General features: G+C 71.1%; 55 protein-coding genes (1 of these 55 only partly in view). 23 read left to right on the plus strand and 32 right to left on the minus strand.

Annotated features, from left to right (window positions below):
- Positions 1-792: 792 nt before the first annotated feature.
- A complete protein-coding gene (locus ACRYCC_RS11135; protein WP_433810966.1) occupies positions 793-1,869 on the plus strand; it encodes a glutamate--cysteine ligase in 1,077 nt (358 codons plus the stop codon).
- Positions 1,870-2,093: 224 nt separating this feature from the next.
- Positions 2,094-2,630: a cysteine hydrolase family protein gene (locus tag ACRYCC_RS11140; RefSeq protein ID WP_433810967.1), complete on the plus strand. Its 537-nt coding sequence runs from the start codon at positions 2,094-2,096 to the stop codon at positions 2,628-2,630.
- Positions 2,631-2,678: 48 nt separating this feature from the next.
- Here ACRYCC_RS11140 and ACRYCC_RS11145 read toward each other — a convergent pair whose 3' ends face one another.
- From ACRYCC_RS11145 to ACRYCC_RS11155, 3 genes are all read right to left on the minus strand, one after another.
- On the minus strand, positions 2,679-4,082 hold the full coding sequence (locus ACRYCC_RS11145; protein ID WP_433810969.1) for a serine/threonine-protein kinase: 1,404 nt from the start codon (positions 4,080-4,082) through the stop codon (positions 2,679-2,681).
- A 107-nt stretch (positions 4,083-4,189) separates the two neighbouring features.
- A complete protein-coding gene (locus ACRYCC_RS11150; protein ID WP_433810970.1) occupies positions 4,190-4,864 on the minus strand; it encodes a DUF6766 family protein in 675 nt (224 codons plus the stop codon).
- 93 nt (positions 4,865-4,957) lie between these two features.
- The gene (locus ACRYCC_RS11155; RefSeq protein ID WP_433810972.1) at positions 4,958-5,371 is read right to left on the minus strand and encodes a hypothetical protein; all 414 of its coding nucleotides are present in this window, start codon (positions 5,369-5,371) and stop codon (positions 4,958-4,960) included.
- 101 nt (positions 5,372-5,472) lie between these two features.
- On the opposite strand from ACRYCC_RS11155, the gene ACRYCC_RS11160 reads away from it, so the two are divergent.
- Entirely contained in the window at positions 5,473-5,838 is a 366-nt protein-coding gene (locus ACRYCC_RS11160; RefSeq protein WP_433810974.1) for an STAS domain-containing protein, read from the plus strand.
- A 64-nt stretch (positions 5,839-5,902) separates the two neighbouring features.
- Here ACRYCC_RS11160 and ACRYCC_RS11165 read toward each other — a convergent pair whose 3' ends face one another.
- A complete protein-coding gene (locus ACRYCC_RS11165) occupies positions 5,903-6,271 on the minus strand; it encodes a hypothetical protein (protein ID WP_433810976.1) in 369 nt (122 codons plus the stop codon).
- Between the two features lie 172 nt (positions 6,272-6,443).
- Here ACRYCC_RS11165 and ACRYCC_RS11170 point away from each other — a divergent pair, with 172 nt between their 5' ends.
- From ACRYCC_RS11170 to ACRYCC_RS11180, 3 genes are all read left to right on the plus strand, one after another.
- The gene (locus ACRYCC_RS11170) at positions 6,444-7,112 is read left to right on the plus strand and encodes a HemK2/MTQ2 family protein methyltransferase (protein WP_433810978.1); all 669 of its coding nucleotides are present in this window, start codon (positions 6,444-6,446) and stop codon (positions 7,110-7,112) included.
- Between the two features lie 64 nt (positions 7,113-7,176).
- Positions 7,177-7,359, plus strand: a complete 183-nt coding sequence (locus ACRYCC_RS11175) for a CDGSH iron-sulfur domain-containing protein (RefSeq protein ID WP_433812142.1) — start codon at positions 7,177-7,179, stop codon at positions 7,357-7,359.
- A gap of 221 nt (positions 7,360-7,580) precedes the next feature.
- Entirely contained in the window at positions 7,581-7,820 is a 240-nt protein-coding gene (locus ACRYCC_RS11180) for a hypothetical protein (protein WP_433810980.1), read from the plus strand.
- Between the two features lie 118 nt (positions 7,821-7,938).
- Here the strand turns inward: ACRYCC_RS11180 and ACRYCC_RS11185 are convergent, their stop codons facing one another.
- The 4 genes from ACRYCC_RS11185 to ACRYCC_RS11200 form a co-directional block, all read right to left on the minus strand.
- On the minus strand, positions 7,939-8,835 hold the full coding sequence (locus tag ACRYCC_RS11185) for an NAD(P)-dependent oxidoreductase (RefSeq protein WP_433810982.1): 897 nt from the start codon (positions 8,833-8,835) through the stop codon (positions 7,939-7,941).
- Between the two features lie 99 nt (positions 8,836-8,934).
- Positions 8,935-9,207, minus strand: a complete 273-nt coding sequence (locus tag ACRYCC_RS11190) for a GlsB/YeaQ/YmgE family stress response membrane protein (RefSeq protein ID WP_433810984.1) — start codon at positions 9,205-9,207, stop codon at positions 8,935-8,937.
- Positions 9,208-9,319: 112 nt separating this feature from the next.
- Positions 9,320-9,736 (minus strand): DUF3147 family protein, encoded by a 417-nt coding sequence (locus tag ACRYCC_RS11195; protein WP_433810986.1) that lies wholly within the window; start codon positions 9,734-9,736, stop codon positions 9,320-9,322.
- Positions 9,733-10,092 carry a DUF3147 family protein gene (locus ACRYCC_RS11200; protein WP_433810988.1) on the minus strand — a complete coding sequence of 120 codons (360 nt, stop codon included), beginning with the start codon at positions 10,090-10,092 and terminating at the stop codon, positions 9,733-9,735. Before ACRYCC_RS11200 ends, ACRYCC_RS11195 begins: the two co-directional genes overlap by 4 nt.
- Positions 10,093-10,234: 142 nt before the next feature.
- Here ACRYCC_RS11200 and ACRYCC_RS11205 point away from each other — a divergent pair, with 142 nt between their 5' ends.
- Complete coding sequence (locus ACRYCC_RS11205) at positions 10,235-10,762, plus strand: DinB family protein (RefSeq protein WP_433810990.1); 528 nt, start codon at positions 10,235-10,237, stop codon at positions 10,760-10,762.
- A gap of 47 nt (positions 10,763-10,809) precedes the next feature.
- Here the strand turns inward: ACRYCC_RS11205 and ACRYCC_RS11210 are convergent, their stop codons facing one another.
- From ACRYCC_RS11210 to ACRYCC_RS11245, 8 genes are all read right to left on the minus strand, one after another.
- Positions 10,810-11,220 (minus strand): STAS domain-containing protein, encoded by a 411-nt coding sequence (locus ACRYCC_RS11210; protein ID WP_433810991.1) that lies wholly within the window; start codon positions 11,218-11,220, stop codon positions 10,810-10,812.
- 70 nt (positions 11,221-11,290) lie between these two features.
- A complete protein-coding gene (locus ACRYCC_RS11215) occupies positions 11,291-11,677 on the minus strand; it encodes an STAS domain-containing protein (protein ID WP_433810992.1) in 387 nt (128 codons plus the stop codon).
- A complete protein-coding gene (locus ACRYCC_RS11220; protein ID WP_433810994.1) occupies positions 11,674-12,399 on the minus strand; it encodes a GAF and ANTAR domain-containing protein in 726 nt (241 codons plus the stop codon). The genes ACRYCC_RS11215 and ACRYCC_RS11220 overlap by 4 nt, the downstream gene beginning before the upstream one ends.
- Before the next feature lie 130 nt (positions 12,400-12,529).
- Complete coding sequence (locus ACRYCC_RS11225) at positions 12,530-12,976, minus strand: GAF domain-containing protein (RefSeq protein ID WP_433810996.1); 447 nt, start codon at positions 12,974-12,976, stop codon at positions 12,530-12,532.
- A 251-nt stretch (positions 12,977-13,227) separates the two neighbouring features.
- Positions 13,228-15,996 (minus strand): class III lanthionine synthetase LanKC, encoded by a 2,769-nt coding sequence (lanKC, locus tag ACRYCC_RS11230; protein WP_433810998.1) that lies wholly within the window; start codon positions 15,994-15,996, stop codon positions 13,228-13,230.
- Positions 15,997-16,013: 17 nt separating this feature from the next.
- Positions 16,014-16,172 carry a hypothetical protein gene (locus ACRYCC_RS11235; protein ID WP_433811000.1) on the minus strand — a complete coding sequence of 53 codons (159 nt, stop codon included), beginning with the start codon at positions 16,170-16,172 and terminating at the stop codon, positions 16,014-16,016.
- A 130-nt stretch (positions 16,173-16,302) separates the two neighbouring features.
- On the minus strand, positions 16,303-16,971 hold the full coding sequence (locus tag ACRYCC_RS11240) for a response regulator (RefSeq protein ID WP_433811002.1): 669 nt from the start codon (positions 16,969-16,971) through the stop codon (positions 16,303-16,305).
- Complete coding sequence (locus ACRYCC_RS11245; RefSeq protein WP_433811004.1) at positions 16,968-18,215, minus strand: sensor histidine kinase; 1,248 nt, start codon at positions 18,213-18,215, stop codon at positions 16,968-16,970. Before ACRYCC_RS11245 ends, ACRYCC_RS11240 begins: the two co-directional genes overlap by 4 nt.
- 141 nt (positions 18,216-18,356) lie before the next feature.
- Here ACRYCC_RS11245 and ACRYCC_RS11250 point away from each other — a divergent pair, with 141 nt between their 5' ends.
- Positions 18,357-19,151: an ABC transporter ATP-binding protein gene (locus ACRYCC_RS11250; protein WP_433811005.1), complete on the plus strand. Its 795-nt coding sequence runs from the start codon at positions 18,357-18,359 to the stop codon at positions 19,149-19,151.
- A gap of 5 nt (positions 19,152-19,156) precedes the next feature.
- Positions 19,157-21,685: an ABC transporter permease gene (locus ACRYCC_RS11255; RefSeq protein WP_433811007.1), complete on the plus strand. Its 2,529-nt coding sequence runs from the start codon at positions 19,157-19,159 to the stop codon at positions 21,683-21,685.
- A 49-nt stretch (positions 21,686-21,734) separates the two neighbouring features.
- Here ACRYCC_RS11255 and ACRYCC_RS11260 read toward each other — a convergent pair whose 3' ends face one another.
- Positions 21,735-22,640 (minus strand): SAM-dependent methyltransferase, encoded by a 906-nt coding sequence (locus ACRYCC_RS11260; protein WP_433811009.1) that lies wholly within the window; start codon positions 22,638-22,640, stop codon positions 21,735-21,737.
- Positions 22,641-22,721: 81 nt separating this feature from the next.
- Between ACRYCC_RS11260 and ACRYCC_RS11265 the strand changes: the two genes are divergently transcribed.
- A complete protein-coding gene (locus ACRYCC_RS11265; protein WP_433811011.1) occupies positions 22,722-23,132 on the plus strand; it encodes a helix-turn-helix domain-containing protein in 411 nt (136 codons plus the stop codon).
- Between the two features lie 100 nt (positions 23,133-23,232).
- On the opposite strand, the gene ACRYCC_RS11270 is transcribed toward ACRYCC_RS11265, so the two are convergent.
- Both ACRYCC_RS11270 and ACRYCC_RS11275 read right to left on the minus strand, forming a co-directional pair.
- Positions 23,233-23,433, minus strand: coding sequence for a DUF397 domain-containing protein (locus ACRYCC_RS11270; RefSeq protein WP_433811012.1), 201 nt, complete (start codon positions 23,431-23,433; stop codon positions 23,233-23,235).
- Entirely contained in the window at positions 23,430-24,245 is an 816-nt protein-coding gene (locus ACRYCC_RS11275; protein ID WP_433811013.1) for a helix-turn-helix domain-containing protein, read from the minus strand. Before ACRYCC_RS11275 ends, ACRYCC_RS11270 begins: the two co-directional genes overlap by 4 nt.
- Before the next feature lie 126 nt (positions 24,246-24,371).
- Between ACRYCC_RS11275 and ACRYCC_RS11280 the strand changes: the two genes are divergently transcribed.
- Together ACRYCC_RS11280 and ACRYCC_RS11285 are read left to right on the plus strand one after the other, a co-directional pair.
- Complete coding sequence (locus ACRYCC_RS11280; RefSeq protein ID WP_433811015.1) at positions 24,372-24,833, plus strand: ATP-binding protein; 462 nt, start codon at positions 24,372-24,374, stop codon at positions 24,831-24,833.
- Positions 24,834-24,984: 151 nt separating this feature from the next.
- On the plus strand, positions 24,985-25,266 hold the full coding sequence (locus ACRYCC_RS11285) for a hypothetical protein (RefSeq protein ID WP_433811017.1): 282 nt from the start codon (positions 24,985-24,987) through the stop codon (positions 25,264-25,266).
- 11 nt (positions 25,267-25,277) lie between these two features.
- On the opposite strand, the gene ACRYCC_RS11290 is transcribed toward ACRYCC_RS11285, so the two are convergent.
- Together ACRYCC_RS11290 and ACRYCC_RS11295 are read right to left on the minus strand one after the other, a co-directional pair.
- On the minus strand, positions 25,278-26,894 hold the full coding sequence (locus tag ACRYCC_RS11290; RefSeq protein ID WP_433811019.1) for a thiamine pyrophosphate-binding protein: 1,617 nt from the start codon (positions 26,892-26,894) through the stop codon (positions 25,278-25,280).
- 14 nt (positions 26,895-26,908) lie between these two features.
- Positions 26,909-27,682 carry a cyclase family protein gene (locus tag ACRYCC_RS11295; protein WP_433811021.1) on the minus strand — a complete coding sequence of 258 codons (774 nt, stop codon included), beginning with the start codon at positions 27,680-27,682 and terminating at the stop codon, positions 26,909-26,911.
- Positions 27,683-27,990: 308 nt separating this feature from the next.
- On the opposite strand from ACRYCC_RS11295, the gene ACRYCC_RS11300 reads away from it, so the two are divergent.
- Positions 27,991-28,863, plus strand: a complete 873-nt coding sequence (locus tag ACRYCC_RS11300) for an SAM-dependent methyltransferase (protein ID WP_433811023.1) — start codon at positions 27,991-27,993, stop codon at positions 28,861-28,863.
- Here the strand turns inward: ACRYCC_RS11300 and ACRYCC_RS11305 are convergent.
- A complete protein-coding gene (locus ACRYCC_RS11305) occupies positions 28,777-29,598 on the minus strand; it encodes an SAM-dependent methyltransferase (RefSeq protein ID WP_433811025.1) in 822 nt (273 codons plus the stop codon). The two genes, ACRYCC_RS11300 and ACRYCC_RS11305, sit on opposite strands and share 87 nt — an antisense overlap.
- A 275-nt stretch (positions 29,599-29,873) precedes the next feature.
- Between ACRYCC_RS11305 and glnII the strand changes: the two genes are divergently transcribed.
- Positions 29,874-30,893, plus strand: a complete 1,020-nt coding sequence (gene glnII / locus ACRYCC_RS11310) for a glutamine synthetase (protein ID WP_433811026.1) — start codon at positions 29,874-29,876, stop codon at positions 30,891-30,893.
- Between the two features lie 282 nt (positions 30,894-31,175).
- Here the strand turns inward: glnII and ACRYCC_RS11315 are convergent, their stop codons facing one another.
- A complete protein-coding gene (locus ACRYCC_RS11315) occupies positions 31,176-33,347 on the minus strand; it encodes a transglycosylase domain-containing protein (protein WP_433811028.1) in 2,172 nt (723 codons plus the stop codon).
- A gap of 670 nt (positions 33,348-34,017) precedes the next feature.
- Between ACRYCC_RS11315 and ACRYCC_RS11320 the strand changes: the two genes are divergently transcribed.
- Both ACRYCC_RS11320 and ACRYCC_RS11325 read left to right on the plus strand, forming a co-directional pair.
- The gene (locus ACRYCC_RS11320; RefSeq protein ID WP_433811030.1) at positions 34,018-34,218 is read left to right on the plus strand and encodes a hypothetical protein; all 201 of its coding nucleotides are present in this window, start codon (positions 34,018-34,020) and stop codon (positions 34,216-34,218) included.
- Between the two features lie 2 nt (positions 34,219-34,220).
- Positions 34,221-35,726, plus strand: a complete 1,506-nt coding sequence (locus tag ACRYCC_RS11325; RefSeq protein WP_433812144.1) for an HNH endonuclease signature motif containing protein — start codon at positions 34,221-34,223, stop codon at positions 35,724-35,726.
- A gap of 146 nt (positions 35,727-35,872) precedes the next feature.
- Here ACRYCC_RS11325 and ACRYCC_RS11330 read toward each other — a convergent pair whose 3' ends face one another.
- Positions 35,873-36,250: a hypothetical protein gene (locus ACRYCC_RS11330; RefSeq protein ID WP_433811031.1), complete on the minus strand. Its 378-nt coding sequence runs from the start codon at positions 36,248-36,250 to the stop codon at positions 35,873-35,875.
- Positions 36,251-36,351: 101 nt separating this feature from the next.
- Here ACRYCC_RS11330 and ACRYCC_RS11335 point away from each other — a divergent pair, with 101 nt between their 5' ends.
- Positions 36,352-37,530, plus strand: coding sequence for an acyl-CoA dehydrogenase family protein (locus ACRYCC_RS11335; protein ID WP_433811033.1), 1,179 nt, complete (start codon positions 36,352-36,354; stop codon positions 37,528-37,530).
- Between the two features lie 34 nt (positions 37,531-37,564).
- Here the strand turns inward: ACRYCC_RS11335 and ACRYCC_RS11340 are convergent, their stop codons facing one another.
- The gene (locus ACRYCC_RS11340) at positions 37,565-38,242 is read right to left on the minus strand and encodes an HAD family hydrolase (protein ID WP_433811035.1); all 678 of its coding nucleotides are present in this window, start codon (positions 38,240-38,242) and stop codon (positions 37,565-37,567) included.
- A gap of 103 nt (positions 38,243-38,345) precedes the next feature.
- Between ACRYCC_RS11340 and ACRYCC_RS11345 the strand changes: the two genes are divergently transcribed.
- Entirely contained in the window at positions 38,346-39,023 is a 678-nt protein-coding gene (locus ACRYCC_RS11345) for an alpha/beta hydrolase (RefSeq protein WP_433811037.1), read from the plus strand.
- Between the two features lie 14 nt (positions 39,024-39,037).
- Here the strand turns inward: ACRYCC_RS11345 and ACRYCC_RS11350 are convergent, their stop codons facing one another.
- From ACRYCC_RS11350 to ACRYCC_RS11370, 5 genes are all read right to left on the minus strand, one after another.
- On the minus strand, positions 39,038-39,808 hold the full coding sequence (locus tag ACRYCC_RS11350) for a class II glutamine amidotransferase domain-containing protein (protein ID WP_433811038.1): 771 nt from the start codon (positions 39,806-39,808) through the stop codon (positions 39,038-39,040).
- A gap of 205 nt (positions 39,809-40,013) precedes the next feature.
- Positions 40,014-41,810 carry an N-acetylglutaminylglutamine amidotransferase gene (locus ACRYCC_RS11355; protein WP_433811040.1) on the minus strand — a complete coding sequence of 599 codons (1,797 nt, stop codon included), beginning with the start codon at positions 41,808-41,810 and terminating at the stop codon, positions 40,014-40,016.
- Positions 41,811-41,859: 49 nt separating this feature from the next.
- Complete coding sequence (locus ACRYCC_RS11360; RefSeq protein ID WP_433811042.1) at positions 41,860-44,379, minus strand: glutamate--cysteine ligase; 2,520 nt, start codon at positions 44,377-44,379, stop codon at positions 41,860-41,862.
- A gap of 164 nt (positions 44,380-44,543) precedes the next feature.
- Positions 44,544-45,539: a magnesium transporter CorA family protein gene (locus ACRYCC_RS11365; protein ID WP_433811044.1), complete on the minus strand. Its 996-nt coding sequence runs from the start codon at positions 45,537-45,539 to the stop codon at positions 44,544-44,546.
- Positions 45,540-45,546: 7 nt separating this feature from the next.
- On the minus strand, positions 45,547-47,121 hold the full coding sequence (locus ACRYCC_RS11370) for a dolichyl-phosphate-mannose--protein mannosyltransferase (protein ID WP_433812146.1): 1,575 nt from the start codon (positions 47,119-47,121) through the stop codon (positions 45,547-45,549).
- A gap of 43 nt (positions 47,122-47,164) precedes the next feature.
- On the opposite strand from ACRYCC_RS11370, the gene rsmI reads away from it, so the two are divergent.
- Positions 47,165-48,010, plus strand: coding sequence for a 16S rRNA (cytidine(1402)-2'-O)-methyltransferase (gene rsmI, locus ACRYCC_RS11375; protein WP_433811045.1), 846 nt, complete (start codon positions 47,165-47,167; stop codon positions 48,008-48,010).
- A 231-nt stretch (positions 48,011-48,241) separates the two neighbouring features.
- On the plus strand, positions 48,242-48,523 hold the full coding sequence (locus ACRYCC_RS11380) for a hypothetical protein (RefSeq protein ID WP_433811047.1): 282 nt from the start codon (positions 48,242-48,244) through the stop codon (positions 48,521-48,523).
- A 54-nt stretch (positions 48,524-48,577) separates the two neighbouring features.
- Here ACRYCC_RS11380 and ACRYCC_RS11385 read toward each other — a convergent pair whose 3' ends face one another.
- On the minus strand, positions 48,578-49,681 hold the full coding sequence (locus ACRYCC_RS11385; protein WP_433811048.1) for a glycosyltransferase 87 family protein: 1,104 nt from the start codon (positions 49,679-49,681) through the stop codon (positions 48,578-48,580).
- A 215-nt stretch (positions 49,682-49,896) separates the two neighbouring features.
- The gene (locus ACRYCC_RS11390) at positions 49,897-51,441 is read right to left on the minus strand and encodes a hypothetical protein (RefSeq protein ID WP_433811049.1); all 1,545 of its coding nucleotides are present in this window, start codon (positions 51,439-51,441) and stop codon (positions 49,897-49,899) included.
- A 292-nt stretch (positions 51,442-51,733) separates the two neighbouring features.
- On the opposite strand from ACRYCC_RS11390, the gene ACRYCC_RS11395 reads away from it, so the two are divergent.
- From ACRYCC_RS11395 to ACRYCC_RS11405, 3 genes are all read left to right on the plus strand, one after another.
- Complete coding sequence (locus ACRYCC_RS11395; protein ID WP_433811050.1) at positions 51,734-53,038, plus strand: glycosyltransferase family 2 protein; 1,305 nt, start codon at positions 51,734-51,736, stop codon at positions 53,036-53,038.
- Between the two features lie 91 nt (positions 53,039-53,129).
- Positions 53,130-54,947 carry a methionine--tRNA ligase gene (gene metG, locus ACRYCC_RS11400; RefSeq protein WP_433811052.1) on the plus strand — a complete coding sequence of 606 codons (1,818 nt, stop codon included), beginning with the start codon at positions 53,130-53,132 and terminating at the stop codon, positions 54,945-54,947.
- Positions 54,944-55,025: the start of a TatD family hydrolase gene (locus ACRYCC_RS11405; protein WP_433811054.1), read on the plus strand. It continues 737 nt past the right edge of the window; 82 of the gene's 819 nt are visible here — the first part of the coding sequence; its start codon is at positions 54,944-54,946; the stop codon falls past the right edge of the window. The genes metG and ACRYCC_RS11405 overlap by 4 nt, the downstream gene beginning before the upstream one ends.

The raw sequence follows: 55,025 nt of genomic DNA on the forward strand, positions 1-55,025 counted from the left end.
GATACACGCCTTCAGGGCGCTCTGCGTCCTGGCCGGATACTGCGTGGCCGGCGGGGCCGCCGTCTGCCCGGGTCCGGGGACGTTCACACCGTGCCGGCGCATGCAGGCGACGAAGGCGTTGAGGGAGCTCGGAACCACTGAACCGCGGGGTGCCGGGGCGGCCCCCGTCCCTGTCCGGGGGACGGCCGGAGTGGTGGAGGCCGTGACCGGTGCGGAGACCGGCCCTGAGGTCACCGGCGGTGAGGGGACGGAGTTCCGGCCGCCGGCCTCCGTGCCGCCGTCGCCACCACAGGCGGCGACGGTCAGCACCGGGACGAGCAGCAGGACCGGCACCAGCTGTCGCTCGAAGCGCCTCTCACCCTGTCTGGAACGCATCTCTCACCTCGCTGACGTGTGACGGGAACCCCACCCTGGCCCGCACCGCTCCGCAGGGATAGTGCGCGGCAGCCAGACTCCGGCGTGCCGGCACTCACTTCACGCCGGGCGATCACCGTGCACGGAGGCTCATGGTTCCGCGCCCGCAAAGGTCGCGCAAAGTCTCACCGGGCTGCTCTCGGACGCGGCCAGCGCGGCGATGATGATGAAGAAGGCGGGGGTGGACCGGCTGCCCGCCCCTCGACAGGGCCCCCCACGGCTACGGGATCTTCCAGAAGAAGGCGGACGGAGCGATCGAAGTTCCGCTGAATCCCTGGCGGGTCACCCGGTGGCGGGCTCCATGCGGTATGACGGTCGCGGTGGGATCGCCGGATCATCGCGCGGCCGCCGGGCAGGCGTTCAGAGAGAGGTGGACGGGTGCGGAGTTTCGGGGTCGAAGAGGAGCTGCTGCTCGTCGCCCCGGACAGCGGCGCCCCGGTCGCGCTCGCGGGGGCCGTCATCAGCGAGGACGTCAACAACGCGCCCCAGTCCGAGCTCCAGCAGGAGCAGGTCGAGACGGGCACCGCGCCGTGTACGACGCTCGACGAGCTGTCGGCCCAGCTGCGGGCCCGCCGGCGCGCCGCATCGAGGGCCGCCGAGCGCAGGGGCGCGGAGGTGGCGGCGCTGGCGACGTCACCGGTCGCGGTGACGCCCTCGACCACCCCCTCCGGCCGGTACCTCGAGATGGTCGAGCTGTACGCGCTCACCGCCCAGGAGCAGCTCACCTGCGGCTGCCACGTCCATGTGAGCGTGAGCTCAGAGGACGAGGGGGTCGCGGTCCTGGACCGCATCCGTCCGTGGCTGGCCCCGCTGCTGGCCATGACCGCCAACTCGCCCTTCTGGCAGGACGGCGACACCGGATACGCCAGCTACCGGCACCAGGTGTGGGGGCGCTGGCCGTCCGCGGGGCCGACCGAGCTGTTCGGCTCGCCGCGCGCCTATCACGACATCGTGCAGACCATGATCGAGTCGGGTGGCCTGCTGGACGAGGGCATGATCTATTTCGACGCCCGCCTGTCGCGCCGCTACCCGACGGTGGAGATCCGGGTGGCCGACGTGTGCCTGCGCAGTGAGGACGCCGTCCTGCTGGCCGCGCTCGTGCGGGCACTCGTGGAGACGGCCGCGCGGGCCTGGCGGGCCGGCGAGCCGCCCGAGCCGACCCGCATGCCCCTCCTCCGGCTGGCCTCCTGGCGGGCCAGCCGGTCCGGGCTCGACGGTGAGCTGGTACATCCGCTCACCGAGCGGCCGGCCCCCGCCGATCTCGTCGTGCACGCGCTGCTCGATCACCTCACCCCGGCCCTGGCCGACGCGGGCGACCTCGGCCTCGCCACGGACCTGACCCGCCGGCTGCTGAGCCGGGGCAACGGCGCGACACTGCAACGCCGCGTTCACCGGCGGACCGGCGATCTGGCCGCCGTCGTACGGGCCGCCGTGACCTGCACCCTCGACCTCTGAGCAACGGTTCCACCGGGGGCGCTTCAAGGCACGACCGGGCTGCCGCAGAAGGGCGATGGCCGGGGTTTTGGCGACGCCACCAGGGGCAGGGCCGCCTGAGACCGGTACCGATCAACGGAGACGCGGCCGGTCGCCGCCGGTCGGCGTCCCGGGAGAGGGACCGTGCACCGGCGCCCGGCGGGAGGAGCCCGGGATGACCGGTGAGCCGGGGGAAGGTGGGGGACATGAGCACTACTGCCGTCGTCGTCATCGACATGCTGAACCCGTATCGGCATGCGGACGCGGAGCCACTCCAGGACAGCGTCGCCAAGGTCGTCGGCCCACTGGGCGACCTGATCGGCCGTGCCCGGGACCACGACGAGGCTCTCCTGATCTACGTCAACGACAACCACGGCGACTTCTCCGCCACCCGGGAGGATCTCGTGGCGACGGCGCTCAAGGGTGAGCGGCCCGATCTCGTGGAGCCCATCGTGCCCACGGCGGAGTGCGCCTTCCTCCCCAAGGTCCGCCACAGCGCGTTCTTCGGCACGCCACTGGAGTACCTCCTGCAGCGGGCCGAGGTGGAGCAGGTGGTGCTGACCGGTCAGGTCACCGAGCAGTGCATCCTCTACACCGCGCTCGACGCCTACGTCCGGCACTTCACGATCAAGATTCCCCGGGACGCCGTCGCCGCCATCGACCAGGATCTGGGCGCCGCCTCGCTGCGCATGATGAAGGAGAACATGCGGGCGGAGATCGTCGCCGCCGCCGACTGTTTCTGACCCGGGCGGACTCGGACCGGGGGGCGCAGTGCCCCTCCCGGCCCGTCCTCACCTGTTGTTGGCATGGGTGTTCGGGGGCTTGGGCCTCTTGCTCTTCCTGGTCGCGACCGGAGTGGGGTGAGTGGTGACCGGGGAGGGGTGAGTGGCGGCCGCCGACGGGACCGACACGACCGGGGACGGAAGCGGGTCACCCTGCCCCGGAAGGGGCGTCGTCGCGTTCACCGGAAGATCGTTCGAGGCGCCCTTCCCCGGGGTCGGCCGCGGATACCGGCTCGTGCCCACAGGGCCCGAACCCGACGTCCCCCGGATCTGGCCCGGTCCGCCGGGGCCGGCCGGCGAGGTCGCCGGGCGGGTGGCGGAGCCGTCCTCCGGCCCGGCGGAGGAGCCGGGGATCGCCGCGCCGCTCAGGCCCGCCGCCACCGCCGCGGTCACGGCGACCGCGGTGATCGTCCACGCGACGACCGTCCTGCGGCGGTGGGCCGGTGGGGACGCCGGTGCCGAGGTGGGCGTGGGGGTCGGCGCCGGGGATGGCGACGGCGGATCGGTGACTCCGGCGGCCTCGGCGGCGCTCCACAGCTCCGCGACGGTCTCCGCCGCCGCGTCCGGGCCGGGCGGCCGGCCTCGCCGCGCCAGCAGTGTCCGCAGCAGATCCTCGGCACGGGGCCGTACGCCCGGGTCGGCGTCGAGGGCGCGAACGATCAGGCCGAGCCACGGCTCGGGGAGGCCCGTGAGCTCGGGATGGCCGCTCAGGATCCGTTCGCTCCGCTCGGCCGCCGACCCGGACCCGAACGGGGAGTGCCCGGTCGCCGCGAAGGCCACCAGGCACCCCCACCCGAAGATGTCCGAGGCCGCCGAACCGGGTCCGCCGGTCAGCCTTTCCGGCGCGATCCAGCCGGGGCTGCCCATGACGATGCCGCTCTGCGTGAGACCGCCCGCCGCTTCCAGATCACTGGCGATACCGAAGTCGATCACCCGGGGGCCGTCCGGGGACAGCAGGACGTTGGCCGGTTTGAGATCGCGGTGCGCCAGGCCGGCGGCGTGGATGCACACCAGCGCCGCCGCCACCGAAATGGCGACGGCCTCGAGGGCTTCGCAGGTCAGCGGCCCCCGGGTGTCCACCCGTTCCGCCAGCGACGCGCCCTTGACGTATTCGGTCACGATGTACGGGCGGGGACCATCCATTCCGTCGTCCAGGACGCGCGGGATGCAGAAGGACGACACCCGCCGCCCGAAGTCCCTCTCGGCCTTGAACCGCAGTCGTGATTCGGCGTGGTCGGCGAGCGCGGGATGCAGGGTCTTGATGGCGACGGTACGGCGGGCCAGCGGATCGTAAGCCTGATACACCACTCCCATTCCGCCGATTCCCAGGCGGCCTAGCAGGCGATATTCGCCGATCGAGAACGGATCGTCGATGCGGAGCGGCCGTACCCCCGGCGGCACGTCAACGTTCACCCATTTCCCTCCTCAGGCGGCCCACCGATCCTTACCCACCATCCCTCGCTAAACCCGCTAATGCTTACAATTCACCGAAACCTAGCACCGGCTCGGTGGTCCAATGATCACCCTTCGACGCCGGTGGCCTGGTGGGGAGTGCCGACCGGTTTGGACTCGGGGGAGCCGCGCTGGCGAAGGTAGATGGACAGGGCCGCCATCGCGGCGACGGCCAGGAACTCCGACTGCCAGTTCTGCAGGCTGCGGTTCCAGAAGTCGGCGCTGGTCACGTACCCGGTCCAGGAGGTGGGGTCCTGGTAGTCGGCGAGCCGGTCGGCGTTGTAGGCGACGCGACCGGCGATCGACTGGGCCAGCCACGACAGCAGGAAGATCGTGCCCATCGCCAGCCCGAGGGAGCGGGAGAACACCGCGGTCCGCCAGCCGCCCGCCGCGGCCCACGACGGCGAGTCGTCGCCCGCCCGCGTGCCGACCTTCTGGTCCTGGTCGGATTCGGTGCCCTGGTCGCCCGGCTTCTTGGACTCGGGAGAGCCGCGCTGCACGAGCCATACGGTGACGAGGATGTACAGGAAGAACTGCAGGAACTCCGACTGCCAGTTCTCGGCCACGTCGGTGGCGAACTGGGACGAGGTCACGTAGTGGGCGAGGGAGACCTCGGGGCCGCCGCTGGTCAGCTGACGGTCGTTGTAGACCAGCAGCCCGGAAACGGCCTGCCCGACCAGCGCCAGCACGAGGATGAGCAGGAAGAACAGGGTCAGCGCGTTGTCACGCAGGAAGGCCTTCAACGGATCTCACCTGCCCATCAGCCCGATAATGATCATGTACGCCAGGCCGGCCACGATGATCCCCAAGGTGAGGAAGAACGTCACGCGCATCGCTCAGGCCTCCACATCGCAGTCGTAGGGGCCGGTGGCCTGCCGCCGGCATCCGGCGGCGGTCACCTTCCAGCCGGCCGGGAACCGGGCGAGGAACACGGTGTCGGCCGACAGGCGCACCTGCGCCCGGTCGCCCCACACCTGCGCCGACCGGATCGTCCCGCCCGGGAGACTCAGCTTGGTGATCTGCTCGGCGCAGCCGGACTCACTGGACTCCAGGGCCTCGGCGGCCTGTTCCGCCAGGTCCGCGCAGGCTCGCGCGCCGTCGTGGGCATGGACGGCGGCGAAGAACGCCACCGTGGCGTTCCGGGCGGCGTCGTCCCCGGCGGGGCCGCCGCACGCCGTACCGAGCGCCAGTACGACCGCCGCCGAGCGCAGGAGCCGGACCGCTCCGCCGGTGGCCTTGAGAGCGAACATGCCGCCGCTCGTACCCGAAAGATCGAGGAAAGAACATGTCGTCTTAAGGTGCACAATGTGCGAACGACCGATCGATGAACGGATCACCGGAGGTGCTACACGTGGTGGAGACTCCCAGTCCGCAGGCCGATGGACTGAGCGTCACCCTGGGTCTGCGCGGTACCTGGATAACGGTCGAGGTCATCGGTGAGCTGGACTTCGCCACCCGCTCCGTCCTCGACGAGCAGCTGGAGGAGGTGGTGGCGCGGCGCGGTCTGCCGCACGTGGCACTCGACCTGTCCCGGCTGAGCTTCTGCGACTCCTCCGGCCTGAGCGCGCTGATCGGAGCGCGCAAGCGCGTCCACGCCGCCGGTGGGGAACTGCTGCTGCTCAACCCCCGGCCGCGGCTGATCGAACTGCTGCGGATCACGGGTCTCGATCGCCTGTTCACCGTGCACGACATCCTGCCGGAACCCCCCACCGGCTGACCGGCCGGGCCGCGGCGCCGGCCACCGCGGAAGCCGCCGGGCCCAGAGCGACGGTACGACTCCGTCAGCGGCCCGCTCGGGAGGGTGCCGGCCGTGGCCGCCTCGGCCGGACGGTGGACGGCCGGGGGCCCGCCTTCTGGTGCGCCTGTGACGGCTGGGGCGACTGCCACCGTATGGTGCCTTCGGCGTCTCCCCCGACGGGCCGGGCGCTGCCCTCCAGTAATTGCCCGATGAATCGGACCGGGATCGGGAAGCGGGCACTGGTGAGCATCTTCAGCACCGGAACCGCCGCGATGAAGATGCCCAGCGGAGGGTCGATGAGGCCGACCGCGACCGCGAGTGCCACCCCGCCGTAGTAGCCGGCGGAACGTGGAATGTCGATGTCCAGTGAACCCACCTGGATCACCAGCCCCGCATCGGGGTCTTCCGCCATGATCTTCCCCTTGTCTCCCGCAGATTCCCGGGTCTCCCCGGGCCGCTATGTACCCCGCGTACGGCCGTCGCAGACGATGGTCGCCGCTCGTTTATCCCCTCCTGACCTGGGGATTTACTCAATGGCCGCCTGACCACAATGTTTGCTATGTCGTAATTGGCGGTAGTTGTGGATGATGGTGCTACTGAGGCCGCCTGGGGTGTACGCGCCCCAGGGCGATACGTTTCTGCTGGCGGAGGCACTGCACGACGCGGCGGTTCCGGCGGGCGCGCGGGTTCTCGAGGTGTGTACCGGGACGGGGGCGCTGGCGATCGAGGCCGCTCGGATCGGCGCGGCGGGGGTCACCGCGATCGACATCTCGGCCCGGGCGGTGCTGGCCGCGCGGATCAACGCGCGGCTGCGGGGTCTGCCGGTGCGGGTGATGCGGGGTGACCTGTTCGCGCCGGTGGCGGGGGAGTCCTTCGACGTGATCGTGGCCAATCCGCCCTATGTGCCGGGCCGCGACCGGCGGCCGCCCCGGCATGGCCGTGGCCGTTCCTGGGACGCGGGTGCGGGGGGCCGTCTGCTGGTCGACCGGATCTGCGCGGAGGCTCCGCCGTTGCTGGCCCCGGGCGGGGTGCTGCTGATGGTGCACTCGGCGCTGTGCGATGAGCAGGCCACCGTCGCGGCGTTGCGGGACCGGGGCCTGAAGGCGTCGGTGATCGCGCGACGGCCGGAGCCGTTCGGCCGGGTCATGCGTGCCAGGGCGGCGCGGCTGGAGGCGAGGGGGCTGATCCGGGTGGGTCAGCGATGCGAGGAGCTGGTGGTGATCCGTGCCGACAGAACCGAGACCCCGGGCTGAGGAGGCGTGCCCTCGGGCGGCGGGTGAACCGGGTGGTCCACGCCCGGATCGGCGTCGGGTGGTGATGGTCGCCGACGGGCCGATCCTGGTCGACGGGCCGGTCGAGATCGAGCTCGACGACGGCAGCCGGGTGGTGTGCGACCGCTTCGTGGTGGCGTTGTGCGCGTGCCGGCGGAGCCGCCGCTATCCGCTGTGCGACACCAGCCACCGCCGGCGGGTGCGCGCCGAACGCGAGCCCCCGGCCTGACACCAGCCCCACGGCGGGAGTGGACCTGTCGTAGAAGTGGTGCCAGTGCAGGTGACGGAGGACGGTCTCGGCCACGAAGCCCGCGCCGCCGAGACCGATCAGGACGCCGGACACCGTGCCCTGGTCATCCGGTGTTTTCCGGCAGATCAGGCGGGTACCTGCAGCGGCGCAGAGGCACGGCCCGCGGGATCGTCCCGTGGGAGACGACGAGGAGACGGCGAATGCAGCAGCACAACGGGGGACAGGCCGACCCGGCCGACCGCGGCCCGGGCGCGCATTCCGGTCAGGAGAGCCCGGCCCAGGAGCGGGTCATCCCGGGCACCGGCAGCGCCGCGGAGGGATACAGCTCCGACGGCGGCACCCGGCAGGGAGACCCGCTCGCGGGCGTCGAGGCCGAGCCGGAGGACGCCCAGAACGCCGACGACGTCTCGGACGAGGCCCTGGACGAGCCACCGGACTGACGGCTCCGCCGGGCGATGCCGGAGCCAGGCGGGAGATCAACGGCGGTGAGCCCACGGCCCTGGGCCCCGGTGCTCCGCACCGGGGCCCTCATCACGTGGAAGGCGCGAAGGTCCCGGGTCATCGATGCCGCAGATCAAGCCCCGCCTCCTCCTCGAGCAGCGCGACGGCCAGCAACTCTCCGTCGAGCGGCCCGTAGCGTGCCAGCGCGCGCTCGTAGACGGCCGCGACGAGGCCGGACAGCTCCATCGGCAGGTGATGCCGGCGGGCCAGGTCCGTCACGGCCGAGAGCTCCTCCGAGCAGCGATCCAGACCGAAGGACTCCAGATAGTCCCCGGCGAACAGGGCGTCCAGATCCCGGCGGATGAAGTCGCCACCGGCCGCGCTGCCGGCGAGCGCCTGACGCAGGACACCGAGATCGAGACCCGCCGCCCGGCCGAGCAGCAGCGCCTCCGCGGTGGCGACGGCCTGCCCGAACCACAACAGATTGATCAGCAGTTTGGCGGTGTACCCGGCGCCGTGCCCGCCGACGTGGACGATCCCCTCCGGAGCGGCCAGCACCTCCAGCAGATGCCGGTGCCGCGCCAGGACGTCCGCGTCTCCTCCCACCAGCAACTGCAGGGTTCCGAGCCGTGCGGCCGGCACACCACCGCCGACCGGCGCCTCCAGTACCACCACCCCGCGCTCGATGGCGCGCTCGCGAACCGGTACGACGACCAGCGGCGAGTTGCTGCTCATGTCGATCCAGGTCGAGCCCCTGTGCATCGCCGCGATCCCGCCGCCCGATCCGAGCATGGCCTCCCGTACCTCGCCGGGACCCGGGAGCATCGTGATGAGCACGTCGGACTCGGCGGCGACCTGAGCCGTCGCCGGCAGCCAGCGCGCCCCGCAGCCGGTGGCGGCCTCGGCGAGCTCGCCTCGCACATCACTCGCGGTCACCTGGTGGCCGGCGCGCACCAGATTCGCGCACATCGGCAGGCCCATCCGGCCGAGCCCCACGAACCCGATCCGCGGCATCACGGACCGCTGACATGGGTGGGGGACGACCGATGAGCTCGGTCGTCCCCCACGGTGCCGGTGCTGCGCCGTGTCATGGCCGGGCGGTGTGCGACGAGGTCAGCGCACTGCCTTGCGGCCGTACATGGCGGCCACGGCGGCCACACCCACCGCCGCCACGACGATCTGGATCAGCATCTCGATCCAGTCGATTCCCTTGGTGTCGGCGACCCCGAAGGCGCCGGCGATGGCCGTTCCCACGAGGGCGGCGATGACGCCGACCACGAGGGTCAGCCAGATCGGCATCGGCTGGCGACCGGGGAGCGCGAGGCGACCCAGCGCGCCGATCACCAGGCCGAAGATCAGAGCGGTGATGATACCCGTGACATGCATGGCGGTCCTTTCTAGGCGGATGTGCCGGGAGCTTGGTGCCCATATGAAGGGCTTTCATGCATCAAGGGGGACTTGTCGCACCAGCGGACATGACGGTCGTGGCCCGCGCGTCTCACCCGCGACGCCGGGTGATCGCCGGCCGGAGCCGTACGGCCAGGTAGGCGGAGAACGACACCAGCGCCCAGGCCAGGGTGGCGAGCACCAGGACCAGCCAGCCGTTCAGCACGTCCGCGAACACCGCGCAGACGACGGCGAACGCGATGAAACCGAGGGCTCCGAGCGCCGCGCCACGAGCGTCGTCGCGTGCCGTCCGCAGTCCCTCCTCCTTGGCGACCAGGGTGAGCGACGCCAGCAGGATGGCGGGGAAGGCCAGGAAGACGCCGCCCGCGCGAGGTCCCGCCGTCGCGGAGATGACACCGGCGATCGTGGAGACGGCCGCGCCGAAGCCGAACCGCACGGCCATGTCGCGCGGCCGTACCTGACGCAGGCGCGACGGCTGCATCCGGACCCGCTCGGGCCGGCCGGTCACCTCAACCCCCAGATCACGACGCCCGGGACCGCGATGGCCAGCCACACCACCAGCGCCGCCCCCGCACCCTTGAGCGCGCCCAAGCGCCGCAGAGCGGGTACGGCGAGCAGGCAGTAGCACAGGAGGGCGAGGGTGCCCAGGATCATCCCTTCACCGGCGAGAGCCACGTCATGGCCGGATTCGACGATGAGGGTGACGCTCAGACCGCCGAGCGCGACCGACGGGGCCGCCGAGAAGATCCCCGAGAATCTCTTGGGCGACACCATCTCCGACAGGAGGGCGAACAGCACGACCAGCACGCCGCCGAGCAATGCCTTGGCCGCGATCTCCAGCACGCTGTGCACCGGCCGGGTCACCTCCTCGAGAGGTGCATTTTCTGCCCGCTCCCCCGGCCGCTTACACCAGGCCGTGGCACCGCCCGCGGCACGGCCGTGCCCGGTCCCGGCCATCGGTGGCCCGCGCCTGCCCCGGGGCGGCGAAGCCGGGCATGATGTGCGGATGACCTGGACCGCCCCCGAGATCACCCGCGTCAACGGGCCGCTGGCCGCGCTGGTGGGTGACGAGCGCACGCTCGCGGACGCATGGCTCGACCTTCACCGGCAGACGCTGCTGTGGAAGTGCGCCGGGCTCACCGCCGAGCAGCTCGCACTGCGCGTCGTCGAACCGTCGGGCCTGTCACTGCTCGGCCTCGTCCGTCACATGGCAGAGGTGGAACGGGACTGGTTCCGTACCAGGTTCGCCGGGCAGCAGGTCGGCTACCTGTACTGCACCGACGACGATCTCAACGCCGAGTTCGAGGTGGACGGCGCCGACGCCGAGTCGGACTACGCCGCCTACCTGCGCGAGATCGAGCTCGTCCGCGAGACGACGGCCGGGCGTTCCCTGGACGAGACCTACCTGGACCCGCGACGCGGCGCCGAGATGAGCCTCCGCTGGGTCTACGCCGCCATGATCCAGGAGTACGCGCGGCACAACGGCCACGCCGATCTCCTCCGCGAGCGACTCGACGGCGCCACCGGCCACTGAGCGGCGACCCACCCGGCACGATCGCGACGGTTCCCTCGCGCACGGTCTCAGGCGGTGGCGTCGGCGTCCCCGCCGCCCGCGATGCCGAGGTCGCCCTCGGGCGAGGACCCGGTCAGGGCCGCGTGCAGCGCGCTCTCCACGGTCTCGTGCACGCCGAGGTACGAGCCCACCTGGGTGATGGCCAGCACGACGGCGGGACGGGGTTGCGCGGCGGCCAGATGCACCGCGCCACCGTGCCGCCTGCCGTAGGTGTAGGCGTTGAGCAGCACCCGCAGGCCGGCGCTGTCCATGAAGGTCATTTCCGCCAGGTCGAACACCAGGTGGTCACCGGGGTGCCGGCGGGACTCACGGATGAACGCCTCCAGCCGTCCGGCGACGGTCAGGTCCAGGTCGCCGGCCACCACGATGATGACGATGCCCGCCGGCAGGCGCCTGCTGGACAGTCTCAGCTGCTCCATCTCGGCTTCCCGCCCGTCATCGGGCCTGTCCGGTCGGCGGTCGCCGATAGCTCGTGGTCGGCCATCCCGGCTACCGGTGCCCTTCCGGCCGTGGCCGGTCGGACGACGGCAGTGCGAGGGCGTCCTCCACAGTCTGGTGGACGTTCAGGCGTTCGTGCAGCCCCGTGACGCGCAGAATCCTCCGCACCTGGGCGCCGGGCGCGACGAGGCAGAGCCGGTTGCCGCGTTCCGACAGCCGGCGGTGGGCCCACACGAGCACCGACAGGCCGGTGGAGTCGATGAACTCCAGCCCGGTCAGGTCCAGGACCAGCCGCCCGGGGTCCCGCTCCCGCAGGATCACCGTGATCTGGGCCCGCAGAGCGGGAACGTACGCGATGTCGAGTTCACCGCGCAGTTCGATGATCTCGTACGGGCCCGTGGTCCGGGCCGCACCGGCGAACCCGTCGGTGGCGGTCATCGGCTGTTCCCCTTGGGCGGGGGCGGCGGCGACGTGGGGTCGTTCAGCAGTTGCGCGGCCACGTCGGCGACCCGGCGCCGCGAGTCGCGGGCCTGTTTGCGCAGCAGGTTGAAGGCGGTCACGGCGTCCAGTCCGTGGGCCGCCATGAGGTAGCCGGTGGCCCGCTCGATGACGACCCGGTAGTCCAGGGCGTACTGCAGTTGCCCGGCGAGGACGCTCTGGTCGCGGGCGGCGAGCGCCGTGGTGAGGATCTCCTCCGCCAGGGTGGTGTACGCGCGCAGCGCCTCGGTGTCGGAGTCGTCCCAGGCCTGGGCCTGGGACCGGTAGACGTTCAACGTGCCCACCGGGCTGCCGCCGAGCCGGATCGGCGCACCGGCGACCGCCCTGATCCGCTGGTCCAGGTGGGCCGGCAGGATCGGCCAGCGGCTGTCGTTGTGCACGTCCTTGGCGGTGATGACCCGGTCATGGACGAAGGTGTCGATGCACGGACCTTCCCCCGCCGCCAGCTGGGCCTCCTCCAGGTGCCGCCCGACCTCGTCGGTGGCGGCGACGTAGTGGAGTTCGTCGTTGTCGTCGACGAACATCATCCCCGCGCCGTCGTAGTCGAACAGCGTGTCGACCGCGGTGATGATGCGCTCCAGAGCGCGCACCAGATCGGGTTCGTACGGTGCCAGTTGCAGCCGGTCCAGGCTCTCTCGCAACGTGCTGGAGTTGATGTGCACGCCATGCCCGCTCTCTCGTCGGCCCGCCGGGCGCCCGGCGGATGTGCTGTCGTGCCGCCCGCTGTGCGGTGGAAGGCGGCGACACGGGTGGTTCGAGTGAATGGCGCGGTGAACGGCCCCAGGCCGGGGTTCACCGTGCCGGCGACGCTCCTGGCCGCGGTGAGGCCCCGTATCGGGAGGCCAGCATCTCCACCAGGACGGCGACCACGTCGGAGAGCCGCTGCGCCGCCGCGACCTGCGTGTCGCTCCAGAACGCCGGCCGGTAGCGGTACAGGTTCAACGACCCGGCCGGCCTTCCGTGCACCCGCACCGGCAGTGACAGCACCGAACGGATCGGCGCGGCCTGCCGTGCGAACACCCGCTGCTGCGGCGACTCCGACGCCGCCAGATCCTCGATCACCACGGGCTCGCCCCTGGCGAGACAGTCGAAGGCGGGGCCGGCCCCGGCGGTCTGCTGGGCGACCTCCAGCTCCAGGCCCTCCGGGGTGGAGGCGCCGATCGCGCGCAGCCGTTCGGCGCCGGCCAGCAACATCAACGCTGCGCCGTCGGCGCCGCCGATGACCGCGGCACTCTCCAACGCACGTGACAGGCGGCCTGAGGCCACGGCCAGACCCCGTGTCAACTCACCATGCAGCATGATCGCGCGCCCCTTTCACAGGCGACGATCCGCGGACACACGGCGGAAATCCCAGGACCACCCACGATAGCCCACATCCCGGCATGACCCCCACGGGCCGCCCGCGACGGACAGGGCGGCTTGATCGTGCAGCCGGGTAGGGGCGGCTGGGCCCCAGGACACCCGGGAGGACGAACCCGGCGGACAGCCGGTCAGGCCGCTCCCGTGCCGTCCCCGCGCCCGGCCACCGGCTCGTCGACCGGCTCGTCGATCAGCTCGTCGACCACGAAGTTGAAGTTGCCCCGGACGCCGGGCCCGGCGTTCAGCAGGCGGTGCAGGAACAGGCCGACCCCCGCGCTTCCGGTGGCGAGATCGGCCGACTCCCGGACGGCCTGCTCGCCCGGGAAGGCGATGCCCTCGGGGCGTTCCATCGCGAAGAGCAGGACACCCTCGGCGGTCCGCCACGCCTCGGCCAGCGGCCCGGCGTCGCCGGTGTGCTCCCAGACGTCGAGCAGGAAGTTGCCCAGGCCCGCCAGGCCGTGGAAGAGCTGGGGCAGCACCGTGTACTTGCGGGCGGCGTCCGACACGACCTCGGCCAGGTGGGGCCGCAGCGCGGGATCCCCGGTGGCCGCCAGGTAGCGCACCAGGGCGGTACCGACACCGGCCGAACCGGCGTCCCAGTAGCACCGCAGCACCGCCGCCGACTCGGGAGGCAGGGTCTCGTAGTCGGGGAAGCCCGCGAACCGGCCGTTCACCCGGGCTCCCTGGGCGAGCTCGAAGTCCAGCGCGCGCCGCCCGAAGTCCAGCGGTACGGCGTCGCCCGTGGCCAGATGCAGGTAGAGCAGGAACAGGGCGGGACCGGCGCCGCCGTAGCCGAGGCCAAGGCGGGCCGGCGCGCCGCCGGGAGACCAGCGGACGCCGCGTTCGTCGCGTACGGCCGAGTCCATCAGGTGCCGGCCGACGGCCGAGGCCTGGTCGAGGAACCTCTCCTGGCCGTAGCGCTTCCAGAACTTCAGGCAGGTCAGGCCGTAGCCGGTGGCCCCGCGGAGCAGGTCGGCGGACTCGTACAGCAGCGGGTGCCGGGACGCCGTCGCGAGAAGGGCCTGGGCGGCCTCGGCATGCCCGAGCTCGGCGAGCACCCAGGCGACACCGGACTGCCCGAAGTAGAGGCCCGGCGGGTGGCTGTCGCTGGAGGCGGTACGGCCCAGCAGCCAGGCCTCCGCGGCGGCGGGCACGCTCCCGGTGATGCGCCGCAGGGCGTACAGGACCCCGGAGGCGCCGAACGCGACCGAGAGCGAATTGGTCTGGAACACCAGCGGGTCGGCGGGGTAGAGCCGGTCGTCGCGACCCGGGTCGGCGACCGCGTGCAGGTACGCGACGATGCCGTCGAGCGTCTCGGACACCTGTTTGCGCAGCGCGGCGGGCGGGCTCTGCGCGGGCGGCGACGACAGGCGGGGCGTCGCCGTCAGCGCGGGCAGCCGCTCGATGGCCGCGGCCACCGACGCGTGATCCGACGCGTGATCCGACGCGTGATCGGCTGACGGGTGACCCACCGGCCCGGGGCCGGCGGCGGGTGCCATGAGACGCTCGATCAGGCCGATGAGCTCCTCGGGGAGCGCCATGTCCGCGGTCAGCTCGTCCAGGAAACGCCGCCTGGCCGAGGGATCGAGGCCCGCGAAGGCGTTGGCCAGCATCAGGCTGCCGAACATGATCGCGCCGAGCGCGTGGTAGTCACCGGCGCGGTCGGCGACGCCGCTCCTGCGGGCGGCGGCACTGATGAAGCCCGGCGTGTAGAGCCCGGTGTGGGGGTCGAGATCCTCCTGTGCGGCGCCCTCCAGGTCCACGATGCGGATGCGGTCCTGGTCGACCATGATGTTGGTGAACGACAGGTCGCCGAGGACGACGCCGCGCTCGTGGGCGACGGCGATGGCCTGCGCCACCTGCGCCCACAGCCCGCGCATGGACCGGAGGTAGGCGTCGACGCGCTCGCTCGTTAGCGGGCCGGCGTAGAGCGGGTTCCGGGCGATGGTCAGCCGCCCGAGGTGCCCGCCCGGCACGTACTCCTCGGCCAGGAAGGCGTGTCCGGCCTCCCGGAAGAACGCCACCGGCCTGACGAAGAAGCCGGTGTCGGCGAGGAGGCACAGCAGCCGGTGCTCCTTCTCCAGTACGGAGATCGCATCCTGGCCGTGCCGGCCGATCTCGATGTGGGGGCGGGCCTCCTTGAGCAGCACGCTCTGACCGGTCTGGCCGTCGGTCGCGCGGTAGATGCCGCCCCGGTTGCTGAAGCCCACCGCCGACGTGACCTCGAAGCGCCCCCCTCCCAGGGCTCCGAGCGCGGCGGTGGGCTCGGGGAACGGCTCGCCCGCCCAGGCGGGCGGGCTCCAGTACGGCAGCCGGTCGTCCTTGACCCGGGTGCCGTCCGGTGCCGTGATCATGAGATTGCGCAGTCCGTCCGGTCGCAGCTCGGGCTGGGCCACGAACCCGCCGTAGCGGTAGAAGACCGAGCGGGAGCCGGGCCAGCGCCGGTCGGAGAGGACGTACGGGCCCTCGAACCCCGCGAGGACCCGCGTGAGCTCCTCCCCGAGCCGGTGGAACTGCTCGTCCGAGGCGGGGTAGACCGCCACGAACTTCCCGCCGGCCGAGCGCGGGCACAGCTTGGAGTTGATCCACGCCGTCTGCCCGGGGTCGACCAGGAACTTGAAGCGGGCGCGCTGCTCGATCAGGACCGGGAGCACCCGCGCCAGTACCCGCTCGGACTCGGCGGTGCGCGCCGAGACGTGCAGTTTCCAGCCCTGCGCGGGCACGACAGCGTCCGGCGGTGTCGCCACGTACCAGACGCCCTCGCGCGTGAGCCGCCACGACGGCGGAGCCAGCGAACGATAGACCGCGAGGTAGGCCGGGGCCGGCGAATAGCGGTTCGCCGATTCGAACCAGCGGGGATGAAACTGACAGTACCTGTCGATCGTCTCCCAGGAATGCACGGCCCCGGCCCTCTCGCTCAGCTCTCCGGGACGACGACGGGCTCTTCGGGCTCGGTCTGCGGGCCGTTGCAGCTGTTGGCGATGCACGAGGTGCAGCTCCCCACGGCGGGGTCCTCCTCGGCCAGGATCTTGTCCAGAGCGGTCTTCTGCAGCTCCAGAACGCTGGAAACGGTCATGTGCTACCTCCCCATTGGTACCCGGACGGGTAATTACCAGGGAAGTTATGCCGGCCACCGATTCCGGACATGAGTACGCCCTACTCATCTTTCCCCGACCAGGCCCCCGGGGCGACCGCCCCGGCGCCGGTCACCGGACCAGACCCGCCTCGAAGGCGAGCAGCCCGGCCTGGGTCCGGTTGGCGCACTGCAGCTTCTCGAGCAGCCGGGAGACGTACCCCTTGATGGTCGCCTCGCTCAGGTGCAGCCGCCGGGCGATCTGCACGTTGGACAGGCCCGCGCCCAGGCAGGCCAGCACCTGGGTCTCCCGCTCGGTCAGCCCTCCGAGCAGGTCCGCCCGGCGGTCGCGCTCATCGTGCCGGCCCGCGGCCGTGGCCACCAGCCGCCGGGTCGCGGCGGGCGACAGCACGGTGTGCCCGTCCGCGGCCACCCGGACCAGCTCCGCCAGGTCCTCCGGGGGCGTCGACTTGAGCAGGAAACCCGCGGCGCCGGCGCGCAGCGCGCGGATCACGTAGTTGTCGGCGTCGAAGGTGGTGAGCGCCACCACCACGGGCGGGTCGGGGAGCTCGCCGATGCGCTCGATCGCCGTCAGCCCGTCGACCCCCGGCATCCGCAGGTCCATGAGGACGACGTCGGGCCGGTGGCGCACCACCGACTCGACCGCGGCCGCGCCGTCGTACGCCTCGTCCACGACCTCCAGATCACCGGCCGCGCCGAGGATGGTGCGCAGGTGCGCGCACACCATCGGCTCGTCGTCGACCACCACGACCCGGATCCGGACGCCCGCACCGCCGGTCATGGCGCGGGCTCCAGGGCGGGCGCGGCGGCCGGCACATAGGCGGGCAGCGTCGCCTCGACCACGAACCCGCCCTCGGGGTCCGGGCCGGCCCGCAGCGCCCCGTCGACCAGCTCGACCCGCCGGCGCAGGCCGAGCAGCCCCGCGCCGGAGCCGGTGGCCGCCAGCGCCGCGTCGACGGTCCGGGTGGTGGCGGAGTTGCGCACGGTCAGGTGCAGGCGGTCCGGCCGATAGCGCACCCGCACGTCCACCCGTGCGCCGGGTGCGTGCTTGCCGGCGTTGGTCAGCGCCTCCTGCACGATCCGGTACGCCGTCCGGCCGATCAGCGGTGAGGCCAGTGCGGGGTCGCCGTCCTCGACGAGCTCGACGTGGACGCCGGCAGACCGGGACGCGGCGATCAGCGGGGTGAGGCCGGGAACGGGCGCGGACGCGGTGTCGGCATGGTCGGCGTCGTCCGCGCCGCCCGCGGTGTCGCGCAGCACCCCGACCAGGTCGCGGAGCTCCTCCAGCGCCTGGCAGCCCGTCAGCCGCATGTCCTCGGCGGCGGTACGGGTCGTCTCGTCGGGGGCGGTCACCCGCAGGGCACCGGCCTGCAGCACCATCAGGGTCACCCGGTGGGTGACGACGTCGTGCATCTCGGCGGCCAGCCGCGCCCGCTCGTCCGCTCGGGCCCGCTCGGCCAGCAGGTGCTGTTCGCGTTCGGCGCGTTCGGCCCGCTCGGTCATCTCCTCCAGCAGCCGGCGGCGGGCCGCGATGTAGAGCCCGAGCAGCGCGGGCACCCCGATGAGCAGCAGGCCGCGGGTGATCAGGACGAACGAGGGTGCCCAGGGGCGGGTGCCCAGGATCAGCAGGATCGTGACCACGACCCACGCGACGCGCCGGTCACGAGCGAAGCCCACCGCGCTGTAGGCGGCGAACAGTGCCATCGGCGGCAGCCAGGGCACGGTCTGCGGACCGGCGTTCGGGTCGAGCCCGGCGTAGGGGAGGGCGAGGCTGTTGGGCGCGATCGACTCCGTGAGGAGCCAGCCGGCCCCGGCGGCCACCGCGAGCCAGCCGACCGTCAGCGGCAGGCGCCGGCGCACCACCAGGGCCAGGGAGAGCAGGAACGCGAGGACGCCCGTCGGCACCGGATGGCGGAAGACGTGCGCGCCGTCCAGGGCCATTTCGACGCTGACGGCGCAGGAGATGACCACCGCCGCGGCGTCGAAGAGCGTGTTGCGCGGGGAGCTGACCAGCGGGCGTCTCACCCGGCCAACGGTACGTCTCCCCGGCGCTCCTGCCATCCCTCCGAAAGTCGTGTTCGGCGGGCCGGGGACCCGACTTTCGTCGCCGGCGTTCCCTACCTTGCGCGCTGCCGCCGGACACCCCGCCTGGGCTGCAATCGGGTCATGGACACGACGACGTACGAGACCGATGAACACGAGGGCGGCGATGACGCGCGGGCAGGTGCGGCGCGGGCGCCGGGCGCGGCGCGGGCGGTGGGCGCCACCAAGATCTATGGCACGGGGCACACCCGGGTCCGGGCGCTCGACGAGGTCACCGTCGAGCTGCCACGCGGGCACTTCACCGCCATCATGGGCCCGTCCGGGGCCGGCAAGTCGACGTTGATGCATTGCCTGGCCGGGCTGGAAACCCTGACCTCCGGACAGGTGTTCATCGGCGACGCCGAGCTGGGCGCCCTGTCGGACCGGGAGCTCACCCGGCTGCGCCGCGGGCGGGTCGGCTTCGTCTTCCAGAGTTTCAACCTGCTGCCGACGCTCACCGCGCTGGAGAACATCACGCTCACGCTGACGCTGGCCGGGAGAAGGGCCGAGCCGAGCTGGCTGGAGGAGCTCGTCGCGACCGTCGGGCTCGGCGACCGGCTGTCGCACCGCCCGGCCGAGCTGTCGGGCGGCCAGCAGCAGCGCGTCGCGGTGGCACGGGCGCTGGCCGGGCGCCCGGAGATCGTCTTCGCCGACGAGCCCACCGGGAACCTCGACTCGCGGGCCGGTGCGGAGATCCTGGGCTTCCTGCGGCGGGCGGTCACCGAGCTGGGCCAGACCGTCGCGATGGTCACCCACGATCCAGTGGCCGCGGGCTACGCCGACACCGCGCTCTTCCTCGCCGACGGGCGGATCGTCGACCGGATGGACGGGCCGACGTCCGAGAAGGTGCTGGACCGGCTCAAGGCCTTCGGGGAGTGAACGCGATGACCAGGCTCACGCTCACCGGCCTCTGGGCGCGCAAGCGCCGGCTCCTCGGCTCCTTCCTCGCGGTCTTCCTCGGCGTGGCCTTCCTGGCCGGGACCCTGGTGCTCAGCGGCACCCTGTCGGCCGGGATCGACGGGATCTACGCCAAGGTCTATGCGGGCACCGACGTGTCCGTGCGCAACTCCACCGACGTGACCGGCCGGCCGGGACAGCACCGGGGGATGATCGACGCCTCCGTGCTGGACCGGGTGCGCCACGTCGCCGGAGTGGCCGCCGCCGAGCCCGTCATCCAGGGCGGCGGGCAGCTCCTCGACGAGCACGGCCGGATGATCAAGGTCGAGGGGCTCCAGGAGGTGCGCACCTGGACGGCCGATCCCGGGCTCAACCCCTACGCCGTCACCGACGGGCGCCCCCCGCGAGCTCCGGGCGAAGTGGTGATCAACCGCGGGCTGGCCGAGCGCGGGCACCTGCGGGTGGGGGACCGGACGGTCGCCCTGCTCTCCGCGCGGGTCCCGGTCACCGTCGTCGGCATCGTGACGTTCCGGGCGCAGCCCGCGCTCGGCGGGCGCGGGGCGCTGGTCTGCCTCACCCTGGCCGACGCGCAGCGCTACCTCGGCGGCGGCGTCGATCGCGTCAGCACCGTGGCCGTACGAGCCGTCCCGGGGGTGAGCCGGCCGGTCCTCGCGGGCCGCGTCGCCGCCGCCCTGCCGCCGGGCACCGAGGCCGTCACCGGTGAGGACCTCGCCGCGGAGAGCGCCTCGGCGGTCAACGAGCAGCTCATCGACGTGCTGCGCTCGTTCCTGCTCGTCTTCGCCGGGGTGGCCCTGCTGGTCGGCACCTTCACCATCGCCAACACCTTCTCGATCCTGGCCGCGCAGCGGTCCCGCGAGGTGGCGCTGCTGCGGGCTGTGGGAGCCTCGCGCGGGCAGGTCCTGGCGTCGGTCGTGGCGGAGGCGTTGGTGGTCGGGGTGCTGGCCTCGGCCGCGGGCCTGGGCGGCGGGCTCGGCATCGCCCTGCTGCTCAAGGAGCTGCTCGGGGCCAACGGCCTCGACCTGCCCACACCGGGCCTGGTGGTCGGCGCCGGCACCGTCGTGACGTCGCTGGTCGTCGGCGTCGTGGTGACCCTGCTGGCCTGCGCGGTCCCGGCCGTACGGGCCTCGCGGGTGCCGCCGCTGGCGGCGCTGCGCGAGCTCGCCGCGGAACCGTCCGGCCTGCCGCGCCGCCGGCTGATCGCCGGTGCCGTGCTGGGCGTGCCGGGTGTCGGCCTGGCCCTGGGCGGCACCCTGACCGGGAAGCTGAACCTCACCGGGATCGGTGCCGTCGCGACCGTGATCGGGATCATCGTGCTCGGCCCGGTGGCGGTCCGGCCGTTCGGCCGGCCGGCGGGCGCTCTGGTGGCCCGTACCCGTGGTGTGGCCGGGGTGCTGGCCGGGCGCAACGTCACGCGCAGCCCGCGGCGGACCGCCGGGGCCGCGACCGCCCTGATGATCGGGGTCGGGGTGGTGACGCTGTTCACCGTGGTCATCGGCTCGATCAAGAGCACCACCGAGCAGAGCGTCGGCGCGTCGTTCGGCGGGGATCTGACCGTCCAGGCCGATGGCGCCGGCGGCGGGCTGGAGCCGGGGCTGGGCGCCGAGCTGGCCCGGCTGCCGGAGGTGGCCGCGGTCGCCGCGCTGGCCGACGGGCAGGCCCGGGTGGGCGGGGTGAGCCGGTCGGTGAAGATCGCCGATCCGGCCGCGCTCACCCGGGTGGTACGCCTGCGGACGACCGCCGGATCGGTGCCCGCGCTGAGCGGCGCGCAGCTCGCCGTCGCCACGACCGTCGCGAAGGAAAGGCGATGGCGGCTGGGCGGCACCGTACGGATGACCTTCTCCGACGGGGTGAGCTCGGCGTACACGATCGGTGCGATCTACCGGCCCAGTGCCGTGCTGGGCGACTACCTCGTCCCGCGCTCCGGCTGGGCCCCGCACGACCGGCGGACGCGCGACACCGCGGTGCTCGTCGACCTGCGCGCCGGGGTGTCCACCACAGCCGGCCGGGCCGCCGTGCAGCGGGTCGCGCAGGCGTACGGCGATCCCACCGTGCGGGACCGCCGGGCCTACATCGACACCCAGACCGCCGACCTGGACCAGCTTCTGGCGATCATCTACGTGATGCTCACGCTGGCGATCCTCATCGCCCTGCTGAGCATCGCCAACACGCTGTCGCTGGCGATCCACGAGCGCACCCGCGAACTCGGGCTGCTCCGTGCGATCGGCGCGACCCGTGCCCAGATCCGCTCGATGGTCCGCTGGGAATCGGTGATCACCGCGCTGTTCGGCACCGCCGGCGGGATCGGGCTCGGCCTGTTCCTCGGCTGGGCCCTGGTGCGGACCGGTGCCGACGAGGGCGCGAGCAACTTCATGGCTCCGCCGGTCCCGCTGGCGTGCGTCATGGCGGGCGGCGCCGTGGCGGGGGTGCTCGCGGCCATCCGGCCGGCGCGCCGCGCCGCGCGGCTCGCCGTGCTCGATGCCATCGCCGCGCCATGACCGCTCCCCGGCCGGGTCCGCCCGCCCGGTACGGGCGCCCCGTACCTCGTCACCGGGGTGGTGCCTCCGGTGGGGTACGCGTCCGCTGCCGTACTGCGGTGAGGAAACCGCTCACGGTGGTGTGCGGAGCCGGGCGCCCGTAGGAGGCGGCGAGCGCGGCGAGCTCATGGAACCGGGGACGCCAGCCGAGCCCGGTCAGCCGGCCGGGGGCGTCCTCGCCCAGCCCGCCCTTCCACAGCGCGGTGTAGCGGTCCATGCCCGGTGTTCGCGTGGCGCGGGTGAGGAGCGGGCTCTCGGCCACCGGGCTGTACTCGAACGAGAGCCGGCTGCCCGGTGCGGACAGCTCGCCGACCGAGGTGAGCAGCCGGCCGGCCTCGTCGAAGGTCAGGTAGATCAGCAGCCCTTCGGCGAGCCACACCGCGGGGACGGCGGGATCGAACCCGGCGCCGAGCAGCGCGACGGGCCAGTCCGCCCGCAGGTCGACCGGCACCACCGTGCGCTCACAACGCGGCACGGCGTCGCGGCCGGTCAGCACCGGGTTCTTGAAACCCAGCACCTCGGGGAAGTCCAGCTCGAACAGGCGTGTCCGCTCCGGCCAGGCCAGCCGGAAGGCCCGGGTGTCCAGGCCCGCGGCGAGCAGCACCACCTGCGGGCACTCGTCCGCGGCGGCGAGCAGGTAGTCGTCGAAGAACCGGGTGCGAATGGCGCCGTGGAAGGCGAACATCCCGCCCAGCGAGGAGGCCGATCCCGCCCCCGCAGGCCCCGCCTCCGACCCGGCCTTCGCCGCCGCCTTCGTGCTCGCCTCGTCGGTGAACGCCCCGGGAGCGGCGTCCAGGAACGCCTGCGCGTAGGGGTCGTCGAACAGCCGATCCTCCCGCAGGCTCTCGTGGGCCCGTATCCGCGCCATCCCCAGAGCGGTCTTGCCCACGCCCCGCAGGGGCTCCCGCTGCCGCATCTCCGCCTCCGCGTCCTGGCCGATGCCTCACCTTACAGATACATCGCTGACGATGCATCTGTAGCGATATAGTCTCCGGTCATGGACGGCGGAGAACTGCACCGGCTGGGCAGGCGCTTGATCGAGCTGTCCGCGGCGGCCACCGGCGAGGAGGGGGACCTGAGGCTGACTCCATGCCAGGTCGCCGTGCTCGAAGACGCGATCAAGCACCCGGCCGGCACCGTCACCGACATCCGGCAACGGACGGGTTTCGCGCAGAGCCACGTGTCGGCGTCGGTGTCCCGGCTCAGGGCACGCGGACTGGTCGAGACCCTCGCCGATCCGGGCGACGGCCGGCGCACTCGCGTACGCGTGACCGAGGAGACGCTGCGGGCCGTGTCACGGCGGGCGGGCCGCCGTGTCGACGACGCCATCGGCCGCGCCGTCCCCGGCCCCGCCGAGGCCCGTGAGGTCTCCGTCCTGCTTGACCGGCTGGCCGAACTGCTGTTGTGAACGCCCAGACCGGCGTACGGACCGGCGCGTCGGAAGCTCCGCGATCGGCCGGTGGGAGTCCGTACGGCCAGTGGAGCGCGGGCCGCGCTGTGGGAGGGGGTCAGCCGTCGAGAGCGCCGGCCTTGACCTGGTCGAGGAACGCGCGGAACTGGTGGACGGCGATGGTGAGTGGGGGATGGCCGGGGTGCTTGCTGTCGCGGATGCCGATGGCCGCGGGGAGGGCCGCGACCTCGACGCATTCGCCACCCTGGTCCCCGCTGTGGGTGCTCTTGCGCCAGACGGGAGCGGGGAAGCCGGTCATAGACTCTCCAAGAGCTTTTCGAGGAATTCTCGGGATTCTTCCTGAGACAGCGCCGATGCCCTGATCAGGTCGAAACGTACCTCACACTTTTCCACCGCCGAGGCCTCTTCGACCAGCCGTCCGCCGACCTGGTCCTCCACATAAATCGCGTTCGGGCCCTCGTCGAAACTGAGGATGGTCATCGAGCCGGAACGCCCGAGGTAGTTGGCCCTGCTCATCGGGATTATCTGGAGAGTGATGGTCGGTCGTTGGGCCAGGTCGATGAGGTGGGCGATCTGGTCCCGCATCACCTTGTTCCCGCCGGGTGCCGGGCGGAAGGCGGTTTCGTCGATGACGACCCAGAGCCATGGCGGTTCCTTACGGTCAAGGATCTCCTGGCGCTTCATTCTTGCCTCGACGAACCTGTCGCGGGTCTCGGCATCCTGACTGGCACCCACCAGGTCGCGGGCATGGTCCTTTGTCTGTAGCAGACCGTGGATGATTCCGAGGCGGAAGATGCGCAGCGAACCGGCCTCCGGTTCCAGTTCGGCGTACGGGCGGAACCACTCGGGCAGCGTCTCCTTGTTGGCCAGATGCCACAGGTCCTGGAAGTACTCACCCGTGCCGAAGAGACGGTCGAACTCGGTGACGGCCTCCCACGAGGGCATCCGCTTGGCTATCTCGATCTTGCTGATCTGGTCGCCGGTGACCCAGACCATGGGGCCCAGGTGGTCCTGGGTCCAGCCCTTGCGCTCGCGGTGGATGCGCACCTTGGAGCCCAGCAGGGCGGCCACCGAGGCGGTCGGGTCGAGCTTCTTGGGGCGGCGGCCCATCCTGACCTCCGAAATCGACAGTGGGGGAGTGTCGACTCAATCGACTACGCAGCGTGTTGGTCCGGCGACAGGCTAATTCCGGCGCGAGAGCCTCGCCACCCGAACGGCACGGAAGTGGACGGACCTATGGACGACACCAAGACCGCACGACACCCCGATCCGGGCCATCCCGCGTACACGCTGGCCTGCAAGGCCGTGCCGGAGGCGGCAGCGGCCGTCCGGCTCCTGATCAGGGAGGCCCTCGCCGAGTGGCACATGGCAGAGCTCGTCGACGGCGCGGGACTGGTCGCGACCGAGCTCGTCTCCAACGCGATCCGGTCCGGCGACGACATCGCCGTGGAGATCCGGCCGGTCACGGCCGGTGCCGCGCGTCACCTGCGCATCGAGGTCTTCGACACGAGCCCGCAGGCGCCGCGGCGGCAGGGCGGCGACCTGCTGGACGAGCACGGGAAGGGCCTGCAACTCGTGGCGGCGTTCGCGGCCGACTGGGGGCATCGGCCGGTGGACGGCGGCAAGGTCGTATGGGCCCTGCTCGGGCCGGCCGCCGGTCAGCGCCGGGCGACCAAAGTCTTCCCGCCGAGAACGTAGATCATCGTAAACACTCGAGTGGGCGGGCTTGGGGAAATTGCCCTCGGGGGATGACATGAGAGGAAATGCGCGCGCCACCGTCTTCTGAGTCCTGTCCATAAAGCCGCAAATCGGGCTTTGTGCGACTTGGTTCTTCGAGGAGGAACTTTTCATGGTGATTCACAAGAGCCTGGTACGCACCGTGTCCAGCCTGGCCATCGCGGGTGCGGCCGTGGTGGCGATGGGCACGGCCGCGCCGGCCGGTGCGGAGACCATGACGGTGCGGACCGCGCGGAGTCCGGGCTCGCACCCCGGCGATCCCGCGTTGTGTTACCGGATCAATTACAAGCTGCTCTGCATTGCACGGGGAGACTCAGCGGATGATCTCCCGGACGCGAGCGACCGGCAAGAGGCCGCGGGTCCGCCGATCCGGCAGGCCGTCGAGACTCCCTAGCCGTCCAGCCCTCAGTGCCCGCGGAAGGCCTCTTCCAGCCACCAGGCAGCCCGCTGTTTGGTCACCTGGGCGTGCACGACGAGCGGCCGGTCGCGCGGGCCCGCCAGCCAGCCGGCCACCGCCGTGAGATCGTCGCGACGGCGTACGGTGACGGCCGCGCAGCCGAAGCCGCGGCCGATCTCCGCGAGGTCGGACGGCGGGAAGGTCACGATGTCGAGCGGATGGCCGTCGGGCCCGAAGTGGTGCACCTCCGCGCCGTACGCCTCGTCGTCGTAGATCACGATCAGCAGGCCGAGCCCGAGCCGTACGGCCGTCTCCAGCTCGCTGATGCCCATCAGCGCGCCGCCGTCACCGAGGGCGGCCACGGTCAGCCGGTCCGGCCGGGCGATCGCCGCCCCGACGGCGGTCGCCAGCCCCAGGCCGATGGACTGGAACCCCTGGGTGAAGACGAGCCCGTCGGCGTCGGGCACGTCCAGGAACATGGCCGGGTAGCCCATGAAGTTGCCGGAGTCGACGGCGACCGTGCGTTCCCGGGGGAGCAGGTCGTCCACGGCGATCGAGAGCGTCCGGGGGTCGATCCGCGAGCCGTCGGAGTCGTCCTGGTACGGTACGTCGCGCCAGCGCAGCTCCCGGGACAGGCGCCCGGCCAGCGCGGCGGAACGGTAGCCCGCCGAGGAGTACCCGCGGGCGGCCAGCTCGGCCTCGACGGCCGTGGCGGTCTCGGCCACGTCCCCGACGAGCCCCAGGTCCACGGGGCGGTGCGCGCCGAGCGCTTCGGGCTCCAGGTCGACCTGCGCGACCGTCGTACCAGGGCCGACCAGCGCGCCGTGCCGCAGTGTCCACATGTTCAGCGAGCAGCCCCAGCCGACGAGGAGATCGGCGTCGCGGATCAGCTCGGCGGCGATCGGCGCGGCGAAGCCGCCGCTGACGTCCAGCTCGAAGGGGTCGCCCCGGAAGAGCCCGCGGGCGACCGCCGAGGTGGCGAGCAGGGCGCCCGTACGCTCGGCCAGCCTCCGCAGCGGCTCGCGCGCCCGCCGGGCACCACGGCCGGCCACGAACACCGGCCGCCGGGCACCGGCCAGCGCGTCGGCGAGCGGGCCGGGGTCCGCCACCGGCGCGGCCGGGGCCGCCATCTCCGGGATCGTCACCGGGCCGGCGAACGAAGCCGCCTGGACGTCGAGCGGCAGGCTGAGCAGCACCGTACGGCGCTCGAACACCGCGGTCCGCCAGGCGCGGCACACGTCCTCCACCGCGGTCGCCGGGGAGCCGAGCCGTTCCGGTACGGCTCCGACCGCCCGGGCCAGTGACCCCTGGTCGACGCGGAAGTTCGAGTGCACGGCGGAGGCGGCCACGTCCGCGGCGAGGACGAGCAACGGAGTACGGCTCTTGGCGGCCTCGGTGATCCCGGTCATCGCGTTGGTCAGACCGGGGCCCTGGTGCACCGAGAGCAGCCCGGCCCGGCCGCTCACCCGGGCGTACGCGTCGGCCATGGTCGCGGCGCCGCCCTCGTGCCGGGCGGCGACGAACCGGGCGCCGCGGGCGACCAGTGCGTTGGTGACGTGGAAGTTGCCGCTGCCCACGACCCCGAACACGGTGTCGCCGCCGAGCCCGGTGAGAGCGGCAGCCACCGCCTCGGCGACGATCAATGCTCGACCAGGGCCAGCACGCGCGCCGGGCTGCCCGAACCCCCGACGATCGGCAGCGGAGAGGCGATCAGCACCGCGCCGCGGGCCGGCAGCCGGTCGAGGTTGCGCAGCTGGGTCAGGCCGTACTTGTCCGCGCCCAGCAGGAAGGAATGGCACGGGAACGGCGGGTCGAACCCATGGGCGGCGCCGGCGTCCGTACCGACCGTCTCGACCCCGATCCCGATGATCGGCGTCTCCTCGGCCAGCCAGCGTGCGCATTCCGGGCTGATGCCGGGGGTGTGCGGGCCCGTCTCGTCGGCGTTCAGGAACGCGTCCTGGTCGGCGGAGCGCGCGTCCCAGCCGGTCCGGTACAGCAGCCAGCCGCCGTCGGGCAGCGGGCCGTTGACGCTCTCCCATTCCCGTACGTGCTCGATGGTCAGCAGGAAGTCGGGGTCGGCGGCGGCCTGGAAGGTCGCGTCCAGGACCACCGCGGGGGCCACCAGCCGGCCCGGGGCGACCTGGGAGACGTCCTGGCCGTCCTTGCCGGTGACCCAGTGCACCGGCGCGTCGAAGTGGGTCCCGGTGTGCTCGCCGGTGACGATGTCGTTCCAGTACCAGGCGGGGCCGCGGTCGTCGTAGCGGCTGATCTCGCGCAGCGAGAAGTTCACGGTGTTGGCGAACGGTTCGGGCAGTTGCAGGATCGGGGTGGCCTCCGACAGCGGGGCGGTCAGGTCGACCACCTCGACCGAGCCGTCCGCGAGCGCGGTGGCCAGCTGAGCGAGCAGGGACATCTGTCCTCCCGGGGACGGCGGGTACGGGGCCCGCCGCCGCGGACCGCCCACACCGAAACGTACCGACCGGCCGGTTCTCCGGGAAGACGCATCGCGTGCTTTGGATCGGTCCGTGCGAGCGGGCGGGGCCGTCCACTGACCGAACGGTGGCGTTGCGGGGACGTGCAGAGGCTTTCCTGACGGGCCTTTGGCGTGTCCGGTGGACTTCCGGGATCAAGTGGCGGGCACCCCGTATGTATGGGTCTCCCCCCGTATCGCCCCGCGGGGACGAGGTGTTGGCTCCACCACCTCTGGCGGAGCCCGGAGTGATGGCGTCGAAGCCGCCGACCAACGCCCGCCTCTATCACGCCGAGATCAGTGGAGAGGCCGCCCTTCCCCAGGACAGGGACGTGCTGCTGGCGCTCAGGAGGATCTCCCTGCACGCCGCCGTCCCAGGTGCGGAGAACCGGTCCTTCATGATGCGCGCCGTCGCCTGGCTCGCCCGGGCGGGGATCGGGCAGTTCCTGGACATCGGTGCCGGGTTGCCGGCCTGGGGCAACGTGCACGAGATCGCGAGCAGGTTCCGGTCCGATGTGACGGTGGCCTACGTCGACCACGACCCGGAGGTCGTGGAGGGCTGGCGGGCCCGGTCCCTGGACCGATCACGGATCATCGCGGTGCAGGCGGACGTGCGGCGGCCGCGGGAGATTCTCGATCATGAGCAGGTGCGCTCGCTGATCGACTTCAGCCGTCCGGTGGGCCTGCTGCTGGGTGCCGTCATGCACCTGGTGGCCGATCGGGATGAGCCGGTGGAGATCGTCCGCACGCTGGTCGACGCCCTGGCCCCCGGCAGTTTCCTGGTGCTCTCGCAGGTAACGGAGGAGGCCCAGCCGCCGGAGACCGTGGCCGAGGTCTGCCGGATCCTGTCCCGGGTGGGCATCGAGGTCACGCCGCGTTCCCGGGAGCAGGTCGGCCGCTTCTTCACCGGCCTCGACCTCGTCGAGCCCGGGGTGGTGCCGGTCACGGAGTGGCGGCCCGCCAGAACGGACCCCCGGCCGGGCACCGGCTGGTACGTGGGGGGTGTCGGCTGCAAACCCGAGGTGGCCCCGGACGGGTCAGCTCTTGCGGGCTACGCCGCCGACGAGCCAGACGGCGTCGGGATCCTGGAGGGCGACGCTGGGCTCCGGCCGCCACGAGGGTAGGTGGACGATACCGGGCTCGATGATGTCCCAGGACTCCAGCAGAGACTCGATATCCGACCTGCTGCGCTGGTCCGGGCGCTTGACGTCCTTCATGGGGCCCTCCCGGTAGACCGCCGCGAGCCCCTCCCGGGTCTCGGGGCGGATGTGCGGCACCGCATGGGAGACGGCCAGGTGGCTGCCCGGCGGGACGGACTTGTTCAGCTGGGTGAGGATCTCCCGCGCCTCGTCGTCGTCGAGGATGAAGTGCAGCACCGCCAGGAGCAGGAAGGCGACCGGCTGGTCGAGGTCGATCAGCGCCGTCAGCCGGGGATCGGAGAGGATCTCGTCGGGACGGCGCAGGTCGGCTCCGATCACGGCGGCGCGGCCGTTGCCCTCCAGCAGCGCCTGGGCGTGCACGATGACGACCGGGTCATGATCGACATAGACCACCCTGGCGTCGGGCGCCACCGACCGCAGGATCTCGTGGACGTGGCCCTGGGTGGGCAGCCCGGTGCCGATGTCGACGAACTGCCGGATGCCCGCGTCCACCAGGAAGCGGATGACCCGGTCGAGGAACCTGCGGTTCTCGCGGGCGATCATCGGCACTTCGGGCGCAAGCCGCTTCACCTGGTCGGCAGCCTCCCGGTCGGCGGCGAAGTTGTCCTTGCCGCCCAGGAAGTAGTCGTACATGCGAGCGATGTTGGGCGTCGTGGGATCGAAGCCCAGCGAGTCGTCCGATCCGGCGGATCCCGGCACGGTACCCCTTTCGACGCGATGGGCTTCTGATGATATGCCCGGTCCATGATCCACGACCGGCCGCCTCAGGCGCTCCGGTGGCCGTACGGGTCCCCACCGGACGGTGCCAGGTGACCGTGCGTACACGATATCGGCAGCATTGCCCCGGAAAATTGCTGGTCACATGCGGTTTAACGCTGCGTTCACATATGGGCAACAGGTCGGAAATCACGCATTGCAACTCTCGATGCTGGCTAGAACCCAACCACCGTTCGCCCCGCGATGAAGGGATCGCTGTGAGCTATAAGGCCGAGTACATCTGGATCGACGGCACCGAGCCCAGCGCTCGGCTCCGGTCCAAGACCAGGATCCTCGCCGACGGCGCCGAACTGCCGATCTGGGGCTTCGACGGCTCCAGCACCAACCAGGCCCCTGGTGACAAGTCGGACTGCGTGCTCAAGCCGGTCTTCTCCTGTCCCGACCCGATCCGCGGCGGCGACAACAAGCTCGTGCTGTGCGAGGTCTACCTGATCGACGGGACGCCGCACGCGACCAACAACCGGGCCAAGCTCACGCCGATCGCCGAGCAGTTCGCCGAGCAGGAGGCGTGGTTCGGCATCGAGCAGGAGTACACCTTCTTCCGGGAGGGCCGCCCGCTGGGCTTCCCGGCCGTCGGCTTCCCCGCCCCGCAGGGCCCGTACTACTGCGGCGTCGGCGCGGACGAGGTCTTCGGCCGCGACATCGTCGAGGCGCACCTCGACGCCTGCCTGTCCGCGGGTCTGGCGATCTCCGGTATCAACGCCGAGGTCATGCCCGGCCAGTGGGAGTTCCAGGTCGGCCCGGCCGGCCCCGTCGAGGTGGCCGACCACCTTTGGGTGGCCCGCTGGCTGCTGTACCGCATCGCCGAGGACTTCGACGTCGCCGCCACCCTGGACGCCAAGCCCGCCAAGGGTGACTGGAACGGTGCCGGCGCGCACACCAACTTCTCCACCAAGGCCATGCGCGAGAGCTACGACGCGATCATCACCGCGGCCGAGGCGCTCGGCGCCGAGGGCAAGGTCGAGGAGCACATCGCCGGTTACGGCCACGGCATCGAGGAGCGCCTCACCGGGCAGCACGAGACCGCCCCGTACAGCGTCTTCAGCTACGGCGTGTCGGACCGCGGCGCCTCGGTGCGCATCCCCTGGCAGGTCGAGCTCGAGCAGAAGGGCTACATCGAGGACCGCCGGCCGAACGCCAACATCGACCCGTACAACGTGACGCGGCTGCTGACCAACACCTGCTGCGCGGCGCTGGAGAAGGCGGGTCAGGTCTGACCCGCGACTGAGCTCGGGTTGATGCCGGCGGTCGGCGCGGTCGCCGGCATCAACCCGAAAGGCCGAGGGGATCCCGGGGCGGGGCGCTTCCGGGATCCCCTCTTTTTTCACGTCCGCGGGCACACCCGCCGCAACACAGGCACACCCGGCGCATCCGCCGGTACGCGGGCGTACGTCCCGTAAGCGGGCTCTCGGGCGGACGCACCCGAACCCCTTCCCTCCGTGATCATGCGGGGCCGAGGTTGTCTGGGTGCCTGCGTGGCCGGGCGGGTGTGGCGCGGGTCAGCGCCCGGGCCTGCCGCCGTGCTTCGGGCCCTGTCCGCTCCTGGGCTTACCGGTCGGCTTCTTGACCGGCTTCTTCGGCGGCGCCGGCGAGTATCCGAACACCCCGCCCGGGTCCGGGAAGTCGGTGATGGGCGTCCCGGCCAGTGCCTCCTGCATGGTGTCGACCCAGTACGGCGCGAGACTGGCTCCGTAGGCGTTGACCGGATCGCCGAACGGCGCGTCCGGGTTCCCGTACCACAGCACCGCCGCGAGGTCGGTGGTGTAGCCGGCGAACATGACGCTGGTCAGGTTCTCGTTGGTACCGGTCTTGCCCGCGGCGGGACGGCCGTCGGGCAGCGAGTTGCCCCGCGCGGTGCCCTTGGTGAGCACGCCCTTGAGGATCTTGGAGACCTCGTCGGCGACGTCGGCCTTGACGACCTGCTTGCACCCGGCGCTGGGGACGGCGAGCTGCTTGCCCGTCGAGTCCTTGATCGCGTTGATGGCGATGGGCTTGCAGTACTTGCCGGAGGCCGCGAAGCCGGCGTAGGCGGCCGACAGGTGCACGATGTCGATCTCGTTGCTGCCCAGGGTCATCGTGGGGACCTGCCTCAGCGGGGCACCGTTGGTCAGGGTCATCCCGAAGGAGGCGGCCATCTTGGCGACCTTGCAGAGCCCGACCTGCTTCTCCAGCAGCGCGTAGTAGGTGTTCACCGAGTCCCAGGTGCCGCGCTCCAGCCCGTAGGCGCCGCTCTCGGACTCCCCGGCGTTGGAGACGCTGTCCCAGTTGATCGTCTCTCCCGCGCAGTTGGTGTAGCCGTTGACCCGCGTGCTGGCCGGGCTGTTGATGGTCTCGCTGAGCCGTACGCCGTTCTCCAGCGCGGCGGCCAGCGTGAACACCTTGAAGGTCGAGCCGGCCGCGACTCCGCCGCCGCCACCGTGCGCGATGTCGACGGCGTAGTCGATGGACGCCTCGTGCTTGTCGAGGCCGTACTTGCGGCTGACGGCGATCCCCTGGATCTTGCCGGTGCCGGGCTCGACCATCGCCTCCATGGTGATCCGGTCGGACTTGGGGCCGCTGTTGCGCTCGACCGCCCGCTGCGCCGCGTCCTGGGCCTTCGGGCTCAGGGTCGTCTGGATGGTGAGACCACCGGTGTTGAGCAGGCTCCGCCTGGCCTCCGGGGTGTCGCCGAACACCGGGTTGGTGAGGATCTCGTTCTGCACGTAGAGGCAGAAGTAGGCGTACTTGGAGATGTCACAGCCACCGGGAAGGATCTTGGGGTGCAGCCCGAGGGGCTTCGCCTTGGCCGCGGTCGCCTCCGCCCGGCCGATGTGGCCGAGCTCCACCATCCGGTCCAGCACGATGTTGCGCCGTTCCAGGACCGCGCCCGGGTACTTCGTCGGGTCGTACTTGTTGGCGTTGTTGACCATCCCGGCCAGTGTCGCGGCCTGGGTGAGGTTCAGCTGCGACGCGTGGACCCCGAAGTACCGCTGGGAGGCCGCCTCGATGCCGTAGGCGAAGTGCCCGAAGTAGGCGATGTTCAGGTACTTATCGAGGATGTCGTTCTTGCTGTAGTTCTCTTCGACCCAGAGCGCGTACCGCAGCTCCTGGAGCTTGCGGGTCAGGTTGGGGGCGATCGTGCTGCCCTGGACGACCTTGGCCGCGTCCAGGGCGGCCTGGGCCTGGTGCTTGGCGCTCTTGGTACGGGCCTTGGCGAGCCGTTCCTGGGCCTGCGCGACCCGGGCGCCGGCCGTCTCGAACAGCACGTTCTTCACGTACTGCTGGGTCAGGCTGGAGCCGCCCTGCTTCTGCGTGCCCTCGGACTGGTCGCGGACCAGGGCGCGGATCGTGCCCTTCAGGTCGAGCGCGCCGTGCTGGTAGAAGCGCGCGTCCTCGATGGCCACGACCGCCTTCTGCATGACCGGGGCGATCTTGTCGATGGGGACGTCGGTGCGGTTCTCGTAGTAGAACGAAGCGATCTTGGAGCCGTCGGCCGCCAGGATGGTGGATCGCTGCGGCAGCGGAGGCTCGTCCAGCCGCTGCGCCCTGGCCTGCTCGGACGCGTTCTTCGCCGCTAGGCCGATCGGGCCGGCCGCTGGGAGCATGATCGCGCCGACCAGAAGACCCGCGAGCACCGCCGCGCAGATCAGTTTCGCTACCTGGCCCAGCTTGGCCACCATCTCCGGAGTCACTTGGACAGACTAATTGCACGCAATAGGGACTCTCTTCTGGTATCGCGGTAATCACGAGAAATATTCAGCACCTTGGGAGGGAACGTCGAGCCTGCGCTCAGCATGCGCGCGCCGCCGTGCTGACCTCGGCGGCCGTCCGAGGCTCGGGTGCGGGAGTGGGATCTCAGGGGCTCCGCCGCGACGGCCGATCCGAGTACCCGTACGCATCCGGATTCGGACGATGCCTCTGGGTGCGGACGGCCGGGATCCCTCCGGCCTCCCGGCCGCGGGTGGGACGGCTCGGCGGATCGATGACGCTGCCTGGGCGGGTGGCGGTCCTGTGGCGCTGGGGGATGAGCCGTGGCCGTGGCCGTCCACGCAGGCCGGGGTGTGGGAGTGCCTACCGATTTGTTCTTTTCCATTCAGAGTGGTTACTGGCAATTAGGGCAGTACGTATGGAAATTGTCCATCATGCTTTTCGGTCCGGTCTCATCATAGAGGATCTCGTCCTCCTGGTTGAGGGCCGGAAAGTTGATCTCAAAGTCGATCGCATGATCTTTATGGAATGGTCTAGCGGGAACGGGAAGGTGTTCGCTAGTGTGTTCTAAGAAAATGGATCGCGGCTTTTGGCGGGGGGTGCGCGAAGGTGTCGGCGGCGGCGGTGGAGTTCGTTTCGCCAAAGGCGGATCCGGTGGTCGGGGACGCTGTTCCGGGGCCGCGGACGGCCGCCGGGCTGGACGCTCTGGACGCCGCGACGCTGTCCGATGACGAGCTGACCGAGGTGATGGTCGCCTGGCGGAAGCTGACCTCATGGGCACAGGCCGGCGAGCTCGCTGCGGTGGCGGAGCTGGTGCGCCGTCGTGAGTGCAGCACCGGAGCGGGCCTGCGCTGAAGGTGGGGGAGTTCATCGCCGATGAGATCGCTCTGGCGCTGACCCTGTCAGGCAGGGCGGCCGGGACGTGGGCCGGGCTGGCGTGCGAGCTGGCCGACCGGCTCCCGCTGACCCGCCGTGCGCTGGCCGAGGGGTCCATCGATCTGGATCGTGCCCGGGCGATCGCCGACGGGTTGCTGGGAGTCGATCCGGGCACCGCGGCCCTGGTCGAGCGAGCGGTGATCGGTGAAGCCCGGAGGTGCCCGGTGGGCCGGCTGCGGCGCCGGGTCCATGCGGTGATCAAGGAGGTGGACCCCCAGGCCGCCGAGCGGCGCCGACGGCGGGCTCGGAAGGTGCGGAGCCTGGAGAGATGGGCGACCGCGGCCGGCACCTGGGGTCTGGCGCTGCGTGAGGTCTCGGAGGAGGACGCCGAGGCGATCTACAACCGGATCAACGCCGTCGCGCAGACGATGAAGGCCGATGGGGACGCCCGTCCGATCGACGCGATCCGTCATGACCTCGGAGTCGCCCTGCTGCGGGGCACTCCGCTCCCGGAGGCCGCCCGCGATCTACGCCGCAGCGATGAGGACGGTCATGGCGCGGACCGAGCCGACCTCGTTGCGGACTGCGGCGGATTCTCCGCGGCCGCCGGCGACCCCATGGGGCCCGAGAGTGAAGACCCTGCTCAGAGGCGTCATGGGCAACGCTGCGAGCACTGCGGGCGCTGCGAGCATTGTGGGCGCTGCGAGCGCTGTAGGCATGCGGTGGCGGATGTGGCGGCTCAGATCACCCGCCTGCTCGCGGACGTCATCGACGAGCGGCTGAGATCGGTCACCGACGGCCGTCTCAAGACCGGTCGGCGTGCCGGTTCGGCGCTGAGCGTGGCCGCCGCGATGCAGGCCATGTCCACCGCCCTGGCACAGTTGAAGGTCCGCTGGTGCGAGACCGCCGGCGGACCTTCAGCCGCGCCGGCCGAGGAACTCACCACCGGCTGCCACGGCCACCACGGACAGTTCAGCCGAAGCGGCCAACAGAAACGCCCCGATCAGCACGGCCCCGAGCAACGCACGCCTGATCAGCGCGGCTCCCCGCAGCGCAGCTCCGATCACCAGAGCGCCGATCAGCAGAGCCCCGAGCAACGCACGCTTGAGCAGCGCAACCCCGGTCAGCACGGCACCGCTCACAGCGCCGATCAGCATGACCGCGTGCCACAGGGCCTCGGTGGGCTTGTGCACGGCAGCCGGGGTTACCGGCCGCCGGCCGGGATGCGACGGCTGGTCGAGCGTGCGTACCAGGCGTGTGCCTTCCCGGCCTGCGACCGCCCGGCCGCCCGTTGCGATCTGGACCACACCGTTCCCTGGCAGCAGGGTGGGGCGACCTGCCCATGCAATTTGGCGCCCTTATGCCGACATCATCATCGGCTGAAGCAACATCCACAATGGCATCTTTTCCAGCCATGGCCGGGTCTTCTCCTGTGGGTCACCCCTGCGGGAAAATGGCACACCGTCATCCCGGAGGACCGGCAATGACTGGCCCCTGGCACTGTCTCCGGATTCGGTGATCAGCTGGGCATCAGGACCGCCACCTGATCGAAGATCCTGCATTTCTCCACCGGTCGTCACCCCGACGGCCGCGGTCGCATCACCCGGCGCGAGGGGGGAATGAAGGCGTGCCACTAATCCTTCAGGTATTCGCGCACAGCCGTCCGGAAGGCGTCCGGGGGCAGGGAGTAGCCGGCATCGATCGGTTCGGCCAGCTGCCGCAGGGCGGCGGGGATGCTGTCGATCCAGCCGAACAGGCCGGTTCGCCACTGAACGCGTACCCGCAGGCCCGCGTCGGTCATCCAATAACGGTCGTTGACCGGATCGGCTCCTACCAGCCCGGCGCTGAGCAGCCGCGCGACCGCGCTCGTGAACTCTGCCTCGACCAGGATCGCGTGGTTAATGGCATCGGCGATGGCGATCACCTGGGTCAGTGACCGCATGTCATGAGCACGATCGCTTGAGATCGCAGCGAACACCCACGCATCGGACATCGTCCATCCCGTGCTCATCCGGCAAGACTAGGACCGCCCCCGGGACACCGGGCGTGCGGGGACGGCCGGGCCGGTGCGGGCACCGGAATATCCCCCGCTCCTGCGGGAAGAGCCCTGCCATGACTCTTGATCTGCTGGCCGGCGACCTCTACCACATGCAGGAGCTCCTCGACCCGGAGGAGCAGAAGATCCTCGAGAGGGTCCGCGAGTTCCTGCAGAACGAGGTCAAGCCGATCGCCAACGACTGCTGGTCGCGCGCGGAGTTCCCGCATGACCTCGTTCCGAGGTACGCCGAGCTGGGTATCGCCGGGCTGAACTACGAGGAGTGCCCCGGCGAGAGGCCGAGCAGCCTGCTCACCGGCTTCCTCGCCATGGAGATGGCGCACACCGATCCGTCGATGGCGACCTTCTTCGGGGTGCACGTCGGGCTGGCGATGGGCAGCATCGCGCAGTGCGGGTCGGCCGAGCAGCGCAAGCGCTGGCTGCCGGACATGGCGTTGATGAACAAGATCGGTGCCTTCGCGCTCACCGAGCCGGACGGCGGCTCCGACGTCGCCCTCGGCCTGCGCACCACCGCCCGCCGGGAGGGCGACGTGTGGGTGCTCGACGGTGCCAAGCGCTGGATCGGCAACGCCACCTTCGCCGACCTCATCGTGGTCTGGGCCAAGGACGTCGAGGACGACAAGGTCAAGGGCTTCGTGGTCGAGAAGGGCACACCGGGGCTGACCACCACGAAGATCGAGAACAAGATCGCGCTGCGTACCGTGCAGAACGCCGACATCACGCTGACCGGCTGCCGGGTTCCGGAGGTGAACCGGCTGGAGAACGCCCACGGGTTCCGGGACACCGCCGGGATCCTGCGGCGGACGCGCAGCGGGGTGGCCTGGCAGTCGGTCGGGGTGATGCTCGCCGCGTACGAGATCGCCCGTGACTACGCCGTCCAGCGCGAGCAGTTCGGCCGTCCGATCGGAGGCTTCCAGCTCGTCCAGGATCTGCTGGTGCGGATGCTCGGCAACGCCACCGCCTGCCTGGGCATGGTGGTACGGCTGGCGCAGCTCCAGGACAACGGGCTCTACCGGGACGAGCACTCGGCACTGGCCAAGGCGTACTCCACCAGCCGGATGCGGGAGACCGTCGGCTGGGCTCGGGAGCTGATGGCGGGCAACGGCATCGTGCTGGACTACGACATCGGCCGCTTCGTCGCCGACGCCGAGGCGCTCTATTCCTACGAGGGCACCCGGGAGATCAACACGCTCATCGTCGGCCGGGCCATCACCGGGCTGAGCGCGTTCGTGTAGGCCACGCCGGGGGTGGCGTGAGCCCGCGGGGCGTTCAGCCCGGACGGCGGACGAGGGCGCTGCGGTCGAGTGCCGCGAGCAGGTCGGCGGGGCCGTCGTAGATCTCCACCGCTCCCGCGCGGAGCAGCTCGTCCCGGCCGATGCCGCCGCTGAGCAGGCCGACGCACGGGACACCCGCCTTCTGGCACGCCTGGACGTCCCAGACGGTGTCGCCGACGAACACCGCCTCCTCGGGGCGGACCCGCGCCTTGTCCAGCGCGACGTGCACGAGATCGGGAGCGGGCTTGCTCCGCTCGACGTCCGCGGAGGAGGTGGCGTCGTCGATGGCGTCCTCGGCGTCGAGCGCCTCCCGCAGCGCGTTGAACTCGCGTTCGTCGGCCGAGCTGGCCAGCACCACCCGAAGCCCGCGCCTCTTGCAGGCGCGCAGCAGCTCCGCCGCGCCTTCCAGAGGCATCAGCCGGGACCAGTAGGTCGCGTACAGTGCGCCGTGAGCAGCGCGGATGTCATCGTCGGCACCGCGGTCCCGGTCCGCCGGCAGGACCGCGTCGAGCAACTGGTCCGAGCCCATCCCGATCGCCCGGTGGATGCGCGCCATCGGGACCGTGTGACCGGCCTGGCGCAGCCCCTCCCACCAGGTCACCGCGTGCAGGTGGTTACTGTCGACCAGGGTGCCGTCCACATCGAAGAGCACGGCTGTGACGGAAGCGCTCATCCTGCCGCACTACCCGGGCGGAGCGGCCCGAACCAGGATTCTGCCGGGGCGCCCACTCATCCATGCGGCTCCCGGTTACGAAGTACACGTGGAAGGGAGACCGATGAGTGAGGTGCCGCAGCCGCGGCTGGCCGTACGGGGCCCGGCCGGCCAGGTGCGGGCGATCGCGCTCGTCCTCCACGGCGGCCGGGCGAACAGTCACGAACCGGCGGCGGCGCGCCAGCCCGCCGCGCTGCGGATGGTGCCGTTCGCCCGGTCGCTGGAGCGGGCCGGTCGTCCCTGCGGGCTGGCGGTCTGGTCCCTGGGCTACCGCTACCGCGGCTGGAACGGCGCCGAGGCGTCCCCGGTGCCGGACGCCCGGTGGGCTCTCGACCTGATCCGGCAGCGGCACGGCGACCTGCCGGTGGCCCTCGTCGGCCACTCGATGGGCGGCCGCACGGCCTTGCGGATCGCCGACGATCCCCTGGTACGCAGCGTGGCCGCGCTCGCCCCCTGGCTGCCGGAGGGGGAACCCACCGGGGCGGTGGCCGGGCGTCAAGTCCTGATCATGCACGGCACCGACGACCAGACCACCGACCCGGGCGCGTCGCTGGCCTACGCCCTGCACGCCCCGGCCGCGCGGATCGCCGCCATCTCGGTCCGCCGCGAGGGCCATGCGATGCTGCGCAGGCCGGGGACGTGGCATCGGCTGACCACCGGATTCGTACTGGGCAGTCTCGGCTGTACCGCGATGCCCCCGGAACTGGACGCCGCCTGGAACGACGCACCCGTCGTGATCTGAGCCGGGCGGACTCGTCAGGCGAGGACGTCGTCGCCCATGGCGGCGACGTCCAGGACCGGCTCCGGTGCCGGCTCCAGGGGCCGCACGTCCACGCCGTAGGCGTCGGCGATGACGACCCGGCGGTCGTCGACGCGGATCCAGTCGGCGCGGTCGTCGTGCGGCTCGCTCGCGATGAGCGCGCCGTCCGGCGAGACCTGGTAGCAGAGGGTCTCTCCCCAGGTGGTCGCCACGACCCGTACGCCGTCGGTGGCCAGCATGTTGAGGCACGCGTTGGAGTCCACGGCGGTGATGTCGCGGAGCAACCCGACCACGGCGACCTCCAGCGGGGTGCCCCGGTCGAGCCGCTGCCAGAGCAGGCTGGCCAGGAAGGCGGCGTCGCAGGTGGACTCGGGCTCGTACCCTGGCTCCAGCAGGTGCAGGGTCTTCTCGACGTTCAGGTGACCGTTGAGGCTGAGCAGGCAGGACCCGTTGGTGAAGGGCGCGGTGGCGGCCTCCTCGATGGGCATGCCCGGGCTCGCGCCGCGCACCGCGCCGAGCACGCAGCCGCCCGACATCTCCTGCGCGAGGGTGGGGAAGTCGGGGTCGGACTCGATCGGGCCGGTGCGGCGGTAGGACACCGCACGTCCCTCGGCCGGAAACCAGCCCACCCCGAAGCCGTCCCGGTTGACCAGGTCGATCTGCTGCCAGCGGGGACGGGCGGCCTGGCGCGGCAGCCCGTACGAAGGCCGGAGGATCAGTTCATCGAATGACCGGTCCCGGCCCAGCCAGGCGAAGTGGCGGCACATGACGTGAGATCCCCCTTCAGTCAGCAGTGAACGACGGGGCTCTCCCTGCCGTTCGGCCGGGAGAGCCCCAGAGCGTTGGATCGGGTGCGGGCGGCTTCGTCGACTGCCCTCAAGCCGAGCATAGCCATCGTTCGGCTCGACTAAACACCACAGTTTCTTGCGTTTTTCGGCTTCTGATTAACACATTCGAAACCGGGCGCCCGGATCAGAGTCCGTGGCTCTGCAGCCACAGCTCCAGCAGCGCGAGCTGCCACAGCGCGCTGGCGCCCAGCGTCGTCCGGTGGTCGCTCGGCGCCGCCATCAGCCGTTCGACGTAGGCGGGACGGAACAGCCCCCGCGACTTGGCCGCGGGGCTGGTCAGCGCCTCGCGCACCAGGTCGAGGTACGGCCCGGACAGATGCCGGATCGCCGGCACCGGGAAGTACCCCTTGGGCCGGTCGATGACCTCGTCGGGCACGATCCCGCGGGCCGCGTTCTTCAGCACGCCCTTGCCGCCGGCCGCCAGCTTGAGCGACGGCGGGCAGGCCGCGGCCAGCTCCACCAGATCATGGTCGAGGAACGGGGTCCGGGCTTCCAGCCCCCAGCCCATCGTCATGTTGTCGACCCGTTTCACCGGGTCGTCCACCAGCATCACCGACGTGTCAAGCCGTAGCGCCGCGTCCAGCGCCGTCTCAGCCCCCGGCCTGCCGAAATGCTCCCGGACGAACGCCTCGCTGGGATCGCCCTCCAGCAGGTACTGCGCGTTCAACGTCTCCGCCAGCGCGGAGTGCGGCCGGTCGAAGAACACCTTGGCGTACGCCTCGGTGACCCCGTCGCGCGGCACGTCGGCCAGTGGCGGGTACCAGTCGTAACCGGCGAACACCTCGTCGGCGCCCTGCCCGGACTGCACCACCTTGACGTGCCGCGAGACCTCTTGCGAGAGCAGGTAGAAGGCCACGCAGTCATGGCTGACCATCGGCTCGCTCATCGACGCGACCGCGCCGGTCAGGGCGGGCAGCAGCCGCGAGTCGTCAATCTGGATCTTGTGATGGTCGGTGCCGAAGTGCGCGGCGATGAGGTCGGAGTAGGCGAACTCGTCGCCGGACTCGCCTCCCGCCGCGTGGAAGCCGATGCTGAAGGTGGCCAGGCCCCGCTGTCCGGCCTCGGCGAGCAGCGCCACGATCAGGCTGGAGTCCAGGCCGCCGGACAGCAGCACGCCGACCGGCACGTCGGCCACCATGCGGCGGTCCACGGCGGTGCGCAGCGACTCCAGCACGGCCGCGGTCCAGTCCTGTGCGGACTCCTCGGCCCACCGCTCGGGCGAACGGGTGTGGCTCGGCCGCCAGTAGGTGTGATCCGTATGGGCGCCGTCCGGCCGGATCGTACGGACCGTGGCGGGCGGCAGCTTGGAGACCCCGGACAGGATCGTGCGCGGCGGCGGCACCACCGAATGGAAGGTCATGTAGTGGTGCAGCGCGACCAGGTCGAGGTCGGTGCCGACCCCGCCTCCCGCCAGCAGCGCCGGCAGCGTCGAGGCGAAACGGAGCCGGGCGCCGTCCCGCGTCAGGTACAGCGGCTTGATGCCGAGCCTGTCCCGGCCGAGCACCACCAGCCCGGTGTCGCGTTCCACGATCGCGAAGGCGAACATCCCCTTGAACCGCGCCACGCAGTCCGGGCCCCACCGGTGGTAGGCCTTGATCAGCACCTCGGTGTCGGAGGTGGAGAAGAACCGGTAGCCCTCCGCCACCAGGTCGGCGCGCAGTTCCCGGTAGTTGTAGATGCAGCCGTTGAAGACCCCGGTCAGTCCGAGGTCGCTGTCGGTCATGGGCTGCGCGGCCTTGTCGGACAGGTCGATGATCTTCAGCCGGCGGTGGCCGAGCGCGACGGGACCCTGGGACCAGACGCCCGAGCCGTCGGGGCCGCGCGGCTCCATCGCGGCGGTCATCCGGGCGACCGCTGCCACGTCGGCCACGGCGCCGTCGAACCGCAGTTCTCCGCTCAGCCCGCACATCGGCCGCTCCATGACGTCATTCCAGGTCCTCTCGCCGGGGGATCTCACAGGTCTGCGATGGTCACTGCATCAGCCAGGTGTCCTTGGAACCACCTCCTCGCGAGGAGTTCACGATCCGGCTGCCCGCCGGGGCCACCCGGGTCAGGGCCAGCGGCGCCACCACGGGCTCGCGGCCGAGGCAGACGAAGGCCCGCAGGTCGACGGCGCGTGGTTCCAGCCGGCCGTCGACGAACGTCGGATGGGTGGACAGCGCCACGGTCTCCTGCGCGATCCAGCGGTCCGGATCGGCGAGGATCGCGGCCCGTGCCTCCGCCAGCTCCGCGGCCGACGCGTCGGGGCCGATCACCACCCCGTGCCCGCCGTACCCGTCCACCGGTTTGACCACCAGCTCGCCGAGCCGGTCCAGCGCCTCGGCCCGCTGGCCGGGCTCGCGGCAGACGAAGGTCGGCACGTTGTGCAGCAGCGGGGTCTCGTCCAGGTAGTACTCGATGAGCCGCGGGACGAAGGCGTACAGGGCCTTGTCGTCGGCCACCCCGTTGCCGGGCGCGTTGGCCAGTACGAGGCTTCCCTCGGCGATCGCGTCCAGCAGACCCGGGCCGAGCGGCCGTCCGTCCGCCCCCGTGGCCCCGAACAGCTCGTCCTCGTCGAGACGCCGGTAGAGCACCTCGATGTGCAGGTCCCCGGCCCGTACCGTGCCGTCCGCGGCGACCACCAGCTCGGACGGCCGGACCAGCGGCACCCCCAGCTGGTCGGCGAGCAACCGGTGCTCGTAGAAGGCGGAGTCGGCCGGCCCCATCGTCACCAGCGCCAGTGCGGAGGAGCTCATGGTCAGAGCGGTACGGAGCGTGCCGATCGCCTGAATGGGCGCCGGGGCGTGGGAGACGCGGACCAGCTCAGGCAGCACCCGAGCGGCCAGCCACCGGTTGGCCAGGGCGTAGCCGAGCCCGGAGGGCACCCGGACGTTGTCCTCCAGCACCGACCAGCGGCCCGCGTCGTCGCGGACGAGATCGATGCCCGCGACCGCGCACCGTACGACCCCGCGGGGCACCCGTGAGCCGGACTCGGCCAGGCCGGGTGACTCCTCGATCGCCCAGGCGGGCAGCACCCCGTCGGCCACCACCTCGCGCGGGCCGTACGCGTCGTGCAGGAACGCCTCCAGCGCCCGCACCCGCTGCGCCAGCCCGGCCTGCAGCGGGATCCAGTCCTCCGCGGCGACGGCGCGGGGCACGAGGTCGACGGGGAAGAGCCGATCCTCCTCGCCCTCGATGTGGAAGAACATGCCGAGCTTGCGCTGTACCTCGTCGCGCTGCCGCTCCCGTTCCCGCAGGCCCTCAGCACCGATGCGGTCCAGCGCGTTCATGATCAGCCCGTACGGCCCGCGCGCACTGTGGTCGAACACCACCGCCTCGTCGGCGGAGGTGTCGTATCCCGCGAGCATCGCGCTCACCTCGGTGCGGTTGGGGCCCGCACCGGGCTGCCACTCGGTGTTGGCGCGGGTCTCGGCGAGCAGCAGGTCCACGACCTCGTCGAGGCCGCCGCCCGCGAAGGCCCGGCGCTGCCGGGCCGCCGAGCTGCCCCGGCCGAGCGCCGCCTCGGTCAGTTCCGCGACGAGCTCCCAGTCGCCGTTGTTCTCCAGCGTGGGGCGGAGCTCGTCGAGCAGCCGCCGCAGCACCTGCGCGGCCTGCATGGGCGTGCCGCTGAGCGGGTCGACGAGCTCGCCCTCCAGTCCGCTCCGCGCCGCCCGCCAGGTGGTGGCGCGCACCAGCTCGGTGCGGACCGGGAGCTGGGGACGGCCGGTCCGCACCGCGTCCAGCTCCACGATCACCAGTGCCCGGAACAGCCCGGCCAGCAGCGCCACGTCCTCCACCCGGGGGCAGGCGTCGCACAGCCGCAGCTCCACGGTGGGCAGATGGGCCGAGGGCCGGACATCGAAGTAGATCATGCCCGGATCGGTGATCACTCCGGTCCGGATGAGGTCCTGGACCATCCGGTCGTACTCGGCGGCCGACTCCAGCGACGGGACCGGGCCGGTCGTGGGCCAGCGCTGCCACAGTACGGTGCGGTAGCTCGCGTAGCCGGAGTCCATGCCCAGCCAGAACGGCGAGCTGGCCGACAGCGCCAGGAGCGCCGGCAGCCAGGCCGACACCCGGTGCGACACCGCCACTGCGAGGTCACGGTCCCCGACGTCGACGTGCACCTGGGCCCCGCAGATCAGCTGCTCCCGCGCCAGGATCTGGTATTCCTCCAGCATGTTCTCGTAGCGCGGGTCGGGAGTGACCTTGAGGGCCTCCAGGTCCACGATGGGCACCGTGCCGGCGGCGACGATCCCCAGCCCCAGCGGCTCGGCCGCCGCGACCACGCCACGGCGCAGCGCCGCGAGGTCCTCGACCAGGTCGACGAGGCGGATGAAGGGCCGGCTGTTGGTCTCCACCACCGAGCGCTGGAGTTCACCGCTGAACCTGTCCGCGGGCAGTTGCTGCAGCAGGCTGTCGGCCCGAGGCATCAGCCGGCGGGTCTCGAGATCCACCGTGTGGAACTCTTCCTCGACCCCAACGGCCATGAATTCCGGACGTTCAGCCATCTGTCGGAGAATACGTACAACGTGTTACGGCCGTATATCCAAGACGTGGCGTCCTGGTGTGAGCTCGCTCGGACAACCACTCATATCGGACCCTGTGCATAGGGACCGCAGTGCCCACCAGCAGGAGGATTAATCCCCCGACCGCCGCCACGCCGGGCCCGGTCCTAGAGCCAGCCGCGCTTCTTGAAGACGGCGTAGAGGCCGAGGCTGGTGACGACGAGGACGAGCGCGCCGGTGACGAATCCCCAGTGCTGGCCGTATCCGGGGTAGGGGACGTTCATCCCGTAGAAGCCGGTGACGGCGGTCGGCACCGCGATGATGGCCGCCCAGCTGGTGACCTTCTTCATCACCTCGTTGAGCCGGTTGCTCTGCAGGGCCAGCCGGGTGTCCATGGCGTTGGAGACCCCGTCGCGCAGGCCGTCGGTCCACTCCGCGGCGCGCAGGGTGTGGTCGTAGACGTCCTGGAAGTACGGCCCCATCTCGGCGGGGACGACGTGCAGGTCGCGGCGGAGCAGCGTGTTGACGACCTCCCGCATGGGCAGCAGCACCCGGCGCAGCAGCACCAGGCTCTTGCGCAGCGTGAACGCCCTGCGCTGCATGGTCCGATCCGTGATCTTCTCCTCGAAGAGCAGGTCCTCCAGCTTCTCCAGCTCGCTGTCGAGTGACTGGACGGTGTCGAAGTGCTCGTCGACGACCAGGTCCAGCAGGCCGTGCAGCAGGAACGCCACGCCGTACTTGGCGAGGTCGGCCTGGCTCTCCCAGTGCTCGACCAGCGCGTCGACGTCGAAGGCCTCGCTCTGCCGCACGGTCACCAGGGCCCGATCGGTGATGAAGGCCGACACCTCCACCGTGGTGAGCTCACCGCTGCCCGCGTCCAGCCGTGTCGCGTAGACGTTGAGGAACAGGTGGCCGTCGTAGCGGTCCAGTTTGGCGCGCTCGTGCGCGCTGACGGCGTCCTCGACGGCGTGCTGGTCCAGGCCCAGCTCCTCAGTGATCAGCTTGAGGTCGTCGGGCCCCGGCGCGCACAGGTCGAGCCAGACCAGGGTGTCGTCCTGCTGGAGGTAGTCGCTGATCTGGGCGGCGGGGAAGCCCTCCTTCTCCAGCGTGCCGTTCCGCCAGACCCTGGTCCGGTGGGCGGGCCGATCGTCTTTGCCGCTCACGGTGTCCTCATATCCAGCTGTTCAGCCACATCCGGGCATGCCAGTCCTCGTAGGGGATGACCTTGGCGCCCAGCACCGGGTACAGGAAGAAGAAGTCCGCCAGCACCACCAGCAGGTACGCGCCGGCCGCGGCCGAGCCGATGACCCGGCGCAGGCCCGGCACCTGGGCGGGCCCGATGATCATCCCCAGCATCAGCACGATGGCGAGCACCATGAACGGCAGCATCGGCGTCGCGTAGAACAGGAACATCGTGCGGTCGTTGAAGGCGGGCCAGAACCACGGCAGCCATCCCGTGCCGTAGCCCAGCAGGATCGCGCCGGCCCGCCAGTCGCGTTGCAGGAACCAGACGATCAGCACCATGACGAGCGCGACGACCGCGGCCCACCAGATCGCCGGCGTGCCGATGCCCAGGATCTCGCGGGAGCACTTGGCCGCGCCGCAGCCGGACTTGGGCTCGGTGTAGAAGAACGCCACCGGCCGGCGCAGGATCGGCCAGTCCCACGGCCAGGACTGGTAGGGGTGCTTGGCATGGAGATTGGTATGGAAGTTCCACATCTCCCGGTGGTAGTGCCACAGGTTGTCCATCGACTCGAACGGCCGCAGCAGCGGGTTCGACGCGATCCTGCCGCGCCCCCAGCCTCCGGAGGTGAAGATCCACCCCGACCAGGACGCGATGTAGGTCACGGCGGAGATGACGACCAGGAAGAGGAAGGAGGGCAGCGTCTCCAGCACCAGCGTGCCCAGCACCGGGTGCTGGACCCCGGCGGCCCGCCGCGCCCCCCAGTCCCAGACCACCACCATCAGGCCGAACGCCGCGATGTAGAAGATCCCGGTCCACTTGGTGGCCACGGCCAGGCCGAGGCACACGCCCGCCGCGATCCGCCACCAGTGCATGACGAACGGGCCGAGTCCCTCGCCGAACCCGCCCGAGGCCTCCACCCTGGCCGCCAGCCGGGCCCGCGCCTGGTCCCGGTCGATGACCAGGAATCCGAACGCGCACAGGATCCAGAACATCACGAAGATGTCGAGCAGCGCCGTGCGGCTGGTCACCAGCTCCAGGCCGTCGAGCGCGAGCAGCAGCCCGGCGGCGCAGCCGAGCATGGTCGACCGCGTCATCCGCCGGGCGATGCGGGCCAGGATCAGCACCGACAACGTGCCGATCAGCGCGGGCATGAAGCGCCAGCCGAAGGGCGTCGCGCCGAACAGCAACTCGCCGATCGAGATCATCCACTTGCCGAACGGGGGATGGGCGACGAAGGCCCCGCCGCCCTGCCAGATCTGGTCGGCATGGCCGCCGAGGAAGAGCTTGTCGGCCTCCCCGTGCGCGCTCTCGATGGTGGAGTGCTCGTAGCCGAACTTCAGCAGCGCGTAGGCGTCCTTGGCGTAATAGGTCTCGTCGAAGACGACGCTGTGCGGGTTGCCCAGCCGGTCGAAGCGCAGGAACGCCGCGAACGCGGTCACCAGCAGGGGCCCCAGCCAGCCGGCCAGCCGGCTGCCCGGGATCACAGGCGCGAGCCAGTCCCGCAGGTCGGATCTGCGGGGTTGCTCCATCGGCTTCGTCTCCGGCCGGAGTTCCGTCATCGCCACCCGGCCATCGTAAGGGCGAGGCCGCCACTCCGGGAGAATGAGCGGCATGCGTGGACAGCTGACACTCGCGGGAGCACCGATCGGCCGGCCCGAGGACGCCTCGGCCCGGCTGCGGGAGGCGCTGGCCACCGCCGGCATCATCGCGGCCGAGGACACCAGGCGGCTGCGCCGGCTCGCCGCCGACCTGGGCATCGAGCTCCGGGCCAGGATCGTGTCCTATTTCGAGCAGAACGAGCGGGCCCGGGCCGAGGAGCTGCTGCGCGACCTGCTGGACGGGCAGGACGTGCTGGTGATCACCGACGCGGGACTGCCGGGCGTCTCCGATCCCGGATACCGCCTGGTGGTCGCCGCCGTGGCGGCGGACGTGCCGGTCACCGTGGTGCCCGGGCCGTCGGCCGTGACCACCGCGCTGGTCGTCTCGGGCCTTCCCTCGGACCGCTTCTGTTTCGAGGGGTTCCTGCCCCGCAAGGCCGGTGAGCGGGCGACCCGGCTGGCCTCGCTGGCCGCCGAGCCCCGCACCATGGTCTTCTTCGAGGCCCCGCACCGGCTGGCGGCCGCGCTGCTCGCGCTGGCGGAGGCGTTCGGGCCGGAGCGGCCCGCCGCCGTCTGCCGTGAGCTGACCAAGACCTACGAGGAGGTACGCCGGGGCCCGCTGAGCGAGCTCGCGGAGTGGGCGGCGGCGGGTGTGAAGGGTGAGATCACCGTCGTCGTCGGGGGCGCCCCGGCCCGGGCCGGGATCGTGGACCCGGCCGAGCTGGCCGCCGAGGTCGCCCGCCGCGAGGAGGCGGGCATTCCGCGCAAGCAGGCCATCGGTGAGGTGGCGAAGGAGAACGGGCACCCCAAACGGGTCGTCTACGACGCCGTGCTGGCCGCGCGGGGCTGACGGAGCGGAACGGCCTGCTCACTGACCGATTGCGGTGCAAGGTGCAGCCGCAGGTCATGCCACTCCCCGTCGGGGGTCAACGGATGGTAGATCACCGTCAAAGTATGCAAGATACATTCGACCGCCTCTCGCCGAAGGCCGCTGTCGAGCCCACACTCAGGGCGAACCGGATCCGAAGGGTGAGAACCCCCCAGGACCCCAGAGTTCCCCACAAGAGACGGGGGTGTGGCGATGCGCGACACATGCGTGACGAGCGACATATGGAGCTTCGAGTGCCAGCGGTGCGAGCTCCGCTGGGAAGAGGTCTACGAGGCCTGGCACGCCAACGACGGGCACGGCGGTGACGTGGTGACCTGGCGGAACCGCGGGATGATCTGCTGCCCGCCGTGGTACGACCAGGCCTGCCCGGGCTGTGGCGGGCTGGGCGCCAAGGTCCTGCCCTCGCACTGGCACGACGGTCTCGGCCGGGGAGCCGGTCACGGCCACGTGCCGCGTCCCCGCCGGTCGGCCTGAAGCCGGCCGACCCTGGCACCGGCCGGTCCGGGGCGGGCCGGCCGGGAGTGTGGCTCAGCCGGGGGCGGCCGAGAGCTCGCGCGGCGACTTGCGCGGCGGGAGGTCGGGCGGTTCCTGCCGGTCCCGCCGGTGCCAGGGCATGGCGAGCACCAGCCAGGGGATGACGAGCACCGAGCTCATCGCCCACCAGGTGTGGTTCTCCCACCACTGGGTCTCGTCGAACTGGGTGAGGTAGATGTAGCCGAGACCGGCCCAGACGGCGGCGACGTTCATCGCCGCCGCGCTCCACCGCGTCGGCCGGGCCACCAGGAACGGCACGAACCACAGCAGGTACTGCGCGCCCAGCCGCGGGGTGACCACCATGAAGGCCAGCAGCATCGCCGAGGTCAGGTCCACCCGGTCCGCGCGCCGCCAGATCCAGGCCACGATGCCGAGGGTGACGTAGAGGACGATCTGGCCGATCTTGGAGTACGCCGGGACCAGCTCCCAGTTCCCGCCCGTCAGCAGCGCGGTCCAGCCCCACTCGCCGACGATGGGGCGCACGCCGCCGAGGTACTTCGCCACGTCGAGCATGTTCTGCCAGGACGTCTCGACGAACAGCGGCAGGGTGACCAGGAACAGCAGGGGCATCGCGCCGGCGGCGACGAGACCGTACAGCCGCTGACGCCAGGTGGGCAGCATGACCAGTACGACCGGGAGGAGGATGATCGGCCAGCTCTTCCCGGACAGGGCGAGGCCGAAGAGCACCCCGGCGGCCACGGCGTAGCGGGACCGGGCGGCGAGGTAGGCGCCCACGAGGAACACCAGGGCGATGGGCTCCACCTGGCCGTGGATGGACGCGATCATGAGGGCGATCGGGCTGCAGGCGTACTGGAACCGGGCCTGGGCCTTGCGCTCACCGCCCGCCAGCCGGCCGACGAGCACGATCAGGACCGTGTCCGCGATGACCGTGCAGAGCCGCCCGGCGATCTCCCAGGGCAGGCCCACGGAGAGGGCGATCGCGTAGAAGTACGGGATCATCGGCAGGAAGTGCCAGGACCCCTCGGTGCTGAGCACCGGGTCCTGCCCGGCGAGGATCGCCAGGCCCGCGGGTTTGAACCCCTCGATGAAATCGACCGGCTGCCAGGAGTCGGCGGCGGCGGTCAACAGCAGGATCACCCTCAGTCCGATACCGACCGAGAGTGAGATCCGTAGTGACGGCCGCCAACCGCGCATATGGGCCAAAACGGCCAGCGCAACGCCCGTCAATAGGACAAAGGTGGTGAAAAGAGGATGATCCATCGCGTGATCAGCTTGCCAGCCGTACCTCGTCTCTGACCAGGGGTCCCACTGATTTCATAGGAAGTTTTCAGAAAAGAAAACCGCCTCAGCAATCACTTACCTACCTGCGCCGACTGCCGCCGGCGGGGGACCAATGTGCGTGGCGTCACGCGGGTGTACCGGTCGCGTAGCTCCGGAGTGAAGGCGAGCGCGGCGGCCAGGCAGGCCAGCGGGACGGTGGGCAGGACATAGCGGTAGTCGAACTCGGCCGTGGCCGCCGGGGCCAGCAGCAGCCCGACGGAGGTCATCCAGGGCAGCAGCGCCGCCCCGCCGAACCTCCGCCAGAGCGGGACCATCCCGCCCAGGCCGATGATCAGGATGACCCCGAGCAGGGTTCCGCGCAGGAACACGTACTTCTGGTAGGTCCGCATGATGCCGCCGAACGGTTCGACGATCTTGGTGCGGGCGGATCCCTGCTCGTACCGGACCGCCTCCTGCGAGGCGGTCCCGCCGCGGCCCATGTTCCAGTTGGGCAGCGGCTTCTCCTTCGGGCCGAAGTTGTACAGCTCGAAGGTCGCGCGGTCGGGGAAGACGGTGCGGTTCCACTGGAAGGACCGCATGAAGTCGCTTCCCATGGTCTTCAGGTAGTCGCCCGGCTGCGCCATGATCGCGCGCTTGGCGTAGTCGCCGGCGCGCCGGTCCTGGTCCGGGCCGAACCGCGGTCCCCAGACGCGGTGCAGCGGGGACTCCTGGTCCCACAGCACGCTCTGGGAGTACCGCAGCGGCTCGTTCTTGCAGAACGGGATGTCCTCGACCGGCAGGTTCGGGATCTTGTTGCAGTCGGCGAACGCCGAGGCGCGGGCGTAGAGGAACAGCCCGCTGCTCTGGGTCAGCCCGACCTTGCCGTACCAGCTGTAGAACCAGCCGGCGTAGGCGGCCATCGGCAGGGCGCAGAGCGCGACCGTGGCCACGATGACGCGCCAGCGCACCCGCCGTACCAGCATGAACAGCACGAAGGCGACCAGCACCGGGAGGCCGACCGACCGGGTCAGCGCGGCCATGCCGAGGATCAGGCCGACACAGGCGCCGATCTTCCAGGACGGCTGCGGGTGCCACAGCAGCAGCGTGATCGCCGAGACGATCAGGAAGGTGAACAGCAGGTCGGAGAGGATCAGGTGCTCGAGCTGGATCTCGTAGGCGTCCAGCAGCACCGGGACGGTGGCCAGGGTGGCGGCCCAGCCCGGCAGGCCGAACCTCTTGCGCAGCAGGGCGTAGATCATGAGCCCCATCGCCACGCCCATCAGGTGCTGCAGGCTGACGACCAGGGCGAAGCTGTGGAAGGGCCGCAGGATCAGCAGGAAGAAGGAGTATCCGTCCGGCCGCAGCGGGTGCGGGTAGGGCCACATGGCAGCGTGCAGGTAGTCGAACGAGTCGTTGAACCACATGGCCGGGCGGTAGCCCAGCACCGCGATGATCCGCACCACCGCGCCGAGCGCGAGCACCGCCGCGAACGGCCGGTGCCGGCCGACCAGCGCCCAGAACCGGATGCCGCGATCACGCCGGGACGGGGGAGGGACGGCCTCCTCGGGGGACCGGGGCAGAGGCGCGGCCGTGACTTCCCTCACAGCCGCGTCCTCGTCGAGTACCTGCCCCGCCATGGATGTGCCTCCTGGATCTTCCATCTTCGCCACAATGTTCACCACGATCGGGCCCGACCTTCCTGGGCCGCGCTGCCCGTATGCTGGTGCCTCAGCCTGGCGGCACCGGGCTGCCCGCCGCTGGGGTTCAGGTTGCAACTTCGCAACACGATTCGGGCACGCTTCATTCGAGTGACCCGCATCACTTGGCCGCAGCAGGCATCATGGGCGTGAAACGTATCGTCTGTCGGATCATGACGAGGTTAGTCGAAACCCCCCGAGCGGATTTCCGCGGGGTGACAAAGGAGCTCGTGTGGAACTCTCCGTGGTGATGCCTTGCCTTAATGAGGCTGAGACGGTTGAGACCTGTGTCCGCAAGACGATCGCCTTCTTCGAGGACCAGGGCATCGACGGCGAGGTGATCATCGCCGACAACGGCAGTACCGACGGCAGCCAGCAACTGGCCCGTGACGCCGGCGCCCGGGTGGTGGCGGTCTCCGACAAGGGTTACGGCAACGCCCTGATGGGCGGTATCCGCGCGGCCCGCGCGCCCTTCGTGGCGATGGGCGACGCCGACGACTCCTACGACTTCGCGACGCTGGGGCCCTTCCTGGCGGAGCTGCGCGACGGCGCCGACCTGGTGATGGGCAACCGCTTCAAGGGCGGCATCGCGCCGGGAGCCATGCCGCCGCTGCACCGCTACCTGGGCAATCCGGTGCTGAGCTTCGTCGGCCGGCTGTTCTTCGGGAGCAAGATCGGCGACTTCCACTGCGGTCTGCGGGCGTTCCGCAAGGAGTCGATCCTGCGGCTGGGACTGCAGACCGGCGGCATGGAGTTCGCCAGTGAAATGGTGGTCAAGGCCACACTCGCCCGATATGACATTCGTGAGGTGCCGACCACGCTTTCGCCGGACGGGCGCACGCGTGCCCCGCATCTGAGCACCTGGCGAGACGGCTGGCGGCATCTGCGATTCCTCATGCTCTACAGCCCCCGATGGCTGTTCCTGATCCCGGGTCTGCTTCTTATGACGCTCGGACTGGTCTCCGGGGTTGCGCTGTCGTTCACCACTGTCCGGATCGGTGACATCGCGTTCGGCGTCGACACCCTGGTCGGGGCCTCCGCGATGATGGTGATCGGCTTCCAGGCCGTGGTGTTCGCCCTGCTCACGAAGGTCTACGCGATGGAGGAGGGATTCCTCCCGCACGACAAGCGGGTCCAAAAGATCATCGACTGGTGGAGCCTGGAGCGCGGCCTCGTCCTGGGCGGGCTGCTCGCGCTGGCCGGTCTGGGCGGCCTGGTCGCCTCGCTCATCCACTGGCAGGGCAACAACTTCGGCGAGCTCGACCCGCTGCACTCCCTCCGCCTGGTCGTTCCGTCGGCCACCGCGCTGATGATCAGCCTGCAGGCCGTGTTCGGCTCGCTGTTCATCAGCATCCTGGGCATCCGGCGCCGCCAGCACCCGCCGCTGACCGACGCGGCCGACGAGGCCGCCGACGTGATCGATGCGGCGAGGTACGCGGTCGCGGCGGAGGGCACGACGGAGAGCACGGACAACGGGTCGGCGAACGGGTCGGAGCAGAAGGCCGGGGACACGGCGGACGAGACCACCGCCCGCTGACGTCCCGGCGGCCCGTCCAGGGCGCTTCCACGGCCCGTCCGGGTGGCCTCAATGGCGCGAGCCAGGGCACGGAGCCCTCTACCCTGGACGCATGTCCTTGTCGCAGTCTCAGCCGAGCCGGAACATCCTGACGGCGGTCGCCTGGCCCTATGCCAACGGCCCCCGCCACATCGGTCACGTCTCCGGTTTCGGGGTCCCGTCCGACGTCTTCAGCCGCTACCAGCGGATGGCGGGCAACAAGGTCCTCATGGTCAGCGGCACCGACGAGCACGGCACGCCGATCCAGGTCCAGGCCGACAAGGAGGGCGTCTCCGCCCGCGAGCTCGCCGACCGCTACAACCTGGTGATCGCCAAGGACCTGCAGGGCCTCGGCCTGTCGTACGACCTGTTCACCAGGACCACGACGCGCAACCACTACGCGGTGGTCCAGGAGCTGTTCCTGGGGCTCTACAACAACGGCTACATCTTCCCCAAGACCACGCTGGGCGCGATCTCCCCGTCCACCGGTCGTACGTTGCCCGACCGCTACGTGGAGGGCACCTGCCCCATCTGCGGGTACGACGGTGCCCGCGGCGACCAGTGCGACAACTGCGGCAACCAGCTCGACCCGGTCCAGCTGATCAACCCCCGGTCGCGGATCAACGGTGAGGTCCCCGCGTTCGTCGAGACCGAGCACTTCATGCTGGACCTCGGGGCCTTCACCGAGACCCTCGGCTCCTGGCTGCAGACCAAGCAGGGCGACTGGCGGCCCAACGTGCTGAAGTTCTCGATGAACCTGCTGGACGAGCTGCGGCCGAGGGCGATCAGCCGGGACCTCGACTGGGGCGTCCCCATCCCGCTGGAGGGCTGGCGCGACCAGCCCAACAAGCGGCTGTACGTCTGGTTCGACGCGGTCATCGGCTACCTCTCGGCCTCGGTCGAGTGGGCCCGCCGCAGCGGCGACCCCGAGGCCTGGCGTGCCTGGTGGCAGAACGACGACGCCGAGTCGTACTACTTCATGGGCAAGGACAACATCGTCTTCCACTCCGAGATCTGGCCGGCCATGCTGCTCGGCTACAGCGGGCAGGGCGACCGGGGCGGCACACCGGGCTCGCTCGGGCGCCTGTCGCTGCCCAACGAGGTGGTCTCCAGCGAGTTCCTGACCATGGAGGGGCGCAAGTTCTCCTCCTCCCGGTCCGTCGTGATCTACGTCCGGGACTTCCTGGAGCGCTACGACGCCGACTCGCTGCGCTACTACATCTCTGCGGCCGGTCCCGAGACCCAGGACACCGACTTCACCTGGAGCGAGTTCGTCCGCCGCAACAACGACGAGCTGGTCGCGGCCTGGGGCAACCTGGTCAACCGGGCGGTCTCCTTCGCGGCCAAGAACATCGGCTCCATCCCGGCCGCCGGTGACCTGACCGACGCCGACCACGCCGTGCTGGAGGCCTCCGCCAAGGCCTTCGAGGTGATCGGCGCCGAGCTGGGCCGGTCCCGGTTCAAGAACGCCATCCAGGAGAGCATGCGGGTCGTTGCCGAGGCCAACAAGTACCTCTCCGACCAGGCGCCCTGGAAGCTGCGCGCCGAGGACCCCGAGCGGATGAAGACCATCCTGCACGTGGCCCTGCAGTTGATCGACGACGCCAAGACCCTGCTCACGCCGTTCCTGCCGGTCTCCTCGCAGAAGGTGTACGAGATGCTGGGCGGCACGGGGGTCTGGAGCGGCATGCCGTCGCTGGAGACGGTCTCCGAGGAGGGCGGGCCGGACTACCAGATCCTCGGCGGGTCCTACGACAAGGCCGCCGCCGTCTGGGAGTCCCGCCGGATCGTGCCCGGCACTCCGCTGGCGCCGCCCACTCCGCTGTTCACCAAGCTCGACCCGTCCGTGGTCGACGACGAACTGGCACGTCTGGAGAGCAACGGGCAGTGAGAAACGACGGAAAGCAGCCGACCGCGTTCCCCCCGCTGCCGGAGGCGTTGCCGGTCGACGTCTTCGACAGTCACTGCC

Origin of the sequence: Actinomadura scrupuli (assembly GCF_050971785.1) — a bacterium.
Taxonomy (GTDB): Bacteria; Actinomycetota; Actinomycetes; order Streptosporangiales; family Streptosporangiaceae; genus Actinomadura_E; species Actinomadura_E scrupuli.

What these genes read in the sequence shown, in the direction of transcription:
- ACRYCC_RS11140 (WP_433810967.1), top strand. Translation starts at nt 2,094, where the DNA reads ATGAGCACTACTGCCGTCGTCGTCATCGACATGCTGAACCCGTATCGG.
- ACRYCC_RS11155 (WP_433810972.1), bottom strand. Translation starts at nt 5,371, where the DNA reads ATGTTCGCTCTCAAGGCCACCGGCGGAGCGGTCCGGCTCCTGCGCTCG.
- ACRYCC_RS11165 (WP_433810976.1), bottom strand. Translation starts at nt 6,271, where the DNA reads ATGGCGGAAGACCCCGATGCGGGGCTGGTGATCCAGGTGGGTTCACTG.
- ACRYCC_RS11170 (WP_433810978.1), top strand. Translation starts at nt 6,444, where the DNA reads ATGATGGTGCTACTGAGGCCGCCTGGGGTGTACGCGCCCCAGGGCGAT.
- ACRYCC_RS11175 (WP_433812142.1), top strand. Translation starts at nt 7,177, where the DNA reads ATGGTCGCCGACGGGCCGATCCTGGTCGACGGGCCGGTCGAGATCGAG.
- ACRYCC_RS11180 (WP_433810980.1), top strand. Translation starts at nt 7,581, where the DNA reads ATGCAGCAGCACAACGGGGGACAGGCCGACCCGGCCGACCGCGGCCCG.
- ACRYCC_RS11185 (WP_433810982.1), bottom strand. Translation starts at nt 8,835, where the DNA reads ATGCCGCGGATCGGGTTCGTGGGGCTCGGCCGGATGGGCCTGCCGATG.
- ACRYCC_RS11190 (WP_433810984.1), bottom strand. Translation starts at nt 9,207, where the DNA reads ATGCATGTCACGGGTATCATCACCGCTCTGATCTTCGGCCTGGTGATC.
- ACRYCC_RS11205 (WP_433810990.1), top strand. Translation starts at nt 10,235, where the DNA reads ATGACCTGGACCGCCCCCGAGATCACCCGCGTCAACGGGCCGCTGGCC.
- ACRYCC_RS11210 (WP_433810991.1), bottom strand. Translation starts at nt 11,220, where the DNA reads ATGGAGCAGCTGAGACTGTCCAGCAGGCGCCTGCCGGCGGGCATCGTC.
- ACRYCC_RS11215 (WP_433810992.1), bottom strand. Translation starts at nt 11,677, where the DNA reads ATGACCGCCACCGACGGGTTCGCCGGTGCGGCCCGGACCACGGGCCCG.
- ACRYCC_RS11235 (WP_433811000.1), bottom strand. Translation starts at nt 16,172, where the DNA reads ATGACCGTTTCCAGCGTTCTGGAGCTGCAGAAGACCGCTCTGGACAAG.
- ACRYCC_RS11240 (WP_433811002.1), bottom strand. Translation starts at nt 16,971, where the DNA reads ATGACCGGCGGTGCGGGCGTCCGGATCCGGGTCGTGGTGGTCGACGAC.
- ACRYCC_RS11250 (WP_433811005.1), top strand. Translation starts at nt 18,357, where the DNA reads ATGGACACGACGACGTACGAGACCGATGAACACGAGGGCGGCGATGAC.
- ACRYCC_RS11255 (WP_433811007.1), top strand. Translation starts at nt 19,157, where the DNA reads ATGACCAGGCTCACGCTCACCGGCCTCTGGGCGCGCAAGCGCCGGCTC.
- ACRYCC_RS11260 (WP_433811009.1), bottom strand. Translation starts at nt 22,640, where the DNA reads ATGCGGCAGCGGGAGCCCCTGCGGGGCGTGGGCAAGACCGCTCTGGGG.
- ACRYCC_RS11265 (WP_433811011.1), top strand. Translation starts at nt 22,722, where the DNA reads ATGGACGGCGGAGAACTGCACCGGCTGGGCAGGCGCTTGATCGAGCTG.
- ACRYCC_RS11270 (WP_433811012.1), bottom strand. Translation starts at nt 23,433, where the DNA reads ATGACCGGCTTCCCCGCTCCCGTCTGGCGCAAGAGCACCCACAGCGGG.
- ACRYCC_RS11275 (WP_433811013.1), bottom strand. Translation starts at nt 24,245, where the DNA reads ATGGGCCGCCGCCCCAAGAAGCTCGACCCGACCGCCTCGGTGGCCGCC.
- ACRYCC_RS11280 (WP_433811015.1), top strand. Translation starts at nt 24,372, where the DNA reads ATGGACGACACCAAGACCGCACGACACCCCGATCCGGGCCATCCCGCG.
- ACRYCC_RS11285 (WP_433811017.1), top strand. Translation starts at nt 24,985, where the DNA reads ATGGTGATTCACAAGAGCCTGGTACGCACCGTGTCCAGCCTGGCCATC.
- ACRYCC_RS11295 (WP_433811021.1), bottom strand. Translation starts at nt 27,682, where the DNA reads ATGTCCCTGCTCGCTCAGCTGGCCACCGCGCTCGCGGACGGCTCGGTC.
- ACRYCC_RS11300 (WP_433811023.1), top strand. Translation starts at nt 27,991, where the DNA reads ATGGCGTCGAAGCCGCCGACCAACGCCCGCCTCTATCACGCCGAGATC.
- ACRYCC_RS11330 (WP_433811031.1), bottom strand. Translation starts at nt 36,250, where the DNA reads ATGAGCACGGGATGGACGATGTCCGATGCGTGGGTGTTCGCTGCGATC.
- ACRYCC_RS11335 (WP_433811033.1), top strand. Translation starts at nt 36,352, where the DNA reads ATGACTCTTGATCTGCTGGCCGGCGACCTCTACCACATGCAGGAGCTC.
- ACRYCC_RS11340 (WP_433811035.1), bottom strand. Translation starts at nt 38,242, where the DNA reads ATGAGCGCTTCCGTCACAGCCGTGCTCTTCGATGTGGACGGCACCCTG.
- ACRYCC_RS11345 (WP_433811037.1), top strand. Translation starts at nt 38,346, where the DNA reads ATGAGTGAGGTGCCGCAGCCGCGGCTGGCCGTACGGGGCCCGGCCGGC.
- ACRYCC_RS11350 (WP_433811038.1), bottom strand. Translation starts at nt 39,808, where the DNA reads ATGTGCCGCCACTTCGCCTGGCTGGGCCGGGACCGGTCATTCGATGAA.
- ACRYCC_RS11355 (WP_433811040.1), bottom strand. Translation starts at nt 41,810, where the DNA reads ATGGAGCGGCCGATGTGCGGGCTGAGCGGAGAACTGCGGTTCGACGGC.
- ACRYCC_RS11360 (WP_433811042.1), bottom strand. Translation starts at nt 44,379, where the DNA reads ATGGCTGAACGTCCGGAATTCATGGCCGTTGGGGTCGAGGAAGAGTTC.
- ACRYCC_RS11370 (WP_433812146.1), bottom strand. Translation starts at nt 47,121, where the DNA reads ATGACGGAACTCCGGCCGGAGACGAAGCCGATGGAGCAACCCCGCAGA.
- rsmI (WP_433811045.1), top strand. Translation starts at nt 47,165, where the DNA reads ATGAGCGGCATGCGTGGACAGCTGACACTCGCGGGAGCACCGATCGGC.
- ACRYCC_RS11380 (WP_433811047.1), top strand. Translation starts at nt 48,242, where the DNA reads ATGCGCGACACATGCGTGACGAGCGACATATGGAGCTTCGAGTGCCAG.
- ACRYCC_RS11390 (WP_433811049.1), bottom strand. Translation starts at nt 51,441, where the DNA reads ATGGCGGGGCAGGTACTCGACGAGGACGCGGCTGTGAGGGAAGTCACG.
- metG (WP_433811052.1), top strand. Translation starts at nt 53,130, where the DNA reads ATGTCCTTGTCGCAGTCTCAGCCGAGCCGGAACATCCTGACGGCGGTC.